General features: G+C 61.5%; 48 protein-coding genes and 1 pseudogene (2 of these 49 cut by a window edge). 18 read left to right on the top strand and 31 right to left on the bottom strand.

The genetic code is table 11. From position 1 onward, the window contains the following. From TU82_RS14695 to gap, 7 genes are all read right to left on the bottom strand, one after another. Positions 1-1,057: the beginning of a methyl-accepting chemotaxis protein gene (locus TU82_RS14695; RefSeq protein ID WP_057723887.1), read on the bottom strand. Its footprint begins 1,082 nt before the window's first position; the window shows 1,057 of its 2,139 coding nt (coding positions 1-1,057); the start codon lies at positions 1,055-1,057; the stop codon falls past the left edge of the window. 136 nt (positions 1,058-1,193) lie between these two features. Next, positions 1,194-1,595 (bottom strand): YbaN family protein, encoded by a 402-nt coding sequence (locus TU82_RS14690; RefSeq protein ID WP_057723886.1) that lies wholly within the window; start codon positions 1,593-1,595, stop codon positions 1,194-1,196. Between the two features lie 95 nt (positions 1,596-1,690). Then, positions 1,691-2,299 carry a biliverdin-producing heme oxygenase gene (locus tag TU82_RS14685; RefSeq protein WP_057723885.1) on the bottom strand — a complete coding sequence of 203 codons (609 nt, stop codon included), beginning with the start codon at positions 2,297-2,299 and terminating at the stop codon, positions 1,691-1,693. A 136-nt stretch (positions 2,300-2,435) separates the two neighbouring features. Beyond that, positions 2,436-5,000: a TonB-dependent receptor gene (locus tag TU82_RS14680; protein ID WP_057723884.1), complete on the bottom strand. Its 2,565-nt coding sequence runs from the start codon at positions 4,998-5,000 to the stop codon at positions 2,436-2,438. A gap of 117 nt (positions 5,001-5,117) precedes the next feature. Next, positions 5,118-6,086, bottom strand: a complete 969-nt coding sequence (locus tag TU82_RS14675; protein ID WP_057723883.1) for a FecR family protein — start codon at positions 6,084-6,086, stop codon at positions 5,118-5,120. Between the two features lie 75 nt (positions 6,087-6,161). Beyond that, positions 6,162-6,680, bottom strand: coding sequence for an RNA polymerase sigma factor (locus TU82_RS14670; protein ID WP_057723882.1), 519 nt, complete (start codon positions 6,678-6,680; stop codon positions 6,162-6,164). A 199-nt stretch (positions 6,681-6,879) separates the two neighbouring features. Continuing rightward, positions 6,880-7,881, bottom strand: a complete 1,002-nt coding sequence (gene gap, locus TU82_RS14665; protein ID WP_057723881.1) for a type I glyceraldehyde-3-phosphate dehydrogenase — start codon at positions 7,879-7,881, stop codon at positions 6,880-6,882. Positions 7,882-8,102: 221 nt separating this feature from the next. Between gap and edd the strand changes: the two genes are divergently transcribed. The 4 genes from edd (at position 8,103) to TU82_RS14645 (ending at position 13,196) form a co-directional block, all read left to right on the top strand. Beyond that, on the top strand, positions 8,103-9,929 hold the full coding sequence (gene edd, locus TU82_RS14660; RefSeq protein WP_057723880.1) for a phosphogluconate dehydratase: 1,827 nt from the start codon (positions 8,103-8,105) through the stop codon (positions 9,927-9,929). After that, positions 9,926-10,882, top strand: coding sequence for a glucokinase (locus TU82_RS14655; protein WP_057723879.1), 957 nt, complete (start codon positions 9,926-9,928; stop codon positions 10,880-10,882). Before edd ends, TU82_RS14655 begins: the two co-directional genes overlap by 4 nt. Before the next feature lie 120 nt (positions 10,883-11,002). Beyond that, positions 11,003-11,737 carry a response regulator gene (locus TU82_RS14650; protein ID WP_057723878.1) on the top strand — a complete coding sequence of 245 codons (735 nt, stop codon included), beginning with the start codon at positions 11,003-11,005 and terminating at the stop codon, positions 11,735-11,737. Further along, positions 11,727-13,196, top strand: a complete 1,470-nt coding sequence (locus TU82_RS14645) for an ATP-binding protein (protein ID WP_057723877.1) — start codon at positions 11,727-11,729, stop codon at positions 13,194-13,196. The genes TU82_RS14650 and TU82_RS14645 overlap by 11 nt, the downstream gene beginning before the upstream one ends. Positions 13,197-13,319: 123 nt before the next feature. Here TU82_RS14645 and TU82_RS14640 read toward each other — a convergent pair whose 3' ends face one another. Then, positions 13,320-14,249 (bottom strand): AraC family transcriptional regulator, encoded by a 930-nt coding sequence (locus tag TU82_RS14640; protein WP_057723876.1) that lies wholly within the window; start codon positions 14,247-14,249, stop codon positions 13,320-13,322. 327 nt (positions 14,250-14,576) lie between these two features. Between TU82_RS14640 and TU82_RS14635 the strand changes: the two genes are divergently transcribed. Both TU82_RS14635 and TU82_RS14630 read left to right on the top strand, forming a co-directional pair. Then, positions 14,577-14,918, top strand: coding sequence for an antibiotic biosynthesis monooxygenase family protein (locus tag TU82_RS14635; protein WP_057723875.1), 342 nt, complete (start codon positions 14,577-14,579; stop codon positions 14,916-14,918). 41 nt (positions 14,919-14,959) lie between these two features. Beyond that, on the top strand, positions 14,960-15,193 hold the full coding sequence (locus tag TU82_RS14630; RefSeq protein WP_057723874.1) for a hypothetical protein: 234 nt from the start codon (positions 14,960-14,962) through the stop codon (positions 15,191-15,193). Positions 15,194-15,299: 106 nt separating this feature from the next. Here the strand turns inward: TU82_RS14630 and TU82_RS14625 are convergent, their stop codons facing one another. From TU82_RS14625 to TU82_RS14605, 5 genes are all read right to left on the bottom strand, one after another. Then, positions 15,300-15,932: a flavin reductase family protein gene (locus TU82_RS14625; RefSeq protein ID WP_057723873.1), complete on the bottom strand. Its 633-nt coding sequence runs from the start codon at positions 15,930-15,932 to the stop codon at positions 15,300-15,302. A 152-nt stretch (positions 15,933-16,084) separates the two neighbouring features. Next, the gene (locus tag TU82_RS14620) at positions 16,085-17,404 is read right to left on the bottom strand and encodes an MFS transporter (RefSeq protein WP_057723872.1); all 1,320 of its coding nucleotides are present in this window, start codon (positions 17,402-17,404) and stop codon (positions 16,085-16,087) included. A gap of 273 nt (positions 17,405-17,677) precedes the next feature. Beyond that, positions 17,678-19,003 carry a sigma-54-dependent transcriptional regulator gene (locus TU82_RS14615; RefSeq protein ID WP_057723871.1) on the bottom strand — a complete coding sequence of 442 codons (1,326 nt, stop codon included), beginning with the start codon at positions 19,001-19,003 and terminating at the stop codon, positions 17,678-17,680. After that, positions 18,997-20,763: an ATP-binding protein gene (locus tag TU82_RS14610; RefSeq protein WP_057723870.1), complete on the bottom strand. Its 1,767-nt coding sequence runs from the start codon at positions 20,761-20,763 to the stop codon at positions 18,997-18,999. The genes TU82_RS14615 and TU82_RS14610 overlap by 7 nt, the downstream gene beginning before the upstream one ends. Before the next feature lie 236 nt (positions 20,764-20,999). Continuing rightward, complete coding sequence (locus TU82_RS14605; protein WP_057723869.1) at positions 21,000-22,523, bottom strand: fumarate hydratase; 1,524 nt, start codon at positions 22,521-22,523, stop codon at positions 21,000-21,002. 214 nt (positions 22,524-22,737) lie between these two features. On the opposite strand from TU82_RS14605, the gene TU82_RS14600 reads away from it, so the two are divergent. Beyond that, positions 22,738-23,670 carry an iron-sulfur-binding ferredoxin reductase gene (locus TU82_RS14600; protein WP_057723868.1) on the top strand — a complete coding sequence of 311 codons (933 nt, stop codon included), beginning with the start codon at positions 22,738-22,740 and terminating at the stop codon, positions 23,668-23,670. Between the two features lie 538 nt (positions 23,671-24,208). Here the strand turns inward: TU82_RS14600 and pyk are convergent. Continuing rightward, complete coding sequence (gene pyk, locus TU82_RS14595; RefSeq protein ID WP_057723867.1) at positions 24,209-25,660, bottom strand: pyruvate kinase; 1,452 nt, start codon at positions 25,658-25,660, stop codon at positions 24,209-24,211. Between the two features lie 174 nt (positions 25,661-25,834). Here pyk and TU82_RS14590 point away from each other — a divergent pair, with 174 nt between their 5' ends. Then, a complete protein-coding gene (locus TU82_RS14590; RefSeq protein WP_057723866.1) occupies positions 25,835-26,209 on the top strand; it encodes a tetratricopeptide repeat protein in 375 nt (124 codons plus the stop codon). Positions 26,210-26,406: 197 nt separating this feature from the next. After that, entirely contained in the window at positions 26,407-26,766 is a 360-nt protein-coding gene (locus TU82_RS14585) for a PilZ domain-containing protein (RefSeq protein WP_057724089.1), read from the top strand. A gap of 55 nt (positions 26,767-26,821) precedes the next feature. On the opposite strand, the gene TU82_RS14580 is transcribed toward TU82_RS14585, so the two are convergent. The 6 genes from TU82_RS14580 to TU82_RS14555 are packed head-to-tail and all read right to left on the bottom strand — an operon-like array spanning position 26,822 to position 33,489. Then, the gene (locus TU82_RS14580; RefSeq protein ID WP_057723865.1) at positions 26,822-28,153 is read right to left on the bottom strand and encodes a DUF58 domain-containing protein; all 1,332 of its coding nucleotides are present in this window, start codon (positions 28,151-28,153) and stop codon (positions 26,822-26,824) included. 7 nt (positions 28,154-28,160) lie between these two features. Then, positions 28,161-29,159, bottom strand: coding sequence for an AAA family ATPase (locus TU82_RS14575; protein ID WP_057723864.1), 999 nt, complete (start codon positions 29,157-29,159; stop codon positions 28,161-28,163). After that, complete coding sequence (locus TU82_RS14570) at positions 29,156-30,313, bottom strand: DUF4350 domain-containing protein (RefSeq protein ID WP_057723863.1); 1,158 nt, start codon at positions 30,311-30,313, stop codon at positions 29,156-29,158. The genes TU82_RS14575 and TU82_RS14570 overlap by 4 nt, the downstream gene beginning before the upstream one ends. Continuing rightward, positions 30,310-31,839 (bottom strand): DUF4129 domain-containing protein, encoded by a 1,530-nt coding sequence (locus TU82_RS14565; protein ID WP_057724087.1) that lies wholly within the window; start codon positions 31,837-31,839, stop codon positions 30,310-30,312. Before TU82_RS14565 ends, TU82_RS14570 begins: the two co-directional genes overlap by 4 nt. Beyond that, positions 31,826-32,800: a stage II sporulation protein M gene (locus TU82_RS14560; RefSeq protein ID WP_057723862.1), complete on the bottom strand. Its 975-nt coding sequence runs from the start codon at positions 32,798-32,800 to the stop codon at positions 31,826-31,828. Before TU82_RS14560 ends, TU82_RS14565 begins: the two co-directional genes overlap by 14 nt. Further along, entirely contained in the window at positions 32,797-33,489 is a 693-nt protein-coding gene (locus TU82_RS14555; protein ID WP_057723861.1) for an RDD family protein, read from the bottom strand. Before TU82_RS14555 ends, TU82_RS14560 begins: the two co-directional genes overlap by 4 nt. Positions 33,490-33,656: 167 nt before the next feature. On the opposite strand from TU82_RS14555, the gene sbcB reads away from it, so the two are divergent. After that, positions 33,657-35,084 carry an exodeoxyribonuclease I gene (sbcB, locus tag TU82_RS14550; protein ID WP_057723860.1) on the top strand — a complete coding sequence of 476 codons (1,428 nt, stop codon included), beginning with the start codon at positions 33,657-33,659 and terminating at the stop codon, positions 35,082-35,084. 90 nt (positions 35,085-35,174) lie between these two features. On the opposite strand, the gene mvaT is transcribed toward sbcB, so the two are convergent. Beyond that, a complete protein-coding gene (mvaT, locus tag TU82_RS14545) occupies positions 35,175-35,549 on the bottom strand; it encodes a histone-like nucleoid-structuring protein MvaT (protein ID WP_003175830.1) in 375 nt (124 codons plus the stop codon). A gap of 346 nt (positions 35,550-35,895) precedes the next feature. On the opposite strand from mvaT, the gene purU reads away from it, so the two are divergent. After that, positions 35,896-36,744, top strand: coding sequence for a formyltetrahydrofolate deformylase (purU, locus tag TU82_RS14540; RefSeq protein ID WP_057723859.1), 849 nt, complete (start codon positions 35,896-35,898; stop codon positions 36,742-36,744). Between the two features lie 116 nt (positions 36,745-36,860). On the opposite strand, the gene gpgF is transcribed toward purU, so the two are convergent. From gpgF to TU82_RS29575, 5 genes and pseudogenes are all read right to left on the bottom strand, one after another. After that, the gene (gene gpgF, locus TU82_RS14535) at positions 36,861-37,970 is read right to left on the bottom strand and encodes a glucosaminyl phosphatidylglycerol flippase (protein WP_057723858.1); all 1,110 of its coding nucleotides are present in this window, start codon (positions 37,968-37,970) and stop codon (positions 36,861-36,863) included. Then, positions 37,958-38,710, bottom strand: coding sequence for an N-acetylglucosaminyl phosphatidylglycerol deacetylase (gene gpgD, locus TU82_RS14530; RefSeq protein WP_057723857.1), 753 nt, complete (start codon positions 38,708-38,710; stop codon positions 37,958-37,960). The genes gpgF and gpgD overlap by 13 nt, the downstream gene beginning before the upstream one ends. Further along, a complete protein-coding gene (gpgS, locus tag TU82_RS14525) occupies positions 38,703-39,815 on the bottom strand; it encodes an N-acetylglucosaminyl phosphatidylglycerol synthase (RefSeq protein WP_162276149.1) in 1,113 nt (370 codons plus the stop codon). The genes gpgD and gpgS overlap by 8 nt, the downstream gene beginning before the upstream one ends. A 696-nt stretch (positions 39,816-40,511) precedes the next feature. Further along, on the bottom strand, positions 40,512-41,276 hold the full coding sequence (locus TU82_RS29580; protein WP_420893025.1) for a methyl-accepting chemotaxis protein: 765 nt from the start codon (positions 41,274-41,276) through the stop codon (positions 40,512-40,514). Between the two features lie 93 nt (positions 41,277-41,369). After that, positions 41,370-42,401, bottom strand: a pseudogene (locus TU82_RS29575) (HAMP domain-containing protein); the annotation flags it as partial. 205 nt (positions 42,402-42,606) lie between these two features. Here TU82_RS29575 and TU82_RS14515 point away from each other — a divergent pair. Then, positions 42,607-44,085: a helicase HerA-like domain-containing protein gene (locus tag TU82_RS14515; protein ID WP_057723855.1), complete on the top strand. Its 1,479-nt coding sequence runs from the start codon at positions 42,607-42,609 to the stop codon at positions 44,083-44,085. Positions 44,086-44,088: 3 nt separating this feature from the next. Here the strand turns inward: TU82_RS14515 and TU82_RS14510 are convergent, their stop codons facing one another. Beyond that, on the bottom strand, positions 44,089-44,544 hold the full coding sequence (locus TU82_RS14510; RefSeq protein WP_057723854.1) for a DUF721 domain-containing protein: 456 nt from the start codon (positions 44,542-44,544) through the stop codon (positions 44,089-44,091). A 305-nt stretch (positions 44,545-44,849) separates the two neighbouring features. On the opposite strand from TU82_RS14510, the gene secA reads away from it, so the two are divergent. The 3 genes from secA to TU82_RS14495 all read left to right on the top strand — a co-directional run bounded on the left by secA (position 44,850) and on the right by TU82_RS14495 (position 49,995). Next, on the top strand, positions 44,850-47,585 hold the full coding sequence (gene secA / locus TU82_RS14505; protein WP_057723853.1) for a preprotein translocase subunit SecA: 2,736 nt from the start codon (positions 44,850-44,852) through the stop codon (positions 47,583-47,585). A 119-nt stretch (positions 47,586-47,704) separates the two neighbouring features. After that, entirely contained in the window at positions 47,705-48,922 is a 1,218-nt protein-coding gene (argJ, locus tag TU82_RS14500; RefSeq protein ID WP_057723852.1) for a bifunctional glutamate N-acetyltransferase/amino-acid acetyltransferase ArgJ, read from the top strand. Between the two features lie 128 nt (positions 48,923-49,050). Then, entirely contained in the window at positions 49,051-49,995 is a 945-nt protein-coding gene (locus TU82_RS14495; RefSeq protein ID WP_057724083.1) for a Nudix family hydrolase, read from the top strand. 161 nt (positions 49,996-50,156) lie between these two features. On the opposite strand, the gene TU82_RS14490 is transcribed toward TU82_RS14495, so the two are convergent. From TU82_RS14490 to TU82_RS14480, 3 genes are read right to left on the bottom strand one after another with little or no spacing between them, the layout of a single operon-like run. Beyond that, entirely contained in the window at positions 50,157-50,735 is a 579-nt protein-coding gene (locus TU82_RS14490) for a cob(I)yrinic acid a,c-diamide adenosyltransferase (protein WP_057723851.1), read from the bottom strand. A gap of 2 nt (positions 50,736-50,737) precedes the next feature. Next, positions 50,738-52,774: a sensor histidine kinase gene (locus tag TU82_RS14485; RefSeq protein ID WP_057723850.1), complete on the bottom strand. Its 2,037-nt coding sequence runs from the start codon at positions 52,772-52,774 to the stop codon at positions 50,738-50,740. A 45-nt stretch (positions 52,775-52,819) separates the two neighbouring features. Beyond that, positions 52,820-53,737, bottom strand: a complete 918-nt coding sequence (locus tag TU82_RS14480; protein WP_057724082.1) for a putative 2-dehydropantoate 2-reductase — start codon at positions 53,735-53,737, stop codon at positions 52,820-52,822. A gap of 123 nt (positions 53,738-53,860) precedes the next feature. Here TU82_RS14480 and TU82_RS14475 point away from each other — a divergent pair, with 123 nt between their 5' ends. Beyond that, entirely contained in the window at positions 53,861-54,346 is a 486-nt protein-coding gene (locus tag TU82_RS14475) for a YajQ family cyclic di-GMP-binding protein (RefSeq protein WP_003193880.1), read from the top strand. A gap of 136 nt (positions 54,347-54,482) precedes the next feature. Next, entirely contained in the window at positions 54,483-55,325 is an 843-nt protein-coding gene (locus TU82_RS14470; protein ID WP_057723849.1) for a mechanosensitive ion channel family protein, read from the top strand. Positions 55,326-55,528: 203 nt separating this feature from the next. Here the strand turns inward: TU82_RS14470 and TU82_RS14465 are convergent, their stop codons facing one another. Further along, positions 55,529-56,809, bottom strand: a complete 1,281-nt coding sequence (locus tag TU82_RS14465; RefSeq protein ID WP_057723848.1) for an OprD family porin — start codon at positions 56,807-56,809, stop codon at positions 55,529-55,531. 743 nt (positions 56,810-57,552) lie between these two features. Between TU82_RS14465 and TU82_RS14460 the strand changes: the two genes are divergently transcribed. Continuing rightward, a protein-coding gene (locus TU82_RS14460; RefSeq protein ID WP_057723847.1) for an HIT domain-containing protein crosses the window boundary here: on the top strand, positions 57,553-57,671 show its beginning. 307 nt of this gene lie beyond the right edge of the window; only the first 119 of its 426 coding nucleotides appear in the window; it begins with the start codon at positions 57,553-57,555; the stop codon falls past the right edge of the window.

The following is a 57,671-nucleotide window of genomic DNA, read 5'->3' as shown; positions in this document are numbered from 1 at the left end:
CGTCGTCAAGCACAGCTTGCAGTTTCACGTTATCGGCCAGCATCACCGCTTTGGGCAGCTTGATCAGCACGCCCCAGGATTTGGCGTCGGCAATCGGCTTGACCGGGTATACGACGCGAATGGTCTCGTCCTGCTCGCGGATCATCGGACGATCATCGGCAAGCAACTGCACGATCTCTTTGCCTTCGGCGCCCAGGGTGTCGATCAGGTTCTTGCCCACTTTGCCCGGCTCACCGCTGTAGGCGGCGATCAGCCCGGTGCTGGACAGCACCTCCACGTGTGCGGCGCCGTCGAATACGGTTTTCTGCGCCGCATCGGTGACGGCTTGCAGGGCGTTGAGGGCGATATCCACACCGACGACGCCAATTACCTTGCCATCGACGATCAACGGCAGGGAGATGGTGGTCATCAGCACGGGTTTGCCGGCCACGGTGTCTTCGTACGGGTCCAGCAGGCAGGTGGTGCGCGTGTCCCGTGGGCAGGTGTACCAAATGTTGTAGGGCGTACCGCTGAGGTTGAGGGTGGTCTTGGTCAGGTCATCCTCGACCATGATCGTGTTCAGGCCTTCGCCACCGGCCCGGCTCCAGTAGCTGGAGAAACGGCCTTTTTCGTTGGAAGCGCGGGCCTTGTCGTCAATGAATTGGCTGTCCTTGCTATCCAGTGCGTTGGGTTCGAACGACAGCCAGATGCCCAGCACCTTGGTGTTGCGCTCGAAAGCGGTTTTGACGCTCTGGTTGAGTTCCTCGCGCAGGGCACCGGCTTCCAGGGAACGCTTGGCCCCGAGGGTGCGCAGGTCTTTGATCTGGTCGGCGAGGGCGATGACCGCCTGCAGGTTCTCGTTGAAGGTTTTCTGCAGCTGCACCGCCTGTTCGGCCGCCTTGGCTTGCAGCAACTGTTCCACGCCGGCAGTCAGCATGCGTGAGCTTGAGTCACTGACCAGTTGGTCGTTCTGATTGGTGTTGTAGATATTGATGCCCACCACCAGTGCAATGACCCCGAGCAGGCAGAGGCCGGACAGCAGCACGATTTTCAGGCGGATGGAGAGGGTGTCGAACATAGGTTCACTCACGAATGGACTTGTTGAGATGCACGCAAAAGCCAAGTCCATTCGGCGTCATGCCTGAAACATCGGCGTAACAAATCAATTCATGAGCGACAGACGATGAGCGGTAGGAAAAAGCCTACACGCGGCGTTATACGGGCGGTGCGAGCTGTTCGGGGCGAGACCAGATCCACAGATTGCCCAGGCTCATGCCGGCGATGGCCAGGTAGATCGGCCAGCCGTGATCGAGCATCACCAGCATCAGCACGGCGCACAGCAGCATGCTGACGGTGGCGCTGACTTTGGCCCGGCGCGCGATGATCTTGCCATTGCGCCAGTTGAACAGGATCGGCCCGAACAGGCGGTGGTTTTCCAGCCAGGCGCTCAGGCGCGGTGAGCTTTTGGTCGCGGCCCAGGCGGCCAGCAGGATGAATTCGGTGGTGGGCAAACCCGGTATGACAATCGCCACCAGGCCGATCCCCAGGCTGACATAGGCCAGCAGGCCGTAGAGGATCTGTGCGATTCTGGAGGTGGATTGGGTTTTGCCGGTCATAGATAGGGTTATCACAGAAAAACAATGTGAAATGCGTTCCAACTGTGGGAGGGGGCAAGCCCCCTCCCACAGTTGATTGCATTTCAATCAGTAGGTCAGGCCAGTTCAGGGGCCGTAGCGTACGCCTGTTCCAGCAATACGGTGAAGCGCACAAACGCATCGATTGCACCTTTCTCTACGGCGGCTTCTTCGTCTGCGCTGAACTGCAGGCCGTCGAGGATGCGGGTGAAGCGTTTCCAGCCTTCGGCGCGACCGCCCGTCGGTTCGCCCAGGTGACGGGCACCGAAGGTTTCGCTCAGCCCCAGGCCCACCGCCCGTTTGATCAGGAACGCGGCGCCCAGCTTGGAACCTTCGGAGACGAACAGCCAACCCAGGGCTTCGGCCTTGCCCGGGTTATTCACGGCACCGGCAACCGGCGCGGGTACGTCGGTGTCGAGGTCGCCCAGATCAAGCCTGGCCGCTTCTGCGCGGCAGCGTTCGGCCAGGTCCGGGATGATCCGGTTCAGTTCTGCATCGTTGTACAGCGCGACCAACTCCGATTGGAACAGGTACTGCGCCACCACGAAGCGGGCAAAGTTGGCCTGGGTCTCAAACGGGGCGTGCGCCTTGACCAGTGCGTCGAGCCTGGTGTGCGGCTCATGGGTGATCTGGTTCAGGCGCTGGGAGCGCAGGCTTGCACGTTCAGAGGTGGGAGAAGCGGTCATGAAAAAGTCCTTGAGAAGGGTAGCGTCTTGTGGCTCTAAAGAGAGCGGTTATCAACTAGACGAACAGGAAGACGCGGCACAGTAAAAAATCCTCACCTCGCCGCACCATCATTGCGGCAAGGTGCGGCGGCTCTCGTCAGATGTCCCAGATCAGGTTGATCGCAAAGTTGCGACCCGGCTGGGTCAGCCGATCAAGGTTGGCCGGGCCGGTCACTGCGGCTTCGCCGACGCTGTCGTAGCTGCGTACGTCATCCCAGTTCCAGTACTTTTTGTCGGTGAGGTTGTAGAGACCGCCGTTGATGGTTACGTCGTTGGTCACCTTGTAGTAGGCGGTCAGGTCGAGAATGCCGAAGCCCGGCGTCTTGAACGGGCCGCTGGTGTCGCCGTCCGGGGCGTGGAAGGTGCTGCTGTCGACGCGGTTCTGTTTCTTGACCAGGGTCCAGCTCACCAGGCCACCGTAGTTGTCCTGGTCGTAGCCCAGGCCGAATACGCCCTTGAGCGGGTTGACGCTATTGAGCGGCTCGCCATTGTCGTTGTTGCGGCCATGGGCATAGGAGATCGCGCCTTGGGTGTAGAGGCCCTGCGGGGCGCCGAATGCATCCAGGTTCAGACGGCCCTTGGCTTCGGCGCCCTTGATGGTGGCGCGTTTGATATTCACCGCCTGGAATTGCTCGACGGTACCGCCGACCACCGCGTTGTCTTCGTCGATGAAATCGCGGTATTTGTTATAGAACACGGCGATTTCGAACGAGCCTGCGTCGAACTTGCCGCGCAGCCCGGTTTCGATGCCCTTGCTGGTTTCCGGCTTGAGATCGGGGTTGGGCTCCACGGTGTAGCCCAGGTTGAGGTTTTCGAAGCGGCCGTACAGCGCTTTGGCGGACGGCGTGCGGAAGCCTTCGGCGTATTGGCCGAACCAGGTGTACTGGTCGGTCAGGGCGTACGTCAGGCCGAACTTGGGCGTCACGCGGTGCCATGTTTTGTCCTTGCCGTCGACCGCGTACTCGCCGGTGGGGTTCACGGTGCTGAGGAATTCCTCGGTCAGCTTGGGCTTGAGCCGGGTGTAGTCGTAGCGCACGGCGGGCAGGAAGGTCCAGTTGTCCCAGGTGATCTGGTCCTGGGCGAACAGCGAATAGGTGTTGATGGTCGGGTCGGGGAAGTCGCTGGATTTCTTCACACTGTCGCTGGCCGACGGGCTGGGCGCGCCGATGGCGGTGCAGCCGCTGCCGACCGCCAGGCAAGTGGCGGCGCCTTCACGCGAACCGGTGACTTTCTGCTGCTTGAGGGTAGTGCCGTAGGTCAGTTGGTGCTCGGTATCACCGAGGCTGAAAGCCTTGTCCAGCTGTGCATCGAAGACCCACTGCTTTTCTTCGTACAGCGTGTCGCGGGTGCGCAATACACGGCGGCCGGACTGATAGATTTCGGCGGTGGTCTGGTCGGTCTTGGCAATCTGGTAATTGAGGCTGGTCTTGATACGGTCGGCGAGCGGCGACTCGAGGGCAAAGCTGTTTTCCAGGCCGAAACGCTCGCGGGTAATGGTGTCGTTGCCGCGACGGTCACGGTACAGGTTGAAACCACGGCCACCGATGAACGGGCCGCCCACCGCATTCTTGAGGTTGACGTCGCGATCATCCTTGTACTTCTCGTAGGTCAGGCCCAGGCGGTTGTCGTCGCCATAATTCCAGCCCAACTTGGCCAGCACGTTGGTGGTGCGTGCGTCTTCCGGGTTGGCGCCGGTGCGGGCGAGGCCGGTGGCGTTGTTGCCATCATAGGATTCGGTTTCGTGTCCGTTGCGCTGGCTCAGGTGCAGCAGTCCGTCGAAGTCCTGCACGCGGCCGGCGACGGTGGCGGAGGTCAGCCAGCTTTCGTCGGCGGAGCTGTAGCCGGTTTTCAGGCGTGCGCCGACGTCCTGGCCGGGTTTGATGATGTCATCCGGGTCGAGGGTGAAATAGCTCACCGCGCCGCCGATGGCACTGCTGCCGTACAGGGCCGAGGCCGGGCCGCGCAGGATTTCCACGCGCTTGACGATTTCCGGGTCGACGTAGTTGCGCCGGGTCTTGGCGTAGGGGCCGTTGAAGAAGTTGTCCGGCACTTCCACGCCATCGACCTGGGTCAGAATGCGGTCGCCGTCGATCCCGCGAATGTTATAGCCCGCGTTGCCCGAACGGGTGCCGGCACCGCCAACGGACACGCCCGGCTCATAACGCACCAGCTCACGGCTGTTGTTGACGTTCTGGCGGTCCAGTTCCTGGCGGTCGTGCACGCTGACCATACTCGGTACGCTGTCGACAGCCTGCTCGGTACGGGTGGCGCTGATGGTCACTTGCTGCAGGTTGAGGGCACTGCCGGCGGCACGTTTTTCCAGCACGATGTTGTTATTGCCCAGCTTGCGGTAGCTCAGGTTGGTCCCCACCAACAGCCGCTCCAGCGCCTTCTCCGGCAATAACGCACCGCGCACACCTGGGGACGACACACCCTGGCCCAACTCGGCCGGCAGACCGACTTGCCAACCGGTCACGCCGCTGAACGCGTTCAGCGCCGACACCAATGGCTGCTGTTCGATGCTGAAGTTGTAATTGCCGTGGCTGCGCGGCGCAGGTTCGACGGCAGTGGCGGCCATTGCCGGCACGCCGGCCATCAGCATGGCGGCGGTGAGCAAGGACAGGACGGGCGAACAGGACCGGCGGTTGAAACGAGAGGACATCGAGAGCGCTCCGGAGATACGAATCTTATAGTTGCGAACCGAAACCAAATGGGAATCAGTTGCATTGGCTATAACGAGACGTATCGCCGGTCAGTATCGAGTAAAAATAGTGCTCATTCAGTTCAAAATCACCAGCGCAGGGTATTCCGACAGCTTGGCCGAGGTGATGTGGGCCAGGGAACGCACTACGTCCAACGGCTGGTCGAGGCGATAGTTGCCGGTGACGGCGACGCTGGCGAGCTTGTCGTTGGTATTGACGATCCAGCCCGGATAATAGCGGCGCAGCTCCGCCAGCACTTCGCTCATCGGGCAGTTTTCGAACACCAGTCGGCCCTGGACCCAGGCCAGGTCCTTGCTGACGTCCAGCCTGGCGGGCTGACTGAAGCCCTTGGGGCCGACGCGAATGCTTTCGCCGGCGCTCAGGCGCACCCGGGCGTCGTCGAAGGTATTGCTCAGGTCGACATCACCGCGTTGCACTTGCACTTGGGCTTCGCCGTCGAGATAGCGCACGGCAAACGCTGTGTCGCGCACGCTGGCGCGCACCGGGCCGGCGTCGATTTCCAGCGGCAGGCCACGGGCGGGGGCGATGTCGAAAAACGCTTCGCCCTGGTAGAGGCGGGCGATGCGCTGGTGGTCCTTGATGCGGCTGGAAAACGCCGAATTGGTGTTCAGCAGTACGTTGGAGCCCTCGTCCAGTTGCAGACGCTGGCGCTCACCGACTACGGTGAGGTGGTCGGCCTGCAGGCGCACCGGCAGGTTGCTGAAGCTGAACAGACCGAGCAGCAGCACGGCGGCGGTGGCCAGGGGTTTCCAATGCGGTTTGATCCGGCGCCAGGCGCTCGGTCGGCGTGGCGCGGCCAACGCCACGGCGGCGCTGTGTACCGGCGTGCCACCCCAGGCGGACTGGGCCTTGCTGAACGCGTGTGCATGCGCCGGGTCCTGCGCCAGCCAGGCCTGGAAAGCGGCTTGCTGGCCGGGTTGCGGGCACTGCAAGGCGATCAGCCAATCGAGCGCTTGGTCCATGGCCGTGTCTTGCAGCACCTCATGAGCCAACTCATGGGGGCGCAGTTTATTCGGGTCCGTCACGGTGTTCCTCGGGTCTTCGCCACGTTCTATTCATTATTTCCTACAGCCTGGATCGATACTTCTGTCGGATGGAGCTTAAGGCTGATCCAACCGTTCGGCCACACCTACACAGATGGCCATGATCAATTTCAGTTCCTTTTGCACGGTGCTCAAGGACACGTGCAACTGATCGGCAATCTCCTGGTAGCTGCAACCGTGCAGGCGGCTGAGGATGAAGATCCGTTGCTGGCGGGCACTCAACTGGCCGAGGCTGACGCTCAGGTGCTCAAGCAATTGCTCGGCCTGGGTGGCGTCTTCGGGCGTGCTGATGGGGGCGGCGACGCTTTGCAGGATATCCAGCGGGACATCTTCCTGCAGGGTGCGGGCCTGGATCCTGCGCGAACGCAAATGGTCCAGCGCCAGGTTGCGCGCGGTCTGGTAGACGAAGGGTTCAAGGTGGTCGATCGGCCGCTCACTCAGGGCCCGAGTCACGCGCAGGTAGGTTTCCTGCAACAGGTCCTCGGCGGTGCTGTGGTTATGCACCATGCGTTGCAGCGTGCGCAGCAGGGTCACCCGTTGGGCGAGAAAGACGTGGTTGAAGCGAGATTGGCTCACAGTGATACCAGACTGACATGCAGTTAATGATAATGCTTATCATCAACTGAAATGGCAAGTGGCGATTTCTGCGGCCCTGCGCAAAGCAAATGTGGGAGGGGGCTTGCCCCCGATGGCGGTGTATCAGCCAGCTTACCTGTAGCTGACCCACCGCTATCGGGGGCAAGCCCCCTCCCACATAAGCCATATCCCAGAGGGGTTATTCGGCGTTACACAGCGCCAGGCAGTTATCCAGCATCCGGTTGGAGAAGCCCCACTCGTTGTCATACCACGCCAGTACCTTGAGCAGCTTGCCGCTGACCTTGGTGTGGTTGGCATCGAAGATCGACGACAGCGGGTTATGGTTGAAGTCACTGGAAACCAGCGGCAGGGTGTTGTAACCGAGGATCTTGGAGTGCTGGCTGGCCTGCTTCAACAGCGCGTTGACTTCATCGGCCGTGGCTTCTTTTTTCAGCTGTACGGTGAGGTCCACCAGCGACACGTTGATCACCGGCACGCGCACGGCCATGCCGGTCAGCTTGCCCGCCAGTTCCGGCAATACCAGGCCCACGGCTTCGGCGGCGCCGGTCTTGCTCGGGATCATGTTCTGGGTGGCCGAACGCGCGCGGTACGGGTCGGTGTGGTAGACGTCGGTGAGGTTCTGGTCGTTGGTGTAGGCGTGAATCGTGGTCATCAGGCCGCTTTCGATGCCCAGCTCGCGGTGCAGCACCTGAGCGACCGGCGCCAGGCAGTTGGTGGTGCACGACGCGTTGGAGATGATCTGGTGCGATTGACGCAGAATGTCATGGTTCACGCCGTAGACCACGGTCGCGTCCGCGCCCTTGGCCGGGGCGGAGATGATTACCTTGCGCGCGCCGGCGCTGATATGGGCGGCAGCCTTGTCACGGTCGGTGAACAGGCCGGTGCATTCGAACACCACGTCGATCTTGTGCGCGGCCCATGGCAGGTCGGCCGGGTTGCGAATGGCACTCACGGCAATCCGGTCACCGTTGACGGTCAGGCCTTCCTGATCGTGGGTGACCTCTGCGTCGAAAGTGCCATGCACGGTGTCGTATTTGAGCAGGTGGGCATTGATCGAACTGTCGCCCAGGTCGTTGATGGCGACGATCTGCAAATCCTGGCGGTAGCCTTGGGTATACAGTGCGCGCAGGACATTACGGCCGATACGGCCAAAACCATTGATTGCGATACGTAGAGTCATTGGAAGGTGCCTGTCGTCGATTTGTTGTAAGAATTACAAGATTATTCGCATAAAAATAGAAAACAAGCCTTTTTAGTGGCAATATTTTGTTCAATCTACAACGAGTGACCTGAATCAACTGGTCCGATGATCCAAACGACCCCCTGCCATCCCATGAGCCGTGGGCGTTTGATCAGCATAGACTCTCAGGTCGCCACATCCGTTAGCCTGGAGTTCTATACATGCATCCCCGCGTTCTTGAGGTCACCGAACGGCTTATCGCCCGCAGCCGCGCCACCCGCGAGGCCTACCTTGCGCTCATTCGCGGCGCCGCCAGCGACGGTCCGATGCGCGGCAAGCTGCAATGCGCCAACTTCGCCCATGGCGTGGCCGGTTGCGGCACCGAAGACAAAAACAGCCTGCGCATGATGAATGCCGCCAACGTGGCCATTGTTTCTTCCTATAACGACATGCTCTCGGCGCATCAGCCGTACGAACATTTCCCTGAACAAATCAAGAAAGCCCTGCGCGAAGTCGGCTCGGTCGGCCAGTTCGCCGGCGGCACGCCCGCCATGTGCGACGGCGTCACCCAGGGCGAGCCGGGCATGGAGTTGAGCCTGCTCAGCCGTGAAGTCATCGCCATGTCCACGGCGGTGGCGCTGTCCCATAACATGTTCGACGCCGCGCTGATGCTGGGCATCTGCGACAAGATCGTTCCCGGCCTGATGATGGGCGCGCTGCGCTACGGTCACCTGCCGATGATCTTCGTGCCCGGCGGGCCGATGCCGTCGGGCATCTCCAACAAGCAGAAGGCCGATGTGCGCCAGCGCTACGCCGAAGGCAAGGCCAGCCGCGAAGAGCTGCTGGAATCGGAGATGAAGTCCTACCACAGCCCAGGTACCTGCACCTTCTACGGCACCGCCAACACCAACCAGCTGTTGATGGAAGTCATGGGCCTGCACTTGCCGGGCGCTTCGTTCGTCAACCCCTACACGCCGCTGCGTGATGCATTGACCCGCGAGGCCGCGCATCAGGTCACGCGCTTGACCAAGGCCAATGGCAACTTCACGCCCATCGGCGAAATCGTCGACGAAAAGTCCATCGTCAACTCCATCGTCGCGCTCAACGCCACGGGTGGGTCCACCAACCACACCCTGCACATGCCGGCCATCGCCATGTCGGCGGGCATCATCCTGACCTGGCAGGACATGGCCGACCTCTCCGAGGTGGTACCGACCCTGTCCCACGTGTACCCAAACGGCAAGGCCGACATCAACCACTTCCAGGCGGCGGGCGGCATGTCGTTCCTGATCCGCGAACTGCTCGAAGCCGGCCTGCTCCACGAAGACGTCAACACCGTGGCGGGCAAGGGCCTGAGCCGTTACACCCAGGAGCCGTTCCTGGTAGACGGCGAACTGATCTGGCGCGACGGCCCCATCGAAAGCCTCGACGAAACCATCCTGCGTCCCGTGGCCCGTGCGTTTTCGCCGGAAGGCGGCCTGCGTGTGATGGAGGGCAACCTTGGCCGTGGTGTGATGAAAGTGTCTGCAGTGGCACCGGAGCATCAAGTGGTCGAAGCACCGGCAGTGGTGTTCCAGGATCAGCAGGACCTGGCCGATGCCTTCAAGGCGGGCCAGTTGGAAAAAGACTTCGTTGCGGTCATGCGCTTCCAGGGCCCGCGCTCCAACGGCATGCCCGAATTGCACAAGATGACCCCGTTCCTCGGCGTGTTGCAGGACCGTGGCTTCAAAGTTGCCCTGGTAACAGACGGGCGTATGTCCGGCGCCTCGGGTAAGATTCCCGCCGCGATCCACGTCAACCCCGAAGCCCAGAGCGGCGGGCCGCTGGCGCGGGTCCAGGATGGCGATATCATTCGCGTCGATGGCGTCACCGGCACCCTGGAGCTCAAGGTGGACGCCGACGTATTTGCGGCGCGCACGCCTGCCACGGGCTTGCTTGGCAATAACGTGGGCGCCGGTCGCGAGTTGTTTGCATTCATGCGCTTGGCCGCAAGCTCCGCAGAGCAGGGCGCCAGCGCCTTTACCTCTGCCTTGGAGACGCTTAAGTGAAGTTAGCGCTGGTCGGTGATATCGGGGGTACCAACGCCCGTTTTGCGTTGTGGCGGGATTCGGCACTGCATTCGATTCGTGTGCACGCCACGGCGGGCTATGCCAGCCCTGAAGACGCGATCAGGTTCTATCTGGCGGAAGAAGGCCTGAACATCGGCGATATCGGCGCGGTTTGCCTCTCGGTGGCAGGGCCGGTGAGCGGCGACGAATTCAAGTTCACCAATAATCACTGGCGCCTGAGCAAGACGGCGTTTTGCCAGGCGCTGCAGGTGGACGAACTGCTGCTGGTCAATGATTTCTCGGCCATGGCCTTGGGCATGACCCGCCTGCAGCCCGACGATTTTCGCGTGGTGTGCGAAGGCACTCCGGAGCCGTTGCGCCCCGCGGTGGTGATCGGCCCGGGCACCGGCCTGGGCGTCGGTACCCTGCTGGACCTCGGCGCAGGGCGTTTTGCGGCATTGCCGGGGGAGGGCGGCCATGTTGACCTGCCCCTGAGCAGCCCGCGCGAAACCCAGTTGTGGCAGCACATCCATAATGAAATCGGTCATGTCAGCGCCGAAACCGCCCTGAGCGGTGGCGGTTTGCCGCGCCTGTACCGTGCGATCTGTGCGGTGGACGGGCACACGCCGGTGCTGGATACGCCCGAGGCCATCACGGCGGCGGGCCTGGCGGGCGATCCGGTGGCAATGGAAGTACTGGACCAGTTCAGCATCTGGCTGGGCCGGGTGGCGGGCAACAACGTGCTGACCACCGGCGGGCGTGGTGGCGTGTATATCGTGGGCGGGGTGATACCGAGGTTTGCCGACTTCTTTATCAACAGCGGTTTTGCCAAAAGCTTTGCGGATAAAGGCTGCATGAGCGACTACTTCAAGGGCATCCCGGTGTGGCTGGTGACCGCGCCGTATTCCGGGTTGACTGGGGCGGGTGTGGCGCTTGAGCAGGCATTTGCTTAGGCTGTGAGGGCCCATCGAGGGCAAGCCCTCTCCCACATTGGAATGCATTTCAAATTGTGGGAGGGGGCTTGCCCCCGATGAGGCCCTCAAGAACACCCCACAACAACAGGGAGGCCCCCCGTGAGCGCAATCAGTAAATCGATTCTCCTCGTCGACGACGACCAGGAAATCCGTGAATTGCTGCAGACCTACCTCAGTCGCGCCGGCTTCCAGGTCCGTGGCGTGGCCGATGGCGCGGGGTTCCGCCAGGCGATGAACGAGGCGCCGTGCGACCTGGTCATCCTGGATGTGATGTTGCCGGATGAAGACGGGTTCAGCCTCTGCCGCTGGGTTCGCCAGCACCCGCGCCAGGCGCAGGTGCCGATCATCATGCTCACCGCCAGTTCCGACGAAGCCGACCGCGTGATCGGCCTGGAGCTGGGCGCCGATGACTATATCGGCAAGCCGTTCAGCCCCCGCGAGTTGCAGGCGCGGATCAAGGCGCTGCTGCGTCGCTGCCAGTTCGGCCAGGAGCGCAGCAGTGGCGGCGAGGTGCTGGTGTTCGATGAATGGCGCCTGGATATGGTCAGCCATCGCCTGTTTCACGTGGATGGCGAAGAGGTGATCCTCTCCGGTGCCGACTTTGCCTTGCTCAAGCTGTTTCTCGACCACCCGCAACAGATCCTCGACCGCGACACCATCGGCAACGCCACCCGTGGCCGCGACCTGATGCCGTTGGACCGTATCGTCGACATGGCCGTCAGCCGCCTGCGCCAACGCCTGCGCGATACCGAGAAACCTGCACGACTGATCCGCACCGTACGCGGCAGCGGCTATCAACTGGCAGCCAGCGTGGTTGCCGGCAATGCCCACTGACCACCTGAGCGAACGCCGCCGCCGTTTTCCCGTGCCCCGCTCGCTGCTGGGGCGCATGTTGCTGCTGACCTTGCTCGCCGTGTTGTTCGCCCAGGCGCTGTCCAGCGTGATCTGGGTCTCGCAGCTGCGCGCCACGCAATTGGAAGGCCTGGTCACCAGCGCCCGGAGCCTGGCGCATTCGATGACCGCCAGCGTGAGTTACTTCCGATCATTGCCGGTGGCCTATCGCCCGCTGGTGCTGGACCAGTTGCGCAGCATGGGCGGCACGCGTTTTGTGGTGACCCTCAATGATCGCCCGCTGGACATGCAGGTATTGCCCGAAACCCCGCGCAAGCAGGCGGTGCTGGTGGCCGTGGACGACGTATTGCGCCAGACCCTCGGCGCCGATGTGCTTATCTCGGTGGAGTTCGTCGGCGCCGAGGACCTGCGCATCTTCAATGCCGGGCTCAAGCTCGACGAACTGCCGCGCTCCTGGGCCCACTACGCGTTGACCCTGGAGCCGGTCAACCCGCCGGTACTGGTCACCCAGATACAACTGGCGCCGGGTGAATGGCTGTACATTGCCTCGCTGTTGCCCGAACCCTACACCAGCCTTGAAGAGCAGGGCCTGCCGGCCCAGCAGGTGTGGTTTATCGTGTTGACCAGCGGTTTCCTGCTGCTGTTTATCGGCCTGCTGGTGCATTGGCAAAGCCGACCGCTCAAGCGCCTGGCACGTGCGGCGCGGGACATGTCCCTGGGGGCGGACGTGGAGCCGGTGGCCGAAGGCGGCGGCAGTGAAGTGGTGGAAGTGGGGCGTGCGTTCAACGCCATGCGTGAGCGCATCAGCCGTTACCTGACCGAGCGCAGCCAGTTATTCAGCGCGATCTCCCACGACTTGCGCACCCCCATCACGCGCCTGCGCCTGCGCGTGGAATTGCTCGAGGATGAAAACCTGCAAACCAAATTCGGGCGTGACCTGGATGAGCTGGAATTGCTGGTCAAGGGCGCGCTGCAATGCGTGAAAGACACCGATATCCACGAGAACATCCAGCCGGTGGACCTCAACCACGTACTTGAATGCCTGGTGGAGCCCTACCTCGCGCCCAACGGCAACGGGCGCGTGACCCAGCACGGGCAGGCCCTGACCACTTACCCGGGCAAGCCGCTGGCGCTCAAGCGCTGCATCGGCAACCTGATCGACAATGCGTTGAAATACGGACAGAACGCGCATTTGCACATCGAGGACGATGGCGCCGAGTTCATCCTGCACGTGGACGACGAAGGCCCCGGCGTGCCGGAACAGCGTCTGGAGCAGGTGTTCGAACCGCACTTTCGCCTGGCCGGGCAGCAGCAAGGGTACGGCCTTGGCTTGGGCATCGCCCGTAACATTGCCCACAGCCATGGCGGTGAAGTGAGTTTGCAGAATTTGCGCGAGGGTGGATTGCGGGTGACCTTGCAACTGCCCCGCGGCCTTGACTGAACATACGCAGGACCAAATGTGGGAGGGGGCTTGCCCCCGATTGCGGTGGGTCAGCTACACATTGGCTGACTGACACTCTGCTATCGGGGGCAAGCCCCCTCCCACATTTTGATCTTCATCAGGTCAGATGCTTTGGCGCAGCCTGGCCAGGTCTCTAAGTGGCGGCGCGCCAAACAACCGGCTGTACTCCCGGCTGAACTGCGACGGGCTTTCATATCCCACCCGATACCCCGCCGCCGAGGCCTCCAGCCCTTCGGCAATCATCAAGCGCCGAGCTTCCTGCAAGCGCAGTTGTTTCTGGTATTGCAGCGGACTCATGGCGGTAATCGCCTTGAAGCGGTGGTGGAGGGTCGAGACGCTCAGGTTCACTTCCCGCGCCAGATCGTCGATGCGCAGCGGCTGTTCGTAGTTGCGGTTCAGCCATGTGATCGCCTGGCTCACCCGATGGCTCTGGCTGTTGGCGACGGCAATTTCATACAGGCGATAGCCTTGGGGGCCACGCAACAAGCGGTAGAGAATTTCGCGGTTGATCAGCGGTGCGAGCATCGCGATATCTTTGGGCGTGTCCAGCAGGCGGGTCAGGCGCAGCACGGCGTCGAGCAGTTGATTGTCGATGCGATCGACGTACATGCCACGGGACGTAGGCCGCGATGGCACGCCCATCGGGCCGGCTTCGGCAATCAGTGCGGTGAGCTGGGCCGGGTCGATATTGATGCGCACCGACAGGTTGGGGTCTTGCGGGGTGGCGTCGATAATCCGCCCGGCCACTGGCATGGCGACTGAGAACACTAAATAGTTGAGCGGGTCATAGGCGAAGATTTCGTCGGCCAGGCGCACTTCCTTGCTGCCGCTGGCGAGGATGCACAGTGCCGGCTCCACCAGCACCGGCATGAAGTCGCGCGGCGTGTTGTGGCGGTTCAGGTAGAGCGAGGTGATCGCCGTGCCGTAGGAACCGTCTTCCCAGGTATGGCGGTGCACAATGCTGGCCAGTTCGGCACGCTGCTTTTCCATCTCGGCATCGAGGGGAATGGGCTTGAGGTCGGGCGACGGCATGAGGCGTCCTCTACACGCGGGTTTGATGGGGCTCAGCTTAGCGGTGGGTTTTTAAAAGTGTTACGTCGATTCTGCACAATCCTTGCCTGATCCTGCGGCCTGTCGTGAATCAGGCAAGCAAAGCGGCTGTCATCTCCCTGAAACAAGCCGTTACGGCGTGGAATAAAACGCCAGCCCAAACGTCCTGCCTACGCTTTTCGCAGGATTGTGCAATAAGCCGGCAGGAATCGACTAACCGCGCCGACACCGGCGCCGCTATCTTTGATCCTGTGGCAACACGCCCTCACAGTGCTTGCCGAGCATCACTTCTCAACGGGAGAGTCGAACATGTCCACCCCCATTCCCGCGAGCCATATGGCCTTTATCCGTGCCCGTACCGGGTGCAGCACCGAACTCGGTGCACGCTTGAGCAGTTTGATCGAACCGGGCCGACAGGCTCAGGGCTGCCTGCAATTCTCGTTGCAGCATTCCCAGAGCGATCCCGATGTATGGCTGATTACAGGTTTCTGGAGCAGCGAGCAGGCGATGAGCGCCTACTTCAATTCCCCGGCCCTGATGATCTTCACCGAGTTGTTGAACGACATGGTGGTGCGCAGCATGGACTTCCAGACGTTCACCGATGCATCCGCCGTCCAGGCCTACGGCGAGTACCTGCAACTGGCCGGTTAGGGTTTAGAATGGCCGCCTTTCCATTGGCCAGGACCTGCAACATGGCACGTAAACAATTTGCCCACCACGAAGCCGTTTCCGCCGTCGTACCGGGGGAGAGTGGCTACAGCGCCGCCGTTGCCGTGAAGGCACTCGATGGCATGGGCGCTCCGAGGTTCCATAAGATCCTGGAAGGTCAGACCTTCAAGACCGCATCCGATGCCGATGATGCGGCGGCGGCGCGGTTTGAACATCTGATTGATGTGGACGCGGAAGGCCAGCTGATTTGGGACTGAATGTGGGAGGGGGCTTGCCCCCGATAGCGGTTTGTCAGCCAGCAAATTTGCAACTGATACAGAGTCATCGGGGGCAAGCCCCCTCCCACATTTGATTGCATTTCAGTCAGGGTTTTGTGGCGCCTGGTCGGTACATCTTGAATAGCGCTTCAGGGCCTAACTGGAAGTAGTCCGCCGGGCCGCCACCGCGCAGAATCGGCTCGGCGGCGGCCGTGTCGTAGATGCCATCCTTGAGCAACCACTTGGCAATATGCACCGCGACCACTTCGCCCAGCACCAGCCAGCTCGGCACCAGCTCCTTGTCGGCGCGTTGCAGCTGAATGATCTGCGTCACCTTGCATTCGAACGACACCGGGCTCTCGCCCACTCGCGGGACGCCGACGATTTTCGACGCCACCGGCGTCAGCCCGGCCAACTCGAATTCATTCACATCAGGCGAAACGGCCGCGCAACTCTGGTTCATCTGCTCGGCCAGCGGGCGAGTTGCCAGGTTCCACACGAATTCGCCGGTCTGCTCGATATTGTTCAAGCTGTCTTTGCGCCCGACGCTGGAAAACCCAATGATCGGCGGAATGTAGTTGAACGCGTTGAAGAAGCTGTAGGGCGCCAGGTTCAGGCGACCTTCGCGGTCGTGTGACGAGATCCAGCCAATCGGGCGCGGGCCGACGATGGCATTGAACGGGTCGTGTGGCAGGCCGTGGCCGTTGGCGGGTTCGTAGAAGTGGATATCGTCGGACATGGGCCGGTCCTGCTCTCGGTTTCGGGGCAAACATCATACCCAATGTGGGAGGGGGCTTGCCCCCGATAGCAGGGTGTCAGTCAGTAATATATTGACTGACCCACCGCTATCGGGAGCAAGCCCCCTCCCACAGGTTTTATTTCATCATCCAATTAGTCGGTGGTGATTCGAGAATGCTTGCGGGTGTCCTTCATGGTCACATACACCAGCAACGACACCGCGATACACGCCGTCACATACCAGTAGTAACCGGTCTCCATGCCGATGCTCTTGAACCACAGGGCGATGTATTCAGCGGTACCGCCGAAGATCGACACGGTCAGGGCATACGGCAGGCCAACGCCCAGGGCGCGGATTTCGGTCGGGAACAGCTCGGCCTTGACCACCGCATTGATCGAGGTATAGCCGCTGACGATGATCAGCGCCGCCATGATCAGGAAGAACGCGCCCCACCAGGTCTGGATGGTGTGCAGGGTGGTGAGGATGGGTACGGTAAACAGGGTGCCGAGGACGCCGAAGGCGATCAGGATCGGGCGCCGGCCAATCTTGTCCGACAGCCCGCCCACCAGGGGTTGCAGGCACATGAACAGAAACAGCGTCGCCGCCGAGATGGTGGTCGAGTCGGAGATGCTCATGCCGACGGTGTTCACCAGGTATTTCTGCATGTAGGTGGTGTAGGTGTAGAACGCCAGGGTGCCGCCCATGGTCAGGCCGACCACGGTGAGCAGCTCCTTGGGGTGGCGCATCAAGGTGCGCATCGCGCTTTCCTTGGCTTTTTCCTTTTTGGTAAACGACTCGGTCTCTTCCATGCCGCGGCGCAGGTACAGCGCAACCACTGCACACAGGGCGCCGATAGCGAACGGGATACGCCAGCCCCAGGCATACAGCTGTTCGGTGGTCAGGGTTTGCTGCAGCACGATCAGCACGCCCAGCGCGATGAGCTGGCCGGAGATCAGGGTGACGTACTGGAAGCTGGAATAGAAACCACGACGTTCCTTGGTTGCCATCTCGCTGAGGTACGTGGCGGAGGTGCCGTATTCCCCACCCACCGACAGCCCCTGCAGCAAGCGCGCAAATACCAGCAGGATGGGCGCACCGATACCGATGAGCTCATAACTTGGGCTCAGGGCAATCAGTAGTGAGCCGAAGCACATCAGGTAGACCGAGGCCATCAAGGCTTTTTTACGCCCGACTTTGTCGGCGTACAGGCCCATCAGCCAACCGCCGATAGGACGCATCAGAAAGCCCACGGCGAAGATCGCGGCGGTGTTGAGCAATTGGGCGGTGGTGTCGCCTTTGGGGAAGAAGGTCTTGGCGAAGTACAGCGAGAAGGCGGCATAGACGTACCAGTCATACCACTCGACCATGTTGCCGACGGAGCCGCTGAAGATCGATTTGATCCGGCTGGAGGTCGTGCGTTCTTTCGCCGGCGCAGCCGCCGACCCCAGAGGCAAGGTATTGGAGTTATCCATTGAAGGATCCTTCATCTAGTTGTTTTTATGGAGCGTGCTTGAGCACTGCCTGGCGTGGGCTGTAGCAGAAGCTGTGCCAGGTGGATGAAGGCCCGGGATAGAAGGGTTTCAGGTTTTTTTTGAGCGGAAAGTTGCTGATGATTTTCAAGTGATGAGCGGAAATCCGCTTATGGCTGCTGACCTCATCGGGGGCAAGCCCCCTCCCACACTTGAATATGTTCACAAATCAAAATGTGGGAGGGGGGCTTGCCCCCGATGGCGACCGGAAGACCGCTAGAGAAACATCTCCCTTACCAACCCATGCCGCTGCATCTTCTCATTGAGTGTCCGACGCGGCAGTTGCAGCTCAGCCAGCACCGCCTTGATGTCGCCTTTATGCCGCGTCAGCGCGGCTTTCAGGCAATGTGCCTCGAAGGCTTCCTGTTGCGCCGCCAACGATTGCCCGGCTTCGACACCCTCGGGTTCCGGCTCGCCAAGTCCCAGTACCTGGCGCTCGGCGACGTTGGCCAGCTCGCGCACGTTGCCCGGCCAGTCATGACTGAGCAGGCGCCCCAATTGCGGCCCGCTCAAGGGCTCGACACGGCGGCCCAAACGCTCGCCGGCGCTTTGCGCAAAATGCTCATACAGCAGCGGAATATCTTCGCGCCGCTCGCGCAACGGTGGCAGGCGCAGTTGGGCGACGTTCAGGCGATACGCCAGGTCTTCGCGAAAACGCCCGGCGCGGGCTTCTTCCAGCAGGTCCGGCTTGGTGGCGGCAATGATGCGCAAATCCACCTGGATACTTTGATTGGAGCCCAGCCGCTCCAGCTTCTGCTCCTGCAGCACCCGCAACAATTTCACCTGCTGGGCCAGGGGCATGCTTTCGATTTCATCGAGGAACAGCGTGCCGCCGTGGGCATATTCCAGCTTGCCGATACGCTTGCCCTGAGCGCCGGTGAACGCGCCGCTTTCATGGCCGAACAACTCGGCCTCGAACAACTGCTCGGGAATGGCCGCGCAATTGAGCGCCACAAACGGCTTCTTCGCCCGTGGGCCGAAATCATGCAGGCAGCGGGCGACCAGTTCCTTGCCGCTGCCGGTCTCGCCACGGATCAGCACATTGACCGGCAGCGTGGCCAGGTCCAGCACTTGGCGTCGCAGGTTCTGCAAACTGCGGGACACCCCCAGCAGACTGGATTCCAGTTGTGCGCGATGATCGGCCTGCTGGTGCAGGCGGCGGTTTTCCAGGACCAGACCACGTTTATCCAGCGCTCGGCGCAGGCTGTTGAGCAGGGCATCCGGGCTGAAGGGTTTTTCCAGGAAGTCGTAGGCGCCGTCGCGCATGGCGTCCACCGCCATCGGCACATCGCCATGGCCGGTGAGCAGGATGACCGGCAAGTCGGCATCGCGACGTTGCACTTCGGCCAGCAACTCCAGGCCGCTGAGGCCGGGCATGCGCACGTCACTCAGGATCACGCCGGGGAAGTCCCTGGGCAACTGCGCCAGGCATTCCTCGGCACGGCTGAACAACTGCACCGCAAACCCCGACAGGCTCAACCATTGTTCGACGGCCGTGCGAATGCTGGCTTCGTCATCAACCACAATCACCGCATTCAACATAGGTCGGGCGTCTCCAGCGCGACGGGTAAGGTCAAGGTAAACACTGCGCCGTCGCCCCGGTTGCCGGCGATCAGGCGTCCGCCCAGTTCGTGCACGATAGCGTAGGACACCGCCAGCCCCAAGCCGAGCCCGTCGCCCACAGGCTTGGTGGTGAAGAAGGGGTCGAATACGTTGTTCAAATGTTCTTCGGCAATCCCGCCACCGCTGTCGCTGACGCTTAACTGCCAGAGCTGCTGGTCGGCGTGCAAACGGATTTCCAGGCGTTTGCGCGGTTTGTCGGCCATGGCATCCAGGGCGTTGCGCAGCAGGTTGATCAGCACTTGTTCGAGGCGAATCGCGTCGCCGCGTACCCAGGCGGGGCGAGTCAGGTCCAGCGCTACACCGATGTGTTCATCGCGCAGGCGCGCGTCGAGCAAGTGCAGGGACTGGTCGACCACGGTGGCCAGGTCCAGGCGTTCGCGCAGGCCGCTGGGGCTTTTTCGGGCGAAGGTCTTGAGATGGCCGGTCAGCGCGGCCATGCGCGTGAGCATGTCATCCAGCGGGGTGAGCGCCTTGTAGGCATCGTCGACGCGGCCGTGGTCGAGCAACAGCCGCAGCGTTGCCAGTTGCATGCGTTGCGCGGTCAGCGGCTGGTTGATTTCGTGGGCGAGGGCGGCGGACATCTGCCCCAGTGCCGCCAGCTTGGCCGATTGCACCAGGCCGTCCTGGGCGGTGCGCAGGGCCTGGGTGCGTTCTTCCACCAATTGTTCGAGCTCTTCGCGGCTGCGTTGACGCAGACGCGCCAGACGCCAACGTTGGCTCAGGAACAGCACGAGGAACACCAGGGCCAGCCAGGAACCCGCGGCGGCGAGGCCGGCGTTGCGCTGGTCTTCAAAAGGGAACTGGGGTTTGCGCAGCAGGTGCAGGGTCCAGCCTTCGGCTTTGAGCGGCAAGGATTCCCAGATGTAGTTGGCACTGCCGTCGGGGCCGTTGACGCGCATCAAGTGGCTGTTGTCGTCGAAGCGCTGCAAGGTGCGGGTTTCCAGCGGCTGCAGTTGCTTCTTGTCGTATTGACGGGTGGCCTTGAGTTCAGCCAGGTCGCTCTCGGACAACGGCCGCAGGTTGCGATAACGCCAGCCCGGCTGGTTGGCGATAAACACAATGCCGCGCGCATCACTGACCAGCAGCAAGTCATTGCCCTGGGCCCATTCGCGTTCCAGTTCGGGAAACTCCAGCTTGACCACCATGGCGCCAAGGAACTGCTCGTGTTCATCGACCACCGCGCTGGAGAGGAAGTAGCCCGGGATGCCGGTGGTCACCCCCACGGCATAAAAGCGCCCGGTGCCCTGGCTCAAGGTCTGGCTGAAATACGGGCGGAAGGCGTAGTTGTGCCCCACGTAACTGCTGGGCAGCTTCCAGTTGCTGGCGGCCACGGCCAGTCCGGTGCGGTCCATCAATTCCAGAGTGGAAGACTGCGCGGCGCTGTTGATGCGTTCCAGCTTGCGGTTGAGCAGGTCCTGGGTGGCGGCATCCAGCGGGGCTTTCAAGGCGTTGATCATCTCCGAGTCCAGCGCCAGCACGGCGGGCAGGGCGCGGTAGCGTTCGATCAGGGTGTGCAGTGAGTTGCCATAGAGCGTGAGCTGCTGGTTGGCGCGGGCGGCATCGTCCACCAGGGCCTGGCGTTCGGCATGGCGCGTGGCCAGGGCGGCGGCCAGTACCGCACCGGCGATGATCAGCAGGGAGTAGAACGTCAGGCGCAGGGGGCGAGGGATCGCGATCATACGATGATGAACAGGCCGGTAAGGGGCGAGCACCATACCATGAGCCATTGGGTAGTGCAGCGAGGGGGCTTGTGTGGGAGGGGGCTTGCTTCCCATAGCGGTATGCCAGTCAGCCTATCTGGAACTGACTAACCGCTATCGGGGGCAAGCCCCCTCCCACATTTGACTGCACTCATCATGAAAAAAGGCGACTGGGCCGTGGGGCCGTAGTCGCCTTTATCCTTGGAGGGAGGTGCTTACTGCACTTCCACCGCCAGGCTCTCACTGATCTTTTTCTGCCAGATGGCAGGACCGGTGATGTGTACCGACTCGCCGTTGCTGTCCACCGCAACGGTGACCGGCATGTCCTTCACGTCGAACTCGTAGATCGCTTCCATGCCCAGTTCGGCGAAAGCGACGACGCGCGATTGCTTGATGGCTTGGGCCACCAGGTAAGCGGCGCCGCCTACGGCCATCAGGTACACGGCCTTGAGGTCCTTGATCGCTTCGATGGCGGTCGGGCCGCGCTCGGATTTGCCGATCATGCCCAACAGGCCGGTTTGTTCGAGGATCTGACGGGTGAACTTGTCCATCCGCGTCGCGGTGGTCGGGCCTGCCGGGCCAACCACTTCTTCGCGCACCGGATCAACCGGGCCGACGTAGTAGATGAAACGCCCCTTGAGGTCTACCGGCAGGGTTTCGCCCTTGTTCAGCATCTCGACCATGCGCTTGTGCGCGGCATCGCGACCGGTGAGCATCTTGCCGTTGAGCAACACGGTTTCGCCCGGCTTCCAGCTCTGCACGTCTTCCGGGGTCAAGGTGTCGAGGTTGACGCGACGGGCCGATGGGCCGGCTTCCCAGACGATTTCCGGGTAGGCGTCCAGCGGTGGCGCTTCCAGCGATGCCGGGCCCGAACCGTCGAGCACGAAATGCGCATGACGGGTGGCGGCGCAGTTGGGGATCATGCACACCGGCAGGGAAGCGGCGTGGGTCGGGTAGTCCATGATCTTCACGTCGAGCACGGTGGTCAGGCCACCCAGGCCCTGGGCGCCGATGCCCAACTGGTTGACCTTCTCGAACAGCTCCAGGCGCATCTCTTCGATACGGTTGGAGGGGCCGCGCTTGATCAGCTCGTGGATGTCGATGGATTCCATCAGCACTTCCTTGGCCATCACCGCGGCTTTCTCAGCGGTGCCGCCGATGCCGATGCCCAGCATGCCGGGCGGGCACCAGCCGGCGCCCATGGTCGGGACGGTCTTGAGCACCCAGTCGACGATCGAGTCGGACGGGTTGAGCATGGCCATTTTCGACTTGTTTTCGGAGCCGCCACCCTTGGCCGCCACGTCCACTTCCACGGTGTTACCCGGGACGATGGAGTAGTGGATCACCGCCGGAGTGTTGTCCTTGGTGTTTTTACGCGCCCCTGCCGGGTCGGCAAGGATGGAGGCGCGCAGCACGTTTTCCGGCAGGTTGTAGGCGCGACGCACGCCTTCGTTGATCATGTCGTCCAGGCCCATGGTGGCGCCATCCCAACGTACGTCCATGCCCACGCGCACGAACACGGTGACGATACCGGTGTCCTGGCAGATCGGGCGGTGGCCGGTGGCGCACATGCGCGAGTTGATCAGGATCTGGGCGATGGAGTCACGGGCGGCCGGCGATTCTTCGCGCAGATAGGCCTCGTGCATTGCCTGGATGAAATCAACCGGGTGGTAGTAGGAAATGAATTGCAGGGCGTCGGCAACGCTCTGAATCAGGTCGTCTTGCTTGATCACGGTCATGAGTCGCGCTCCTCTATAAGGGAACATTCAATAAAGGTGACTTCAGTGTTGCATCGGTCGGCTGAAGCCACCTTCCACAGGCACGCCATTGGTGCAGGCGCGACGCTAAAAAGGCGCGGCAGTATAACCCGTGGCGGTGGCCGATACACCCGACTATGGTCAAACTGTCGCAGGCATGATTCCCTGTGCGCGTCCCTTCTGATAGAGCCTTTATATGCCTGAACTGCACGTCGGCGAACGCCACTGGTCGGTCGCCACCGGCAGCAACCTGCTGGATGCCTTGAACCAGGCGGGTGTGGCCGTGCCTTACAGTTGCCGCGCCGGCAGTTGCCATGCGTGCCTGGTACGCTGCCAGGGCGAGGTTCAGGACCTTCAACCTGAAGCGTTAAGCCCAGCGCAACGCCAGGACGGCTGGCGCCTGGCGTGCCAGTGCCAGGTTGAAGGCGATCTGCGGGTCGAAGCCTTTGATCCCGTGCGCGACGGTCTGGCTGCCCAGGTAGTGGGCGCCGATTGGCTGACGGCATCGGTGCTGCGTCTGCGCCTGCAACCCGAGCGCGGCCTGCGGTACCGGGCCGGGCAGCACCTGGTGTTGTGGGCGGGGCAGGTGGCGCGGCCGTATTCCCTGGCGAGTTTGCCGCAGGAGGATCCGTACCTGGAGTTTCATCTGGATTGTCGCCTGCCTGGTGAATTCAGCAATGCGGCGCGACAGCTGAACATCGGTGATCGTCTGCGCCTGGGCGAATTGCGCGGCGGGGCGCTGCATTACGATCCGGACTGGCATACGCGGCCGCTGTGGCTGCTGGCCTCCGGTACCGGGCTGGGTCCGTTGTGGGGGGTGTTGCGTGAGGCACTGCGCCAGGATCATCAAGGCGCCATCCGCGTGATTCACCTGGCGCATGATGCCGAGGGGCATTACCTGGCCGGGCCCTTGGCGGCCCTGGCCGCCAGCCATTCGAGCCTGACCGTGGAGTTGTGGACGGGGGCGCGGTTGGACCAGGCATTGGCGCAACTGCGGCTTGTTTCGCGGCAAACGCTGGCCTTGGTCTGCGGGCATCCTGACAGCGTCGAGGCCTTTTCCAAACGCTTGTTCCTGGCGGGGCTGCCACGTAATCAACTGCTGGCCGATGTGTTCCTGCCCCGTGGTTGAACGCTGGCTGGCGAGCACATGCTTTGCGGGTGTACGCGATTAACTGTGGGAGGGGGCTTGCCCCCGATGGCGGCCTCTGGGCCGACCAGAATGTTGGATCGGACCGAGTACATATCCGTTTCTGCGGTAACGGCTGCTATGGGTTCCGCCCTTACGGCGGCTCACTTTTGAAAAGCGCAAAAGTAAGCAAAACGCTCTTGCCCCACCACTCGGCACCTCGCTTAGGCTCGGTGTGCCCGTAATCCGCCATGGATTTGGGGGGCCGCCGCCACGCGCCATCCATGGCGCGGGGCGGCTAAACCGGCATCCCTGCCGGTTTACCCCCCAAATCCATGGCGAATTCCGGCCAGCGTGGTTTGACGGGGCGCTTAAGATCAAAAGCAGATCAAGATCAAGATCATGAGCGGCTCGCTTCGCATCGTGGTTAGCGTCGGGGGCTGCGAATGGCAGTTGTGTAGATACCACACCGGGATGACGCCTTAAATGCAAAAAGCCCCGCCATTCTCATGGCAGGGCTTTTGTTTTTTCAGCCTGTCACTCAGAACTGCGGGTCGCCCACATGCAGGATCTTCATGCCATTGGTGCCACCGGTGGTGTGGTAGCTGTCGCCCTTGGTCAGGATGACCCAGTCGCCTTTCTCAACGACGCCGCGTTTGACCAGCTCGTCGATGGCTTTCTGGCTGACTTCGTTGGGTGCCAGCGAGGCCGGATCGAAGGGAATGGTGTACACGCCGCGGAACATCGCCGCGCGGGCCTGGGCTTCGCGGTGCGGGGTAAACGCGTAGATCGGCACCGAGGAGCGGATGCGCGACATGATCAACGGCGTATAGCCACTTTCGGTCAAGGCGATGATCGCTTTGACGCCCGGGAAGTGGTTGGCGGTGTACATGGCCGCCAGGGCGATGCTCTGGTCGCAGCTTTCGAAAACCTTGCCGATGCGGTGGCTGGAGGTCTTGCTGGTGGGGTGCTTTTCAGCGCCGACGCAGATGCGCGCCATGGCCTGGACGGCCTCCAGCGGGTACGGGCCGGCGGCGCTTTCAGCCGAGAGCATCACGGCGTCGGTGTAGTCGAGCACGGCGTTGGCCACGTCGGACACTTCGGCGCGGGTCGGCATCGGGTTCTGGATCATCGACTCCATCATCTGGGTCGCAACGATCACCGCTTTATTGTGGCGGCGTGCATGCAGGATGATCTTTTTCTGGATACCGATCAGCTCGGCGTCGCCGATTTCCACGCCCAGGTCGCCACGGGCAACCATCACGGCGTCGGAAGCCTTGATCAGGCCATCGAGGGTTTCGTCATCGGCCACGGCTTCGGCGCGTTCGATCTTGGCTACCAGCCAGGCGGTACCACCGGCTTCGTCGCGCAGTTTACGCGCGTATTCCATGTCGGCGGCGTCGCGCGGGAAGGACACGGCGAGGTAGTCCACTTCCATTTCGGCGGCGAGCTTGATGTCGGCCTTGTCTTTTTCAGTCAGGGCCGGTGCGGTCAGGCCACCGCCGCGACGGTTGATGCCTTTGTGGTCGGACAGCGGGCCGCCGATGATCACGGTGCAATGCAGTTCGGTCGGGGTCGCGGTGTCGACGCGCATGACCACGCGGCCGTCATCGAGCAGCAGTTCGTCGCCGACGCCGCAGTCCTTGACCAGGTCCGGGTAGTCGATGCCGACCACTTCCTGGGTGCCGTCAGTCAGCGGGTGGCTGGTGGAGAAGGTGAATTTGTCACCGATCTTCAGCTCGATCCGCTTGTTGGTAAATTTGGCGATACGGATTTTCGGGCCTTGCAGGTCACCCAGCAGCGCCACGAAGCGGCCATGCTTGGCGGCCAGGTCACGCACCAGCTTGGCGCGAGCCTTGTGCTCGTCCGGGGTGCCGTGGGAGAAGTTCAGACGGGCAACGTCCAAACCAGCCAGAATCAGCTGTTCGAGGACTTCCGGCGAGTTGCTGGCCGGGCCTAGGGTGGCGACGATTTTGGTACGACGAACGGACATGCACAGACTCCTGAGTTCAAGCGCTGGGGAAGGCTACTATGCTCTTTCGCTGTAGTCATTGTTCGTTTGCACTACTTATTGACGATCGGCTTGTTTTTGCTGCGGTTGAAAGGCGAACACCCTTGAAGATTTTCGACAAGGGGTCGATACACTGCACAAGACAGGAGAACCCCCATGCGAATTTTGCTCGTTGCCGCCCTGGCCGTCAGTGTTGTCGGCTGCACCCGCTGGTCGATGGACCACCATTTGAACAACGCTTACCGTGCCTATGGGGTGGGTGATTGCGCGCGGGTTACCCTGGAGTTGTCCCAGGTCGACCGCGAAAGCCGTACCCGTCGTTATGTGCAACCCGAGGTTTCGATGCTGCGCGGGCAGTGCCTGGAACGGCAGAAACTGTTCGTCGATGCCGCGCAAACCTATCAATTCATCATCAGCCAATACCCGTCCAGCGAGTACGCTTACCGTGCGCGTGCCCGGCTCGATACCCTGCGCCAGTTGGGGCATTACTCTGGCGCAAGTGCGGCACAGCCGCGGCCTGCGTCGCTGTAGTGAAATTTGTCGCCTGATAAGACTGGCCTGTTGCCAGACTTGGACTATTCTTTGAATGTCTGTTTGTACAACTTTCTATTCAAAAGAATGCAACGCCCGGATTCGGCAGCTGTCTCGTGACGGCGACCGCTTGTCACACCGATATCCAGGGAGAGCGAGCGATGGAATCACTGGCTTTATGGGATGGCAACCTCATCATGTTTATCGAACGACGGATCGAACGGCATCAGCTGCCTTATTTCTTGCAGGTGTTCAATCGGCTTACGGATAAGCCAATCGGTTTTCTGGGCGACGTTTCCGAAGACGGGCTGATGCTGATCAGCCAGTTACCGATGATGATCGGCGCAGACTTCGAGCTGCGCTTGAAGATTCCCGGGCCGAACGGCGAATTTCAGGCTGTTGACCTTACCGCGACCTGTCTGTGGAGCCGTGAAGACGTCAACCCGCAGCATTACGACTCAGGTTTTCGCGTGCTTCAGGCATGCGAAGAATACGCACAACTGATCGGCGCTTTGTTGCATTACTTCAGTTTCGATCCTTTACAGGCTTCCGTCTGAGTAGCAGGTGCAATCGACCATGGCAGCTATGTGCACCGTGGCCGTGCGCTTGCAATCAGAACACGCCGGCTTTTTTCCAGCGCAGATAACGCGTCACCAATGCGGCGCCCAACGTTGACGGCAGGCTATCCAACACTGACATCCCATGGGCACCCAAGCGGTCATGCAACTGATTGCGCCTGTTGAGGTAGTCAATCGCGCCGCTGTAGGCCAGTGCTTCAGGCAGGGTTTGTACCGGGGCCTGGCGCAGTTGATCGAGGACTTCTTCTCGCAGACTTGCGATCAGCACCCGATGATGCCGACCGATGCGCTTGATCGCACTCACCAGTGCTTCATCGTCTTCGTCGCGCAGGTTGGTGACCACGATCACCAGTGCGCGGCGTTTCTGCCGAGCCAGCAATTGGCTGGCGGCGTCCTCGTAGTCAGCTGTTTTGCGGGTGCTTTGCAGGTCATAGACTGCATTGAGCAAAACGTTCAATTGACCGTGGCCCTTGACCGGCGCCAGATAGCGCGGCTGGTCGCAGGCAAAGGTACACAGCCCTACTGCATCGCCCTGGCGCAAGGCGACGTAACTCAGTAACAGGCAGGCATCCAGAGCGTGGTCAAAGTGGGACAACTCGTCGTCCTGACTGCGCATGCGCCGGCCGCAATCGAGCATGAACACAATCTGCTGGTCGCGCTCATCTTCGTATTCCCGGGCAATCGGCGTGCGTTGCCGTGCCGTGGCTTTCCAGTCGATCTGACGCAGGCTGTCGCCTTCGCGAAACTCGCGTAATTGATGAAACTCCAGGCCTGGCCCGCGCCGCTGATGCTGACGCACGCCCAGTTGGCTCAGCCAGTTATCCACACCCTGCAACTGCGCACCGGATAAACGCGCGAAATCCGGGTACACGCGAGTGGCGTCCGCGACGTCGAGCCAGCGCCGGGCCGACCACAACCCCAAGGGGCTGGGTAGGTGGATTTCGCAGCGGCTGAAGCTGAAATGCCCACGTCGCACGGGGCGCACGCGATAGCCCAACTCGCCGCGCTCGCCTGGGCGCAGCGCAATGGATTGCGGCAGGTTATCCACAACCAGCCCGTCGGGCACGTGATCGAATACCTGCACGGTCAGCGGCTGTGGATAGTCGTGTTCCAGCGCCAGGCGCACTTCTCCCCAACGCCCCAATGCCAGGCTGCCGGGCAGCGTCCGGTGCACACGTGCCGAAGGGCGGCGGCGCAATCGCATGGCATCCAGCAGCGCCAGCAACAGCAGGGCCAACAGCAGGCCCCAGGCGATTGAGTGCAAGGTATCGGGTACCTTGAACTGCAAGGCCATCGACGCGCCCAGCAGGATGTTGAGGGCCAAGAGAACGTCCAGCCAGATCAGGAGCAGACGGGTCGGTTTCATGCCGGCGCTACTGCCTGGGAGCCGCAATCTGATCGAGCAACTGCTTGATCACCTGGTCCACCTCCAGGCCATCGATGTCCAGTTCCGGCGCGAGCCGTACGCGGTGACGCAGTACCGCCAGGGCGCATCCCTTGACGTCATCCGGGGTCACGAATTCGCCGCCGCGCAACAGCGAACGGGCACGGGCGCCGCGAATCAGGGCAATAGAGGCCCGTGGACCGGCGCCGATGGACAAGCCTGGCCAACTGCGCGTGGCCCGCGCCAGGCGCACGGCATAGTCGAGAACCTGCTCATCCAAGGGCATGCCGCTGGCGATCTGCTGCATCTGCACCACATCTGCAGCTTGCAGCACGGTACGCAACGGTTGCACATCGAGCATGTCGGCCCTGGACGAACGGGTCACTTCGCGCACCATGTCCACTTCCTGTTGGGCGTCGGGATAGTCCATGCGCACCTTGAGCATGAAGCGGTCCAGCTCGGCTTCGGGTAACGGGTAGGTGCCTTCCTGTTCGATGGGATTCTGGGTGGCAAGCACCATGAACGGCGCGCCGATGGGCAGTGCTTCGCCCTCCAGGGTCACTTGGCGCTCCTGCATGGCTTCAAGCAGTGCGGCCTGGGTCTTGGCCGGGGCGCGGTTGATTTCGTCGGCCAGCAGCAGGTGGGTGAACAACGGCCCTTTGCGCAACTTGAACTGTTCGGTCTGCAGGTCGTACACCGCGTGGCCGGTGACATCGCTGGGCATCAGGTCCGGCGTGAACTGGATGCGCGCGAAATCGCCGCCGAAACAACGGGCCAGGGCGCGCACCAGCAAGGTTTTGCCAAGGCCGGGCACACCCTCGAGCAGCACATGGCCACCTGCAATCAAGGCGGTGAGCACGTCATCGATCACCGCGTCCTGGCCAATGACGGCCTTGCGTAATTCAACGCGCAGGGCCTGGGCCTGCTGGCTGGCGGTCTGGATAGTATTTTCTGCGTTCAGGGTTGTGGCCATTGGAGAGTCGCTCATAGGGCATTCCTGAGGGTTTGCAGGCACGCCACCTGTCGGCTGAAGTCGGCGCTGGAAAGCCGTTTCAGCGCCGGTGCGCCGAGTGCCTGGCGGATGATAGGGGAGGGTTGTCGCGTCAGGTGTTCCAGCACCTGCCATTGTTCTGCCGTGTCGAGGTGTTCAAAGCCGGGGTGGCGGCGGCGGGCGGTGCGCAGCAAGTCCTGCTGCAAGGCTTGCAGCAGGGCGCGCTGGCCGCTGCGGCGCAGGAGGAAGTCGGCGCTGGCGCGCAAATGCTCCTGTAGTTGTCGACGCGCCTTGGGCGCCGGCGCCTGGATCGGGCCGTGGCGCATGCCGGCGTGCCAGAATGCCAGGGCAACCAGGGCGGCCAGCGCGACGAGAGCCTGGGGAAAGTAACGGACCAGCAGGGTAAGCAGGTCGTCCGTGTCGCTGTTGAACAGCAGGGTGACGTCGGTGCCCTGGTTCAGGTACCACAGCAACCAGGCGTTGTCGTGTTTGCCGATGCCTGGGGTTTTCCACAGGTCGCTGTCGGTGATCACCGTGACGCGGCCTGACCCGAGATCGCGTTGCATCAGGTGGCTGGACTTGGCGCTGTTGGCTGAAAACTGTGCCAGGTGCCCGGGGTCGGTCAGGTTGAAGTCGGTGTCAAAGCTGAAATACGCCGGCGCGGTTTCATTGTCGACGTACAGTTTGGTGAGGTCTGGTGCGAGCTTTTGGCGCGGTGGCGCCGGCTCGTCGAAGTCATCACTCAAGGTCTGGCGAAGGTTGAGACGATCGAGCAACAGGTCGCCGCTTTTGCCGGTCTCTTCATCCCATAGCGCCTCGGCCACCAGCAACAGGTGACCTCCGGCTTTTGCCCACGCCAGCAGTTGTTCGACCTGACGTGGGGTCATGTTGCCTCGCTCCCCCAGCAACAGCAGGCTATGGCCTGGGGCGGGCAGGTCGGCGAGTCGCTCAAGCCCGTTGGCATGCGCCACCGCCAGGCCTTGCTGGCGCAGGAAATGCTCGGCCGCGAGGTAAGGATTGGCCAATGCCTCCGGCGACGGGCCGCGATCCACCACTTCCTCATAGGGAATTGCCTTGTGCCAGGCATACAGGCCGCCCCCGCCCAACACGCAGGCCAGCAGCGCGGCAATCCACAGTAATGGCCGGGTCATTGGCTGGCCCCGCTACTGAAGAGTGTGCGCCAATCGCTGCACAGCTTTTGCTGGGCGGCACCGGGAGGCAGTCGATGGCCATAGGCGAGGTTTTGCCAGTGACCGGTCAATTCGCGACTGAATGCCAGCAACTGCGGTTGCTGCAAATGATGAATGCGCTCCAGTACCTGGACCTCGGTGTCGGCACTCTTGAGTGGCAGGTTGAATTCATGCAGCAGCCGGCTGAGCAGGCCGCGGTACAGCAGGCCAAGGGCTTCCCGCGGCTGCGTGGGCCACAGCTGTTCAGCTGCGCTGGCGATGTCGTCGGGCAACGTCTCAAGCCCCAGCTCCAGGCCGAACAACTGGGCAGGCGCAGGTCTCGCGGTTCTGCCGGTCGGTCGCCGCCTGCGGCTGACAAACGTGTGTAGCCATTCACGGTAGCGCCACACCACCAGCGCCAGCCCGCCAATCATCACGCTCCATAGCACTATCTCCAAGCCTTGGGCCACATGCTTGAAGGTGGTGCTGTTGAGGTTGTCGAGCAATTGCTGAAGCCAGCCAGGTAATTTGCCGTCGCCGTGGGCTTTGCGGGCCGTGGCGGGTTTTTCCTCACCAAAACGATAACGGGTGACGGTTTGCGGATTTTTGAACGGCGGCTTTTCCAGTAATGCCTTGATCGACTGGCTGGCCGCCTGGGTACTGAGGGGCTTTGGATCAGCCGTTTGATCCGCCAGCGCCGATGGGCTCAGTTGCACCAAGGTGAGGCCTGCTGCCAGCAGCAACAGCGGTACGACGCTGCTCAGGCGTTGGCGCAACCTTCGAAACACCAATTCCAGGTCCCAGGCTTCCAGGACGGTGCGACGGTTGAGATACAGGCTGAAACCGCAGGCGACGTAGATAGGTTCCCAGAACACCAGCACCAGCGCATAGAACGCGTTGCTCAGGTGTTCCAGCCACAGCCCCTGCGGGCCTGTCGCCAATACCAGCCGCCGCCAGTCCCAATTCAGTTCGACCTGCTCCGGGATGAATAGATAGAACAGCGCCATGCACCCGAACCATAGGCCGATCTCCAGGTGCACCCCGATGATCGTCAGCCAGCGCGCGGCACCTGCATTGCGCTGTTGCAGTACGCCCAGGCGCTGTTGACGCACTGGCCCATCCAGGCCTTCGAGCTGGCTCACCGGCAGCATGAAGCTGCGGCTCAGGCTCAGCCGGCGCCAGGTGAGGCTGGCTAACAGTTGGCCCTTGAGCAGGCGTGGCCACTGGCGAACGGCCTGTTTAAGGCTCGGGGTTTCACCAAACAGGGCTTTGGAAAGAATGTACAAGGGCAAGCGCTCGAAGGCGGGCTTGAGCCACCAGAACAGGAACAGGGCGTATGACGGGTACTGCCACAGCAGCGCAGTAAGCAGAATGAACACAGGCAGGCTGACCAGAGCCCAGCTGCTCATCAGCAGTACACTATGTTTCCGGGCCATCAGTACGCCGAGGTCCATGGCTTCCCAGGAGGTGCGGGGGCGGATGACCACGCTGGCGTCAATCAGGCGCATGGCGAGTCCGGCCGGCGAAGATCAGGTAGGCGGCCACCAGCAGCCATAGCGCGCCGCCCACCAGGTATTTGATCCAGGGCGCGATGGTCGTGGTGGATGACCAATAAGCTTCGATGAACGCTGCAATCAGCAGGAACACCATGACCCCGCAGAGCATCTGCACGCTTTTGCGGGCCGCCAGGCGCAGGGATTCGCTACGTGCCAGGGGCCCCGGGGCGATCAGCGACCAGCCCAGTTGCAGGCCTGCCGCGCCGGCCAGTGCGATGGCGCTGAGTTCGAAGGCACCATGGCCGATCACGAATGACCAGAAGGTCTGGCCGTAGCCGATTTCACTCAGGTGCCCGGAGACCGCGCCGATGATCAATCCGTTGAACACCAGGAAGAACACGCTGCCCAGGCCGAACAACAAGCCTGCGGCAAAGGTCTGGAAGGCAATGCCGATGTTGTGCATCACGTAGTAGCCAAACATCATCCAGTCTTCGCTGGAGGCACGTTCGGCCGCGCGGCCCAGCCGGCTGGCGGCGGGGTCGTACATGCTGTGCATCTCGGCCACCTGCTGAGGGCTGACGATGCTGTAGATCAGGTCGGGAAACAGGTAGACCAACACCGCTATGCCCAGCAGGCTGCCGAAGAACAGCAGGCTGGCGATCAGTACGAAGCGCCATTGTTCACGTACCAGACGCGGGAAATCGGCGAGGATAAAGGCGAGTACGTTCGCCGTCGTTTGGCTGCGATGGCGATACAGTTGCTGGTGGCCGCGCAGCGCCAGTTGTTGCAGGCGGTCCACCAGGTAACTGCTGTAGCCGCGCTCCTGAGCCAGGGCCAGATGCTGGCACAGGCGGCGATAGTGATAAGGGAAGTCGGCCACTTCGGTGGCTTTGCCTCGCTCCAACTGATTCAGCTGTTCGGCGAAGGACTGCCATTGCGGCTGGTGCCGGCTTTCAAAAAGGCTCTGCTTCATGTCGGCCCCAATAAACCATGGGCCACACCGTTGAGTTGCTCCACGGCGCGAGCCGGAGATACCTGCAAGGGCGCGGCGAGGATTGCAGCCAGTTCGTGCACCCGCTCGGCGGACAGGTCGGCCTGGCGTTCGGCGAAACCGAGGATCGCCCGCTGTTCGCTCAGCTCCAGCGCGAAGGGCAGGCGCAGGGCGGTGGCTTGAGGTAGGGGCGGGCGGGCCAGCGACTGTTCGCGGTAGACCACCAGCGTTCCCGCTGCCAGGTCGCCAAGCCGCTTGAAGTGCGGATGTTGCAGGCAACTGATGGCGCCGAAGAAATAGCCGAACGGCAGCATGTCGACAAACCGCAGCAGGTTGCGGATCAGTGACGCCGACCAACCGATGGCGGTGCCGTCGTCCTGTACCACCCGCAGGCCCATGACCTGCTTGCCGGGCGAGCAGCCCTGGTTGAGCACTTCGAACAGCACCATGTACCACCAGCTGACCAGGAACAGCAGCAGCGAGCCCAGGCCGAGCCCGAGGTTGCCAAGCAGCGCCAGGGGCACCAGCAGGATGCCCATGATTACGCCACGTGCGAGCAGATCGAAGGCGTAGGCCAATGCCCTTGGCGCAAGGCCCGCAGGGCGCAAGGGCAGGTCGATACCCTCGGGGGTCTCGATCTGGTAGCAGGTATCCAGAGGAGCTGTTGGCATTGCGATCCTTGGCAGTGCGAAGCGACTGAGAGAGACGGATGCTAGCAGTGTCGAGGCGGGAAGCAACCCTTGAAGATTTTGCTGGATGTTTGTCCAGTAAAGGTATCGCTGGCCGCTGACACCTTGCAGCGCCTAGACTTTGCCGGTCTTCAGCACAGGAACAACCCGTGACCTCCATTTTCTGGTACGACTATGAAACCACCGGGATCAACCCGCGCAGCGATCGTCCGCTGCAGGTAGCCGGCATTCGTACCGACCTCGAGCTCAACGAGGTCGGCCCGCCGATCAATCTGTATTGCCAGCCCAGCGACGATATCCTGCCCCATCCGGCGGCGTGTGCGATCACCGGTATTACGCCGCAGGTGCTGGCACAGAAAGGTCTTGCCGAAGCGGATTTCATGACGCGGGTGCACGCCGAGCTCGCGGCCCCCGGTACCTGCGGCGCGGGTTACAACACCCTGCGCTTTGACGATGAAATGACGCGCTACAGCCTCTATCGCAACTTTTTCGATCCTTATGCGCGCGAGTGGCAGGGCGGTAACAGCCGCTGGGACTTGATCGATGTGATGCGTACTGCCTATGCCCTGCGCCCGGAGGGGATCGAGTGGCCCGAGCAGGACGGGCGCGTGACGCTCAAGCTTGAGCGCCTGACGCAAGCCAACGGCATCGACCACGGCCAGGCCCACGATGCGTTGTCTGACGTGCGTGCGACCATCGCCCTGGCTCGATTGGTGCGGGAAAAACAACCCAGGCTGTATGAGTGGTTGTTCCAGTTGCGTAGCAAGCAACGGGTGATGGACCAGGTGCGGTTGTTGCAGCCGCTGGTGCATATTTCCGGACGTTTCAGCGCCGAGCGTCATTACCTGGGAGTCGTCTTGCCGCTGGCCTGGCACCCGCGCAATCGCAATGCATTGATTGTGTGTGACTTGGGGCTCGACCCCCAGGCCCTGCTCGAACTGGACGCCGAGACGTTGCGCGAGCGCCTCTATACGCGGCGCGATGCGCTGGCGGAGGGCCAGCTGCCGGTGCCGCTCAAGTTGCTGCACATCAACCGCTGTCCGGTGGTCGCGCCCTTGAAGGTGCTGCGCGCGCAAGATCGCGAGCGGCTGCAATTGGATATGGAGGTCTGCCAGGCACGGGCGCTGCGACTAACTGACGCACAGGAAGTTTGGCGTGACAAGTTGGCGAGCATTTACGCCGAGGAGGAATATGCGCCGAATGCGGATCCGGAGCAGCAGCTCTATGAGGGTTTTATCGGCGACCGTGACCGGCGCTTATGTGAACAAGTTCGCCTGGCGGAGCCTGCACAACTGGGACGCCAGCAATGGCCGTTCGATGATCATCGGTTGCCGGAATTATTATTTCGCTACCGCGCGCGTAACTTTCCTGAAACCTTGAACAATGAGGAACAAGAACGCTGGAGACTTTTCTGTCAGCAACGGTTGTCAGACCCGGTATGGGGTGCACCCAATACCTTGGCGGCATTTAAGCAGGCCCATAAGGAGTTGGAAAACAGTGCGACATCGTTTCAGCGTCAGGTACTGGGCGAATGGCAAGACTATGCCGACTCTTTAGCGGCCCGCCTGAATCTGTAGCCGAGCAACTGCAAAACATCCAGACAATAAAAAACGCCAGCAAGCTGGCGTTTTTAATGTGTCGCGGATCGGGTGTAGAACCGACCAGGCTTAGCCCAGCAGGGTAGCCCAACCTTCTACCACGTCACCGCCCCACTTGGCTTTCCACTCTTTCAGCGTCTTGTGATTGCCACCTTTGGTTTCAATCACTTCACCGTTGTGCGGGTTTTTGTACTGCTTGACCTTGCGAGCACGTTTGGTGCCGGTAGTTTTCACAGCGCCGCGTGGTGCTTTAACTTTCGATTCCGGATCCAGCAGCGCGATGATGTCACGCAGGGATTTGGAGTATTCGCCCATCAGGGTGCGCAGTTTGCCTTCGAATTCCAGCTCGGTTTTCAGCTTGTCGTCTTGCGACAGGTTCTTCAAACGGGCTTGCAGCTCTTTGATAGCTTCTTCGGTGGCGCGGTATTCGTTGATCAGGGACATGTGGACTACCTTATGTAGAACGCTGATTGACAGGGTGCGTGGCCTAATAATAGTCAGGCAATTTCACCAAGTAAACAATTAAGCAGCTATTCAGGTGAATTAGATTGAATGTTTGTGGCAGTGCTGCGCAGTCGTGTTAATTATCGGGCGCGCCGCTAAAAACAATCGGCTTAATTCTGCAAAGTGCCGAGCGTGCCTGTGTCAGCTCATATAAAGGTGGTAAAACCTTACGCTATTAAGGGGTGTTGCCAGCGCCAGGGATCAGAATAAGGCACAACGAGTACTGCAGTTTTTCTGCGCAATCGCTAGAATGGCGGCCTTTGCGAAGTTCTGGAGTTTCCCCCTAATGCGCACTTTTCGGCTGGTGATTGCTTGCCCGGACCGGGTTGGCATCGTTGCCAAGGTCAGTAACTTTCTGGCTTCTCATAATGGTTGGATCACCGAGGCGAGCCATCACTCGGATGACCTCAGCGGTTGGTTTTTCATGCGTCACGAAATTCGTGCCGATACGTTGCCTTTTGGTCTGGAAGCCTTTCGTGAGGCGTTTGCGCCGATCGCCGAAGAGTTTTCGATGACCTGGCATATCACCGACACCGAGCAGAAGAAACGCGTCGTGCTGATGGCCAGCCGTGAATCCCACTGCCTGGCGGACCTGCTGCACCGCTGGCACAGCGATGAACTCGATTGCGAGATCGCGTGTGTGATCTCCAACCATGACGACCTTCGCAGCATGGTCGAATGGCATGGCATCCCGTATTACCACGTGCCGGTCAACCCGCAGGACAAGGAGCCCGCCTTCGCCGAAGTGTCGCGCCTGGTCAAGCAGCACGCTGCCGACGTGGTGGTGCTGGCGCGCTACATGCAGATCCTGCCGCCGGAACTGTGCCGCGAATACGCCGGCAAAGTGATCAACATTCACCACAGCTTCCTGCCGTCGTTCGTGGGCGCCAAGCCTTATCACCAGGCGTCCCTGCGCGGCGTGAAGCTGATCGGCGCGACCTGCCACTACGTCACCGAAGAACTGGACGCCGGTCCGATCATCGAGCAGGACGTGGTGCGCGTCAGTCACAGCGACAGCATCGAAGACATGGTGCGTTTCGGCCGCGATGTCGAGAAAATGGTGCTGGCCCGTGGCTTGCGTTATCACCTGGAGGATCGCGTCCTGGTGCACGGCAACAAGACCGTGGTGTTCTGACCGACGCGTTTTGATTGAACAAGCGGGGGCCCGGGAGTAAAACTCTGCGGGCCCTTTTCATTTTCAGGAGGCGGCCATGACCGACCCACTCGACAAGGCGACTTCCAGGCCACCCGCTACCTTGGGCGAAGGCTGTCTGAGTCGCTACGACCCGGATGCGCTGGGTGCTGAGGATGGCACTGACTTTCCTGGCGCCGCCCGGTTGTGGGAACAGTTGCAGGAGGATGAGCAGCCGCCGGCTGCCCCCGAAAAAGACGCTTGAGCAGCGGCTTGCCTACCATCAATAGGAACACTGGCGCACCGGCCAGCAGATAGAAGTAATAGGTGACTGCCCGCCAGATAAGAATCGCCGCCGCAGCGGTGGCGTTGCCCACCATCGGCGCGAGCAATGCCGCCGACGTCAATTCCGCCGCTCCGGCCCCGCCTGGCAGCAGGCTGAACTGCCCGGCGGTCAATGACAGCATCTGGATCAGGAAGCTCCAGGCCCACTGCACCTCACCGCCCAGGCCGCGCAGCGCCAGGTACAACACGCTGTAGCGTAACAACCAATGCAGGCTGGTCAGCGCGAATACCCCAAGCAGGGTGCTCCAGGGCAATTTCAGTGTTTGGGTGAAGGCTGCGAGAAAGCGCAGCAACCGGCGCGCCCAGCGCCGTCGGGTGCCGACGCGCACCTTCATGGCCTTGAGTGCTCGTCCGGCCAGGCGAATCAGGCGCCGATGAAAGCGCACCACCAGAAAGGCGCCAACGCCTCCACCGACCATCGACGCGGCACTGAGCCCCAGCAGCCATTCCAGGCGCGGGCTGAGACTATGGAACAGCGCATACAGCACGATGCCCACCAGTGCGCAGAAAAAGAACAGCATGTCACTCAGTTGGTCCATGGCGAACACCGCGCTGCCGTGGGCGGGGCGTATGCCGTTGCGGGCCAGCAGGCCCATCAGCGTCAGTGGCCCGCCGCTGCCGCCTGGCGTCGCGCACATGGCGAACTCGGTCGATATCACCACGCCCAGGCTTTTGCGCCACCCCAACCGACTGCGCTGCTCGCCCAGCAACAAGCGGATGCGCAGGCTGTTGATCAACCAGCAGCCGATGATCATGGCAAACATCCCCAGTAACTGGGGCAGGGGGAACTGGCGCAGGCGCGCAACGGTTTCGCCGCCACCCAGCCACACCGGGATCACCAGCGCGACCAGCAGCGCCAGTACCAGCCAGATCAGCCGGCGCATGGCAGCGTCGACAGCCAGGCAGACTTGGTCTGTGGCGTGCGCCCGTCGTCAAGTAGCCGCTCCAGGGTATGCAGCCAATAATGACGGGAATACTCATGGCGCATATCGACGGGATGCAACCCTAATCGGATTACCGGTGCGGCCTGCCAGCGCTGCTCGCGCCGATCGCTCAAGACTTTGGACAGGCCCCGGCGCCACGCACTGCGCGCGCTCCACACCAGGCCCGGGGCGTGAGTGGGCGTGAAATCAGGCAGGCGATACAGGTGCTGCGGGTCGCTGGTGTAGCGCAGCGGTAACTGGCGCAGCGCCAGCCGGGTGCCCTGGCTCATCAACCAGGCGGGTGCGACAAACCCTTGAAGGGGCCAGTCATTGCGCTGGAAGACCTCGACGCCGTCGGTCAGGCGCCGCAGCGCCTCGGCCTCGGACAACTGGTAGAACTCGCCCTCATGGGTATAGAGGCGCCGCATGAACCACTCCCGTGGCGTTCGTGGCCGGGGTTGGTCGTCGCAGTGGTAGTAACCGTGCAGGGTGAGTTCATCGCCCCTGGCGACGCGATGGTCGAGCAGGCGCCGGAAGCCGGGATGGGCGGCGAGGGCATCGTGGTGATGAAAGTCGGGAACGACCAGCCAGGTGATAGGAACATGGCCGAGGGCATCGACGGCCTCGACAAAGGGCTGGTAATCGGCCCAGGTACTCGGCGCCACATCGTGCAGCACCAGCATGACTGAGCGTTCAGCCATGGGCGAGCATCGGCTTTTGTGTGCCCAGCACGGCGTGGTAATGCCCCAGCAGGCTGTCTACCACCGCATCCCACGCGTAATGCCGTTCGACATGGCGCCGCGCCTGTTCTCCGAGACGCCGGCTGTCGGCGCCGAACAGTTCGCGTACCGCATCGGCCATCGCCTTGGGGTTGTTGGGCGCGCACAGCAGGCCGCAGCGTTCGTCGACAATCTCGGTGAAGGCCCCCGCCGCCACGGCGACCACCGGAATGCCACAGGCCATGGCCTCCAGAATGACCAGGCCGAAGGTTTCCTGGTCGCCGCCATGCAGCAACGCGTCGGCGCTGGCCATCAAGCGCGCAACATGATCGGCCGGGCGGAAGCCGTCGACTACAGTGACATTGTCCGGCACGTTGGCCGGCATGCCGGAACCTACCAGCAACAAGTGATAACCCTCGCCCAGGCGCTTCATGCAGTTGAGCAGCACCGGCAGGTTTTTCTCCTTGGAGCCACGCCCGGCGAAAATCAGCAGCCGGGTGTCTTCAGCGATCCCCAGTTCGGCGCGCAGGCCGGGGTCGCGCACGGCGGGGGTGAAGGTTTGCAGGTCGACGCCCAGAGGCTGTACGAAGACGTTTTTCACCCCAAGCCCAATGAGTTTGTCGGCCATCACCTGGCTGGGGGCCAGTACCCGGTCAAAGTTTCCGTAGAGCTTGCTGACATAAGCTTCGACGTTGGGGGTAAACCAGGCGCCCATGCGGTTACGCACCAGCAGGGGGAGATCGGAGTGATAAAAACCGATGACGGGCACATCCAGCTGGCGCCGGGCGTCCAGGGCGGCCCAGGCGGTCAGGTACGGGTCGCCGACCTCGATCAGGTCAGGCTGCAAATCGTGCAGGACATTTCGCCAAGGCGCCAGGCGCAGGGGGAAGCGGTAGCCTTTGCCGAAGGGCAGCGGCGGCGCCGGCACCTCGAAAATGCCATCGCGCTCGCTCAAGTGGGCGCCCGGCACCAGCAGGCTGTGGCGAATCCCGGGCTTGAGCGCCAGGCGCCGGTGCTTGGCGTCCAGATAAGTGCGTACGCCACCGCTGGCCGGGGCGTAGAACATGGTTATGTCAGCGATATGCACGATGAACAGCCCTCCGATCCATTGCTCTCCTTTACGTGGACCTGAGGTAAGGATAGATGTTCGATCGGGATTGGTGTCGTGCTGCGTGTTCAAGGTTGAAATGATGGGGGAGGGGGCTTGCCCTGATGCCAGTCAGTTAAGCGAACACGGCCGTCTGTAGGAGCGAGGGGGGCGCCTAGCTCTTGCTCGCGAAAAACGTCAACGATAACGCGTGCTTCCTGAATGAACGCGGTGCCTGTAAGTTTTTCGCGAGCAAGCTCGCTCCTACAGACTTCGATGCCCCCACCCTAACCACGATGCGAAGCGAGCCGCTTTTGATCTTGATCTGCTTTTGATCTTAGGCGCCCCGTTAAACCACGCTGGCCGAGCGCAGGCTTGAATCCGTGGGTAACCCGGCAGGACGCCGGGTTAGCCGCACTGGGCCATGGATGGCCCATTGCGGCGGCCCACGGATTCAAGCCTGCGTTCGGGCACACCGAGCCTAGGCGAGGTGCCGAGTGGTGGGGCAAGAGCGTTTTGCTTACTTTTGCGCTTTTCAAAAGTGAGCCGCTGTAAAAGCGGAACCGTTAGCAGCCGTTACCGCAGAAACGGATATGTACTCGGTCTGATCCAACATCCTGGTCGGCCCTGAGGCCGCCATCGGGGTCAAGCTCCCTCCCACATGTTTACCGAGTACCGCCAAGCCCCTTTGTGTAATCAGATGCGGAAGCTGCCCACCAATTGCTTCAGGCGCGACGCCTGTTGCTCCAGGTCCGTGCAGGCGCGCAGGGTCGATTGCAGGTTTTCCACGCCTTCCTGGTTGAGGGTGTTGATCTCGGTGATGTCCATATTGATCGACTCCACCACCGAAGTCTGCTCCTCGGTGGCGGTGGCCACGGACTGGTTCATGCCGTCGATCTCGCCAATGCGCTGAGTCACGCTGTTCAAGCGCTCGCCGGCCAGGTTGGCGATTTCCACGCTGTCCTGGCTGTGGCGCTGGCTTTCACTCATGGTGCTCACCGAGTCGCGGGCGCCGACTTGCAGTTCCTCGATCATCTTCTGCACCTGTTGCGCCGATTCCTGGGTGCGATGCGCCAGGTTGCGCACTTCATCGGCCACTACCGCGAAGCCGCGACCGGCTTCACCGGCACGCGCGGCCTCGATGGCAGCGTTGAGCGCAAGCAAGTTGGTTTGCTGGGAAATACTGGTGATCACTTCAAGGATCTGACCGATATTCACGGTCTTGCTGTTCAGCGCCTCGATATTGCTGCTGGAGGCGCTGATCATGCTCGACAGCTGGGTCATGGCCTTGATATTGCGCTCTACCACCTGCTGGCCGTCTTCGGCCAGATGCCGTGCATCACTGGCCTGGCTGGAGGCCTGCGCCGCGTTACGCGCGATTTCCTGAGTGGCAGCGCCCAGTTGATTGATCGCAGCGGCGACGCTGTTGGTGCGGTTGGCCTGTTCGTCGGAATTGACCATCGACGAGTTGGACGCGCTGACCACCCGCAGTGCCACTTCATTGACCTGCTCGGTAGCCGACGACACTTCGCGAATCGAAGTGTGAATGCGCTCGACGAAACGGTTGAATGCAGTACCCAGGGTGCCGAACTCGTCGTTGTTCTGGATGGTCAGGCGTCGGGTCAGGTCGCCTTCGCCGTCGGCAATGTCCTGCATGGCCCGGGTCATCACGTGCAGCGGTTGCAGCAACACGCGGATCAACATGCCCAGCAACGCGATGATGATCACCACGGCGATGAGGGTGGCGATCACCGCCGATGTGCGAAATTCAGTGAGCATGGCGAAGGATTTGGCTTTATCCACCGAAATGCCCAGGTACCAATTCACTGACGGCAGGCCCTTGATCGGGGTAAACGTAACGATATTGGTCTTGCCATTGGCCTCTACTTCGCTGAAGTCAGCGCTGATCTTTGGCGTGTCCTTGGGGTAAACGTCCGACAGGGTTTTCATCACCAAGGCTTTGTCCGGGTGGACCAGTACTTTGCCGTCGGCACTGACCAGGAACGCGTAACCCATGCCGCCCAGGTCCAGCGCGCCAATGTTGTCCACCAGGGTTTGCAGGCTCAGGTCGCCGCCCACCACGCCGATGCTTTGGCCGGCCTTGGCGCTCGGTGTGGCGATGGAAATAATCAGCTGCCCCGTGGCCGCGTCGATATAAGGCTCGGTCAGGGTCGAGCCGTTGCTGGCCTGGGCGCCCTTGTACCAGGGGCGAACGCGCGGGTCGAAACCCTCGGGCATCTTGGTGTCCGGGCGGATGGTGAACGTGCCCTGGCTGTCGCCGACGTAGGTCGCCATGAACGACGATGTCAGCGCTTTCTGTTCCAGCAGGCTGGCAACCACGGAAGGCTCGGGGTTGAGGGCGATATTCTGTGCGGCGTTTTCGACCAGGGCGATGCGCCCGGTGAGCCAGGTCTGAATACTGCCGGCGGTGACGTCGCCCATTTCATGCAGGTAGCTATTGAGGTCGTCACGAATCGCATTGCGCTGCAGGTAGTCGTTATAGAGGGTAAACAACGCAAAGGCGGCGATGACGATAAGGGAGGCTGCAAGCAAAATTTTATGGCTGAAGCGCAGGTTTTTATTCATGGCTTGTAGGGTCCGCTAAGGTCTTGATATCCGGTGCGCGCCCTCTGGAGGAGGCGCAAAATGGCAGCGTTAAAAAAGGTGTGATATTTCTGGTGATAGCTCCGTTGGTCCATGTCGGAATTATCTGACCGTTTTCTAGTCTTTGTCGGGCTTACATACGTCTATATCGACCTCGCGGCATTAAAGATTAACCATAGGTGACGAAATGCCTGACTCCACACAACTGCTTATCGGTGCCGGTCCAGACGGCCAGCCCATCACCCAGCCCATGCGCCTGGCCAACCGTCATGGGCTGATCGCCGGCGCCACGGGCACCGGCAAGACCGTCACCTTGCAGCGTCTGGCGGAAGCCTTCAGCGATGCGGGCGTGGCGGTATTCGCTGCCGACATCAAGGGCGACCTTTGCGGTCTGGGCGCCGCAGCCAACCCCCAGGGCAAAGTCGCCGAGCGTATCGCCGGGATGCCCTTCCTCAATTACGCGCCGAAGGCTTATCCGGTCACGCTGTGGGATATCCATGGCCAGTCCGGTCATCCGTTGCGCACCACCATCAGTGAAATGGGCCCGTTGTTGCTCGGCAGCCTGCTGGAGCTCACCGACAGCCAGCAGTCGGCGCTGTACGCGACATTCAAGGTGGCCGACCGTGAAGGCCTGTTGCTGCTGGACCTCAAAGACCTCAAGGCATTGCTCAACCACCTGCGTTATCACCCTGAATTGTTGGGCGACGACGCGGCGCTGATGACCACCGGGTCCAGCCAGGCGTTGTTGCGGCGTCTCGCGGTGCTGGAACAGCAGGGCGCCGAAGCCCTGTTCGGCGAGCCGGCCCTGCAGCTTGAGGATATTCTGCAGCCCGCCGGCGACGGGCGCGGCCGTATCCATCTGCTCGACGCCAGCCGCCTGGTGCATGACGCGCCGAAGGTCTATGCGACCTTCCTGTTGTGGCTGCTGGCGGAACTGTTCGAGCAGTTGCCCGAGCGCGGCGATGCGGAAAAACCGCTGCTGGCGCTGTTTTTCGATGAGGCGCATCTGTTGTTCGCCGACACACCCAAAGCGTTGCAGGACCGTTTGGAGCAGGTGGTGCGGTTGATTCGCTCCAAAGGCGTGGGCGTGTACTTCGTCACGCAATCGCCGGGCGACTTGCCTGACACCGTGCTCGCGCAACTGGGCCTGCGTGTTCAGCATGGCCTGCGCGCATTCACCACCAAAGAGCAAAAATCCCTGCGGGCGGTGGCGGACGGTTTCCGGCCCAATCCGGCCTTCGATGCCTTGGCGGTGTTGACCGAGTTGGGCACCGGTGAAGCGCTGGTGGGCACCTTGCAGGACAAGGGCACGCCGGAGATGGTCCAGCGCGTGCTGGTCGCACCGCCACAGTCGCGGATCGGGCCGCTGACCGAGGCCGAACGTGCGGCGTTGATCGCCAGCTCGGCGCTGCAGGGCCGTTACGACAAGCCGATTGACCGCGAATCAGCGTACGAAGTGCTGATGGCACGCAAGGCGTTGGGGCCGACCGATGAGGCCAAGCCCGCGACTGAAGAACCCAGCTTTACCGACAAGGCCGGTGCGTTCCTGGGGACCACGGCAGGCAAGGCGCTGAAATCCGCCATGCAGCAGGCCGCCAATCAGATGGGGCGGCAGTTGGTGCGCGGCTTGCTGGGCTCGTTACTGGGCGGCAGCAAGCGCAAGTGAGGCTCAGGATTTGGGTCTGGCATGGGCGGCCAGCCGTTGCAGTGCCGCGCGCAGACCCGGATCGCTGATCCCTTCGGCCGTGGCCTGGAGGGTCTCGGCTGCATTTTCCGACAGGTCCAGGGTATGTCCCGCCGTGCTGCGCAGTACGGTGGGCGGCTGTACCTTGAACTGGATGCGCACCAGCCCGGCGAACTCATCGAACACCATCAATTGGCGCAGCAGGCGTTTTTGCTGGTAACGCAGACGGGTCGCCCAGTGGCCGTCAGTGACAATTAATAGCAGGTTGCCTTCACGCCAGGACGCCACATGACAGTGTTCGCGCGCGGCCGGTTGCAACTGGCTTTCGAGCAGGCGTTGCAAATGCCCCAGGCGCTTGGCGTGGCCAAAGATGGCTCTCAGCGGCTTAGCTTCGCGAAGCAACACGCCGGGAGCGCGGGCTGGAAGAGGGCGAAATGCCATGTTTAGACACCTTAAGTAACAGAGCCAGCATCTTAACAGAAAGCGCCTGCGGGCCCCGAAGCCATGCATCGGCAGGGCTTTTCCCGTGAAATCAATAAGTAACTTCTGCGCTTGATGGGTTGAAGTTCCAGCAAAAGCCCTTATTTTAAACAAGCCCTCTCACAGCGCCGTGCCCGCATCGGGGAACAACGCCACTTTCCTCACCCACGATTCCGGGTAGAATGCGCGTTCGCATGCGGCCGTGAGGGCTGCTCGGGCCACTCACGGTGCGCCCTCCATCCCTATGTGTGGAAGAACCTGCCGATATGTTTGCGCCTTTGTTAAAGAAACTTTTTGGAAGCAAGAATGAGCGCGAAGTCAAACGCATGCTCAAGACGGTGCAGCTGGTCAATGCCTTCGAAGAGCAGATGGTTGCCCTGTCGGACGAGCAATTGCGCGCCAAGACCGAAGAGTTCAAGGCCCGCATAGCCAAAGGTGAAACCCTCGACAAGCTGCTTCCCGAAGCCTTTGCGGTCGCCCGTGAAGCCGGTAAGCGCGTCATGGGCATGCGCCACTTCGACGTCCAGTTGATCGGCGGCATGACCTTGCATGAAGGCATGATTGCCGAAATGCGCACCGGTGAAGGCAAGACCCTGGTGGCCACCCTGGGCGTTTACCTCAACGCATTGTCCGGCAAGGGCGTGCACGTGGTGACGGTGAACGATTACCTGGCTCGCCGCGACGCCAACTGGATGCGCCCGCTGTATGAATTCCTGGGCCTGACCGTCGGCGTGGTAACACCGTTCCAGCCGCCGGAAGAGAAGCGCGCCGCCTACGCCGCCGACATCACCTACGGCACCAACAACGAATTCGGGTTCGACTACCTGCGCGACAACATGGCGTTCAGCATGGAAGAAAAATTCCAGCGCGAACTCAACTTTGCTGTGATCGACGAAGTCGACTCCATCCTGATCGACGAAGCCCGTACGCCGCTGATCATCTCCGGCCAGGCCGAAGACAGCTCGCGCCTGTACACCGAGATCAACAAATTGATCCCGCGTCTGGAGCAGCACATCGAGGAAGTCGAAGGCGTGGTGACCAAAGAAGGTCACTTCACCATCGACGAGAAGACTCGCCAGGTCGAGCTCAACGAAGCCGGTCACCAGTTCGTCGAAGAGATGCTGACCCAGATCGGCGAGCTCGCCGAGGGTGAAAGCCTGTACTCGGCGCACAACCTGGGCTTGTTGACCCACGTGTATGCCGGCCTGCGCGCCCACAAGCTGTTCCATCGCAACGTCGAATACATCGTCCAGGACGGCCAGGTGGTACTGGTCGACGAACACACCGGCCGTACCATGCCCGGTCGTCGCTTGTCCGAAGGCCTGCACCAGGCCATCGAAGCCAAGGAAATGCTCAACATCCAGGCCGAAAGCCAGACGTTGGCGTCCACCACCTTCCAGAACTACTTCCGTCTGTATAACAAACTGTCCGGCATGACCGGTACGGCCGACACCGAAGCGTTCGAATTCCACCAGATCTATGGCCTGTCGGTGGTGGTCATCCCGCCGAACAAGCCCCTGGCGCGTAAAGACTATAACGACCTGGTGTTCCTGACCGCCGAAGAGAAATACGCGGCGATCGTCAATGACATCAAGGACGGTATGTCCAAGGGCCGTCCGATCCTGGTGGGTACCGCGACCATCGAGACGTCCGAGCACGTGTCCAACCTGCTCAACAAGGAAGGCATCGAGCACAAGGTGCTTAACGCCAAGTTCCACGAAAAGGAAGCCGAGATCATCGCCCAGGCCGGTCGTCCCGGCGCGCTGACCATCGCCACCAACATGGCCGGTCGTGGTACCGACATCCTGTTGGGCGGCAACTGGGAAGTGGAAGTGGCCTCGCTCGACAACCCGACCCCCGAGCAGATCGCCCAGATCAAGGCCGACTGGCAGAAACGCCACCAGGCCGTACTGGAGTCCGGCGGCTTGCAGGTGATCGCGTCCGAGCGTCACGAATCGCGCCGTATCGACAACCAGTTGCGTGGTCGTGCCGGCCGTCAGGGTGACGCCGGTTCGAGCCGCTTCTACCTGTCCCTGGAAGACAGCCTGATGCGTATCTTCGCCTCGGATCGGGTGAAGAACTTCATGAAGGCCCTGGGCATGCAGTCCGGGGAGGCGATCGAGCACCGCATGGTGACCAACGCCATCGAGAAGGCCCAGCGCAAGGTCGAAGGCCGCAACTTCGACATTCGCAAGCAACTGCTCGAGTTCGATGACGTCAACAACGAACAGCGTAAAGTGATTTATCACATGCGTAACACGTTGCTGGCCGCCGACAACATTGGCGAGACCATCGCTGACTTCCGTCAGGACGTGCTCAACGCCACCGTCAGCGCGCATATTCCGCCGCAGTCGCTGCCTGAGCAGTGGGATGTGGCCGGTCTGGAAGCCGCGTTGAAGAGCGACTTCGGTGTGGACCTGCCGGTTCAGCAGTGGCTGGACGAAGACGATCACCTGTACGAAGAGACGCTGCGCGAGAAGCTGATGACCGAGCTGCTGGCCGCGTACAACGAGAAGGAAGAGCAGGCGAGTGCCGAAGCCCTGCGCACCTTCGAGAAGCAAATCGTTCTGCGCGTGCTGGACGACCTGTGGAAAGACCACCTGTCGACCATGGACCACCTGCGCCACGGCATCCACTTGCGTGGCTACGCCCAGAAGAACCCGAAGCAGGAGTACAAGCGCGAGTCGTTCACGCTGTTCTCCGAGTTGCTGGATTCGATCAAGCGCGATTCGATCCGCGTGCTGTCCCACGTCCAGGTGCGTCGCGAAGACCCGATCGAGGAAGAAGCACGTTTGCGCCAGGAAGCCGAGGCACTGGCGGCGCGCATGCAGTTCCAGCATGACGAAGCGCCAGGCCTGGAAGCCCCTGAGGTGCTGGGCGAAGAGGTCGATGTGGCCCTGGCTCAAACCCCGGTACGCAATGACCAGAAGCTGGGCCGCAATGAGCTGTGCTACTGCGGTTCGGGCAAGAAATTCAAACACTGCCACGGCCAGATCGAATAAGATTTTCGCCTGACGCTGCAACATCCTGCGCCGCGACCGGCATCAGCCGTCGCGGCGTTTTGCCATTAATTCCCCGTCGACAGTGACGGCACACACATCCTCTTTCAAGGAGCGCATACATGGCTGTTGGTCTTGGTCCTTTGCCCACATTGCACCCGGTCGCCGGTTTTGAACTCGGTATCGCTTCGGCCGGCATCAAGCGTCCGGGGCGCAAGGATGTGGTGGTGATGCGCTGCGCCGAAGGCTCGACCGTCGCCGGTGTGTTCACCCTCAACGCCTTTTGCGCCGCGCCGGTGATCCTGGCCAAGCAACGAGTAGCCGGGTCGATCCGTTACCTGCTGACCAACACCGGCAATGCCAACGCCGGTACCGGCGAGCCTGGCCTGGTCGCGGCTGCACGCACCTGCGCCAAGCTGGCGCAGTTGACCGGTGTAGACGCCAGCCAGGTGCTGCCGTATTCCACCGGCGTGATCGGTGAGCCGCTGCCGGTGGAGAAAATCGAAGGCGCCCTGCAAGCCGCGCTGGATGACCTGTCTGTGGATAACTGGGCGGCCGCGGCCACCGGCATCATGACCACCGACACCTTGCCCAAAGGCGCAAGCCGCCAGTTCGTGCACGATGGCGTCACCGTCACCGTGACCGGTATCAGCAAGGGCGCCGGCATGATCCGCCCGAACATGGCCACCATGCTCGGTTATATCGCCACTGACGCCAAAGTCTCCCGCGATGTGCTGCAGCGCCTGATGCTGGACGGCGCCAACAAGTCGTTCAACCGCATTACCATCGACGGTGACACCTCCACCAACGACTGCTGCATGCTGATCGCCACTGGCCAGGCCAACCTGCCCGAAATCACCTCCTGCGAAGGCCCGCTGTTCGCGGCGTTGAAGCAGGCGGTATTCGAGGTGTGCATGGACGTGGCCCAGGCCATCGTGCGCGACGGCGAAGGCGCGACCAAGTTTGTCACGGTAGAAGTGAACGGCGGCGCCAATCATCAGGAATGCCTGGATGTGGGTTACACCGTGGCCCACTCGCCGTTGATCAAGACCGCGCTGTTTGCCTCCGACCCGAACTGGGGCCGTATCCTCGCCGCCGTTGGTCGTGCCGGTGTGTCTGATCTGGACGTGAGCAAGATCGACGTGTTCCTCGGCGACGTGTGCATTGCCAGCCGTGGCGCCCGTGCCGAAACCTATACCGAGGCCCAGGGCTCGGCAGTGATGCAGCAGGAAGAAATCACCATCCGCATCGAACTGGGTCGCGGCGAGTGCAGCGAAACCATCTGGACCACGGACCTGTCCCACGAATACGTGAAGATCAACGCGGAATATCGCACCTGAAGGTAGGAGCGAGCTTGCTCGCGAAGAACGTCAACCATAACGCGTACATCCTGGATAACGCGGTGGCGTTGAGTTTTTCGCGAGCAAGCTCGCTCCTACAAGGGCTATAACGAGAGGATGCAGTGGCGGTGAAACGAGTGCATGTAGCAGCAGCGGTGATTCGCGGTGTCGATGGCAGGATCCTGCTGGCACGCCGCGCCGATACTCAGCATCAAGGCGGCCTCTGGGAGTTTCCAGGCGGCAAGGTGGAGGCTGATGAGTCAGTCGCCACGGCCTTGTCTCGCGAGTTGCAGGAAGAGCTGGGCATCCAGGTCACCACGGCCCGGCCGTTGATCCAGGTGCGGCATGACTACCCGGACAAGCAGGTGTTGCTGGATGTCTGGGAGGTCTCGGCCTTTACCGGCGAGCCCCATGGCGTCGAAGGGCAGCCGTTGGAATGGGTGACGCCACGGGACTTGGTCAACTATGAGTTCCCGGCGGCGAATGCGCCGATTGTCGCCGCCGCGCGCTTGCCTGCCGAGTACCTGATCACCCCGGGCGAGCTGGAGACCCCGATGCTGTTGCGTGGCATCCAGAAGGCTATCGCCGGTGGCATCAAGCTGGTTCAACTGCGCGCACCCAACGGCTACGACCCCAAATACCGTGATCTGGCGGTGGATGCGGTGGGCCTGTGTGCCGGCAAGGCGCAACTGATGATCAAGGGGCCGTTCGAATGGCTGGGGGATTTTCCTGCAGCCGGCTGGCATATGACCTCGGCGCAATTGCGCAAATATGCGAGCAAGGGGCGGCCATTGCCGAAAGATCGGTGGTTGGCGGCCTCTTGCCACAATGCCGAGGAGCTGGCGCTGGCGCACATGATGGACGTGGATTTCGTCACGCTGTCGCCGGTTCAACCGACCCAGACTCACCCCGATGCCCAGCCGTTGGGTTGGGAGCAGGCGGCCGAGCTGATCCGTGGGTTCAGCAAGCCGGTGTTTCTATTGGGCGGGGTTGGACCTGCGCAGCGGGAGCAGGCTTGGGCGGCTGGGGCGCAGGGTGTGGCGGGGATTCGGGCGTTTTGGCCCGGTGATTGATGTTGCTTTGACGGGCGCTATCGGGATGTAGGAGCGAGCTTGCTCGCGAAAAGCGTCAACGATAACGCGAGCTTTCTGAATGGGCGCGGTGCCTGTGAGTTTTTCGCGAGCAAGCTCGCTCCTACACCCCCGATGAGGCCCTGTCAGTCACCCGGGAAACATCAGTGTGGCTTGGCCGCCGCCTGCCACAACACCTCAGCAACCCCCTGGCGCCTGGCAATCACCCTGGCCGCCACAAACAGCAAATCCGACAACCGATTGATATACGCCAGCCCCACCCCCTCCAACGGTTCCAGCGCATTCAAATGCTGACAGCGACGTTCGGCGCTGCGCGCCAGGCTGCGGCACACATGGGCCTGGGCGATCAGCGCTGAACCTCCGGGCAGGATGAAGTTCTCCAGCGGCCCCACCTCTTCGTTCCAGCGATCAATGGCCGCTTCCAGCCGATCCACTTCCGCTGCACTCAACGCTTTGTACACCGGCATGGCCAGCTCGCCGCCGAGGTCGAACAATCGATGCTGACAGGGCGTGAGCACGTCGATCACATCGTTCAATTCGGGGTGCTTGCCGCTCTGCTCCTCCAGGTTAGCCAACAGCAACCCCAACTGACTGTTCAGCGTGTCCACCTCGCCGATGGCCTCCACCCTGGGGTGATCCTTGGGCACGCGGCGGCCATCGCCGAGGCCGGTTTCGCCCTGGTCGCCGGTGCGGGTGTAGATCTTTGACAGGCGAAAGCCCATGGTCATTGCTCCAGTCGGGTGAGTTCTGCGGGGGACAGTTGGCTGCCGGCCAGCGGCAGGCGCAGGGTAAAACACGTGCCCTGGCCGAGGGTCGAATGCACTTCCATCTGGCCCTTGTGGTTATTGGTAATGATGAAATACGACACCGACAGCCCAAGCCCGGTGCCCTGGCCGATTTCCTTGGTGGTGAAGAACGGCTCGAAGGTGCGTTTGCGCACGTTTTCGCTCATGCCGATGCCATTGTCTTCTACCTGGATCTCGGCCCAGGGTGGGTTGAGGCGGGTACGCAGGATGATGCGTCCCGGTTCGCTGCCGTCTTCACGCAAGTGAATCGCCTGGGCGGCGTTTTTCAGCAGGTTGAGCAGCACTTGCTCCAGCTCGTTGGCCGTGCCGGGCACCGGGCCCAGTTGCGGATCGAACTGGCGGGTGATTGCCTGGCCCTTGAAGTCAAAACCGATGGCCAGGTCGAAATCGTTACCGGCGATTTCCACGGCCTGGTCGATCAGGGCCGGCAAGTCGCAGGGGGCCATTTGCCGATTGCTGCGTCGGCTGAAGCTGAGCATATGCGTGACGATCTTCGCTGCGCGCGCACCGGCCTGTTGAATCCCGTCGAGTAACTGCGGCACTTCGCGGCTATGCAGGTAGCGATTGACCAGGTCCAGCTCGATGCCCGCCTGTTCGGCGTGTTCCAGGTTCTTGGGCAGGTCGGGTGACAGGCGGCGCCGAATGTTCTGCACGTTGTGCAGGATCGCGCCCAGCGGGTTGTTGATTTCATGAGCCATGCCGGCAGCGAGGCCGCCGACCGAGAGCATTTTTTCCGATTGCACCATCATTTCTTCCAGGGACAGGCGCTGGGTGATGTCGTCGATGCGGATCACCACGCCACGCCCGGCACCGCCCATTAATGGGTAGAACGTCAGGGCGTAATGCTTTGGTTCGTCGTCCTTGATCCAGGTGACCCGCTCGATCCGCTCCACCGAATGCTGTTCCACCGTGGCCTTGATTTGCGGCAGGTACGGCTTGAGCGGTTGGAACGCGAGATAGATCGGCTGGTTCAGGGCTTCATCCAGACGCGTGCCGGAAAGCGCGGTGGCTTCCTGGTTCCATTGGGTGACATAGAGCTGTTCGTCCAGGGCAATCAGCGCCGAAGGCATCGAGTCGATAATGCTGTTCAGGTAATTCTGAAAACCGGTGAGCTTTTTCTCGATCTTGCTGCGCACCTGGACTTCCAGTTCCAGTTTGCGGTTGGTATGACGGGTTTCTTCGGCCAGGCCCTGGGCCTGGTCGTAGGCGGCCTGGGAATCATCCCGTGCACGTTTGAGCTGCTGCTCGCGGGCCTCGATGCGCGACAGCATGGTGTTGAACGCTTCCGCCAGGCTGCCGATCTCATCATGGTTGCCGGGGCCTGCGCGCAGGGCGTAGTTCTCTTCGCGAGTGACCTGGCGCGACAGCTCTTCGAGCTCATGGATGGGCCGGGTGATCAGGCGTTTGATCTGCCGGGCAATCACCAGCCACAGCAGGACGCTGAAAATCAGGATGCCCAGGCTCGCGGTCAGGGTGCCGGTGTAGAACGCCACCGGTAGCTCGCTGCTGGCCACCAGCAACAGATGCCCTGAAGGCTGGCCGGGGCGGGGCAGGGTGATGATTTGGTTGCTGCGAAACTCGGTGAGTCGCCAGGCTTCGACATGCCGATAGTTGTCGGGCAGGTGCAGGCGGTCGCCGTGCTGCATCTGCGCCAGGCGATTGCCTTCGCCGTCGTAAAGAGCGGCGGCGCGCAACGGTGAATAGCTGGTCAGCTCATTGAGCAGCGCGTTGGCCTTGTCCGGGGACTGAAGGGCTTCGGCGGCGAGCGCCGGGTTGGACACCAGCCTACCGATGGCCTGCAACGCCTGGGGCGCCATGCTTTCCTGGGAAATCCAGTAGGCGGCGCTGATAAAGGTCAGGTTGGCCACCAGCAACACGGTGGTCAGCAGTACCAGCAGGGCGGCCAGCAATTTCTGCCCTACCGGTAGGTTTTCAAGACGCTGGCGCAGTGGCATCAGTTTTTTCGCAAGCAATAGACATAAGGCAGGGTAGCGCGTGCCTCAGTCGCGGGGCAATCGGCGTGCAACCAACAGCTCGACCAGACGCGCCTGCACCTGCTGCAGATGGGGCAGCACGCGTCGATGGCGGGCGGCCGCCTGGCAGGCGTAGCCCAATAAGTAGCTGATTTCGGTACGCCGCGCGTTGGCCACGTCCTGGTACATGGACGAGTAGTTGGCCGCGGTGGCCTGGATCACTCGCTGCACTTCACCGTGCAAATCCAGCGCAGCCGCAGGCTGGCCGCACCACTCCAGCAGTTCGGTCAATTCGGCGCACAAGGTTGCGACTTCACATTGATGGGCCTGCAGGCCTCCGTTGCGGCACTGGTAGAGCACGGTCAGCGGGTTGATCGCGCAATTGAGCGCCAGCTTGCGCCACAGGCGCGTGAGGATATCGGTGCTCCATTCATGGGGAATGGCGGCGGCCTGCAAGTCCTCCAGCCACAGCGGCGCAGTAGGGCGCGCCGCGTCCCCCAGCCAGGTGTAGCCGTGGCCGGCAAATACCACGCGCCAGTCGCCATCGCGAAACGCGCCTTCGGTGCTGGAGGCAAAGATGCAACGCGCCTGCGGCAACTGGGCGGCGACGGCATCCTGGCTGCCGAGGCCGTTTTGCAGCAGGATCAGTTCCGCGTCCGGCCCCAGGCGATGTTGCAACTGTGCGACGGCGCCTGGGGCATCGTAGGCTTTGCACGCCACCAGCAGGCGATGGATCGGCTCCGGGCTGTCGGGCGTTTCGCCGGTGACCCGGTAGGTGCGCGCAATGCCTTGTTCAACCAGGGTCAGGCCCTCGCCCGACGCATAGCTGGCCAGGCGCGCCTGATCGCGCAGGATCAGCCGCACCGGCACGCCCGCGCGCGCCAGCCGCGTGGCCCAGAGGGTGCCCAGGCTACCGGCGCCGAGAATATGCCAGGTGGTCGACATCAGTGTGTGCTCCGTAGGGTCGCCGGCGGTGAACGCGGCGAAAGAACCGCTATAATGCCCCGGCATTTTAGCTTGGGCGCGCTCCATCTCTACTGAACCCGCCCCTTATATTGGAGAAATGACATGCCTTCGTTCGACGTGGTATCCGAACTGGACAAACACGAAGTCACCAACGCCGTCGAAAACGCCGTCAAGGAACTGGACCGTCGCTATGACTTGAAAGGCAAGGGCAGCTTCGAGTTCAAGGAAAAGGAACTGACCGTCAACCTGACCGCTGAAGCCGATTTCCAGCTGGAAGCGATGATCGAAATCCTCAAGCTGGCCCTGGTCAAGCGCAAGATCGACGTGCAGTGCCTTGAAGTCAAGGACGCCTACGCCTCCGGCAAGCTGATGAAGCAGGAAGCCGTGCTCAAGGAAGGCATCGACAAGGAGCTGGCGAAGAAGATCGTCGCACACATCAAGGATGCCAAGCTGAAAGTCCAGGCGGCCATTCAGGGCGAGCAGGTGCGTGTCACCGGCAAGAAGCGTGATGACCTGCAAGAGGCCATCGCGGCCCTGCGCGCCAAGACCTTCGACATGCCGCTGCAGTTCAATAACTTCCGCGACTGATAGCACATTGCGGAACCTGTGGCCGTTTTTGACGTCCCACGCCGCAGCAATCGTGCCTACACTTGAGCCCTACGGGGCTCATTTGCGTTTTCAGGCAGTCAATAAAGCCGCATATCCGCACCACAGGAGAAGATAGATGGATTTGAACGCTGAAGTGGATCACTTGATCAAGACCTCGCAGTCCTGGATCCCGATGATCATGGAATACGGCAGCCGGGTACTGCTGGCCGTTATCACCCTGGCCATCGGTTGGTGGCTGATCAATGTGTTTACCCACCGGGTTGGGCGCTTGCTGGCCGTGCGTAACGCCGACCTGGCGCTGCAGCATTTCATCACCAGCCTTGCGAACATTGCGCTGAAAGTCATGCTGATCGTCAGCGTGGCGTCGATGATCGGCGTGGCAACCACCTCGTTCGTCGCCGCCATCGGTGCGGCTACCCTGGCGATCGGCCTGGCATTGCAAGGCAGCCTGGCCAACTTCGCCGGCGGCGTGCTGATTCTGCTGTTCCGCCCGTTCCGCATCGGTGACTGGATCGAAGCCCAAGGCACCTCGGGTACCGTCGACAGTATCCAGATTTTCCACACGGTGCTGCGTACCGGCGACAACAAGACCGTGATCGTGCCGAACGGCATCCTGTCCAACGGTATCATCACCAACACCAACCGCCAGCCGACCCGCAAGGTCGTATTCGATGTGGGCGTGGACTACGAGGCGGACCTGCAGAAAGCCCGTGAAGTGTTGCTGGAACTGGCCAAAGACCCGCGCGTGCTGGCCGATCCGGCGCCTGTCGCGGTGGTATCGACCCTGGGTGACAGCTCCATCACCGTTTCTCTGCGTTGCTGGACCAGTACGCCGGATTATTGGGACGTTGTATTCATGCTCAATGAACTGGCGCGCGACCGTTTGAAAGCCGCTGGCATTGATATTCCGTTCCCGCAGCGCGTTATTCGCGTGATGCAGGAAGCCCCGGCGAAGTGATGAATCCGTGTTGCGTTTAAGTTGGCCGAAAGGTCAGGTTAAACGCGGCACTTATATAGCAGGCGTGGATATAGTTACTTAGCTTGCTAGTTACTTTTCCGTTGACATATAACTGCAATAAAAAAGCCGCTCCCTTGTAAACAGGGGAGCGGCTTTTTATTCAAGGTCGAAACCTTAAGTCATCGTTGTAACAGCTTGCGCAATTACAGGATGTTCAGCGGGTAGTTCGCGATCAGGCGCAGTTCGTCGATCGAAGGCGAACCGTAGTAAACGCCATCACCGGAACGATAGGTCGCTTGACGCAGGCGCAGGCTGAGGTTTTTAGCCGGGCCGCTCTGGATCACGTACTTGGCTTCGATGTCGCGTTCCCACTCTTTACCGTTGCTGGTGGTGGCCGTGTTGGCGCCGCTACCGGTGACGTAACGGGTCATGAAGCTCAGGCCGGGAATGCCGAAGGTCGCCATGTTGATGTCGTAACGTGCCTGGTAGGACTTCTCGCCTTCGGCGTTGAAGTCGGAACGGGCGATGGAGTTGGCCAGGAACACGGTGCCGCCGCCATCTACGCCGTAGCCGTAGTCGCCGTCGCCGGTAACCTTCTGGGCCGCCAGGGTGAAGGTATGAGCGCCGATGGTGTACGCACCCTGCAAGCTGAATGCGCGGTTGTCGAGCTTGGTCACGCCATCTTTCTCGGCGCGCTGCAGGCCTGCGCCGTCGCTTTTGGTGTCGTAGATGTTGAAGTCCAGCGCGAAGGACTGGTCATCGCTCAGGGCGTGGGTCCAGTTCAGGTTGCTGTAGTACTTGCGGAAGTAGTCTTCGGTTTTCGCGTAGTACAGGCTGCCGGTGACTTCCGGGGTGAAGGCATAGACGCCGCCGACAAAGTCGGTCTTGGTCAGGCCCAGGCTGTCGTGGTAGGTCTGGTTCTGCGCGACGCTGGAAGTGAAGTGACCGCCTTCGAGCTTCAGGCCCTTGATCTCGTTGCTGGTGATCGAGATGCCTTGTGGCAGCTCAGGCAGCAGACGGCTGTCATCGGAAGCGAATACAGGTGCTGTGGTGTACTGGTCACCGATTTTCAGCACGGTATTGGAGATGCGGAACTTGACCGCGCCGCCGCCTTTGGAGTACTCGTCCTGCGAGCGACCGTCGGAACCGGTAGGGAACAGGCCGGTACCGGCGCGGCCCTTGCCGCTGTCGAGCTTGAGGCCCATCAGGCCGATCACGTCGACACCGACACCCACGGTGCCCTGGGTGAAGCCCGATTCGTACAAGGCGTTGAAGCCCAGGCCGCTTTCTTCGGCACGGCTCTTGGAGCCCGGGCCCGACGGGTTGTTACGGAAGTCGCGGCTGAAGTACAGGGCGCGAGTATTGATGCTGAACGTGCTGTCTTCAACAAAGCCCTTGGAATCGTCCTGGGCGGACGCCATTGCGAACTGCGAGGTGCCTGCTGAAACAGCCAGGGCGATCATGCTCCACTTCATCACGCGCATCGTGATTTGCTCCTTTGGTTTTAGGAAGAGTACTGCCGTCCCACCTGTATTTTTATCTGGGCGGCTCTTTCTTTATTTGTGTCGGCGCAAAGTTAGCTCACACCGGCGCTATTGACGATACTTACCCAACTATCCTTTCAGCTTCTTTACGAGGCTGTCGTAAATTGCTAGCTCCGTGTCGCAAATCACAGCCCGGCGGTGACCGGGCTGACAACTTCAATGTTCTTTTCAGACTTGCTGAAAGTTTGAAATCCATCCCTGGTACACATTGAAACGCTACTGTTGCCTATCGCGAAACCCTGGCATCCACCCAGGTGTCGTTGCCGACGATAGTGAGGTGAATGCAACAAGCGTGCACAAAGCGCTAATCGAATGTCGTTTTTTCGTGAAAAACGTTACGGCCGTGTAAAAACCGCATAAGCACGGGCTTTTTAAACCCTTTGGTTCTCGCTTGACGCGCGGGTGTTACCCCCATTCGGTGGTCCACACAACCTGCACCTGAGCAAAACGTTACCGATTGACCCTCCAAGTGGGTAGCGGTTGGACCTGTTTGATGCACGGCTGGGTCATTTTGGTGCATCCCTTCGAGGCCCGACTTAGCTTGGTTCAAGCGTCCCGCTGCCTCGAAAGGGTGCGTATAGGCGATCCATCTGCCTCAAGGCTTCCTGCGCATTCACCGTGAAGCCGTGAGCATTCGGCGTTATGCTGGGCGCCTGAATTGACCTGCCGAACGGAGTGCCTACGTGTTCGCTTTAGATCAACGCCTGCAACAAGACACAGTGGCCATCGGGGACTTCCCTCTCTGTCGCCTGCTGTTGTCCAATGACTCGAATTACCCCTGGTTCATCCTGGTACCGCGTAT

The sequence above is a fragment of the Pseudomonas orientalis genome (assembly GCF_001439815.1).
Classification (GTDB): domain Bacteria; phylum Pseudomonadota; class Gammaproteobacteria; order Pseudomonadales; family Pseudomonadaceae; genus Aquipseudomonas; species Aquipseudomonas orientalis.
This window is presented reverse-complemented; position numbering and strand designations above follow the sequence as displayed.

Coding starts and splice junctions, on each gene's coding strand:
- TU82_RS14580 (WP_057723865.1), bottom strand. CDS start 28,153: ATGAAACCGACCCGTCTGCTCCTGATCTGGCTGGACGTTCTCTTGGCC.
- gpgD (WP_057723857.1), bottom strand. CDS start 38,710: ATGGCTGAACGCTCAGTCATGCTGGTGCTGCACGATGTGGCGCCGAGT.
- TU82_RS14620 (WP_057723872.1), bottom strand. CDS start 17,404: ATGGATAACTCCAATACCTTGCCTCTGGGGTCGGCGGCTGCGCCGGCG.
- TU82_RS14565 (WP_057724087.1), bottom strand. CDS start 31,839: ATGCGCCTGATTGACGCCAGCGTGGTCATCCGCCCCCGCACCTCCTGG.
- gpgF (WP_057723858.1), bottom strand. CDS start 37,970: ATGCGCCGGCTGATCTGGCTGGTACTGGCGCTGCTGGTCGCGCTGGTG.
- TU82_RS14475 (WP_003193880.1), top strand. CDS start 53,861: ATGCCTTCGTTCGACGTGGTATCCGAACTGGACAAACACGAAGTCACC.
- TU82_RS14510 (WP_057723854.1), bottom strand. CDS start 44,544: ATGGCATTTCGCCCTCTTCCAGCCCGCGCTCCCGGCGTGTTGCTTCGC.
- TU82_RS14630 (WP_057723874.1), top strand. CDS start 14,960: ATGGCACGTAAACAATTTGCCCACCACGAAGCCGTTTCCGCCGTCGTA.
- TU82_RS14615 (WP_057723871.1), bottom strand. CDS start 19,003: ATGTTGAATGCGGTGATTGTGGTTGATGACGAAGCCAGCATTCGCACG.
- argJ (WP_057723852.1), top strand. CDS start 47,705: ATGGCTGTTGGTCTTGGTCCTTTGCCCACATTGCACCCGGTCGCCGGT.
- TU82_RS14560 (WP_057723862.1), bottom strand. CDS start 32,800: ATGAAGCAGAGCCTTTTTGAAAGCCGGCACCAGCCGCAATGGCAGTCC.
- TU82_RS14585 (WP_057724089.1), top strand. CDS start 26,407: ATGTTTATCGAACGACGGATCGAACGGCATCAGCTGCCTTATTTCTTG.
- TU82_RS14600 (WP_057723868.1), top strand. CDS start 22,738: ATGCCTGAACTGCACGTCGGCGAACGCCACTGGTCGGTCGCCACCGGC.
- secA (WP_057723853.1), top strand. CDS start 44,850: ATGTTTGCGCCTTTGTTAAAGAAACTTTTTGGAAGCAAGAATGAGCGC.
- mvaT (WP_003175830.1), bottom strand. CDS start 35,549: ATGTCCCTGATCAACGAATACCGCGCCACCGAAGAAGCTATCAAAGAG.
- TU82_RS14590 (WP_057723866.1), top strand. CDS start 25,835: ATGCGAATTTTGCTCGTTGCCGCCCTGGCCGTCAGTGTTGTCGGCTGC.
- TU82_RS14635 (WP_057723875.1), top strand. CDS start 14,577: ATGTCCACCCCCATTCCCGCGAGCCATATGGCCTTTATCCGTGCCCGT.
- TU82_RS14515 (WP_057723855.1), top strand. CDS start 42,607: ATGCCTGACTCCACACAACTGCTTATCGGTGCCGGTCCAGACGGCCAG.
- TU82_RS29580 (WP_420893025.1), bottom strand. CDS start 41,276: ATGGTCAATTCCGACGAACAGGCCAACCGCACCAACAGCGTCGCCGCT.
- TU82_RS14485 (WP_057723850.1), bottom strand. CDS start 52,774: ATGCCACTGCGCCAGCGTCTTGAAAACCTACCGGTAGGGCAGAAATTG.
- TU82_RS14640 (WP_057723876.1), bottom strand. CDS start 14,249: ATGCCGTCGCCCGACCTCAAGCCCATTCCCCTCGATGCCGAGATGGAA.
- TU82_RS14690 (WP_057723886.1), bottom strand. CDS start 1,595: ATGACCGGCAAAACCCAATCCACCTCCAGAATCGCACAGATCCTCTAC.
- gap (WP_057723881.1), bottom strand. CDS start 7,881: ATGACTCTACGTATCGCAATCAATGGTTTTGGCCGTATCGGCCGTAAT.
- TU82_RS14490 (WP_057723851.1), bottom strand. CDS start 50,735: ATGGGCTTTCGCCTGTCAAAGATCTACACCCGCACCGGCGACCAGGGC.
- TU82_RS14465 (WP_057723848.1), bottom strand. CDS start 56,809: ATGCGCGTGATGAAGTGGAGCATGATCGCCCTGGCTGTTTCAGCAGGC.
- TU82_RS14625 (WP_057723873.1), bottom strand. CDS start 15,932: ATGTCCGACGATATCCACTTCTACGAACCCGCCAACGGCCACGGCCTG.
- TU82_RS14555 (WP_057723861.1), bottom strand. CDS start 33,489: ATGCCAACAGCTCCTCTGGATACCTGCTACCAGATCGAGACCCCCGAG.
- TU82_RS14470 (WP_057723849.1), top strand. CDS start 54,483: ATGGATTTGAACGCTGAAGTGGATCACTTGATCAAGACCTCGCAGTCC.
- TU82_RS14570 (WP_057723863.1), bottom strand. CDS start 30,313: ATGACCCGGCCATTACTGTGGATTGCCGCGCTGCTGGCCTGCGTGTTG.
- edd (WP_057723880.1), top strand. CDS start 8,103: ATGCATCCCCGCGTTCTTGAGGTCACCGAACGGCTTATCGCCCGCAGC.
- TU82_RS14605 (WP_057723869.1), bottom strand. CDS start 22,523: ATGACCGTGATCAAGCAAGACGACCTGATTCAGAGCGTTGCCGACGCC.
- TU82_RS14610 (WP_057723870.1), bottom strand. CDS start 20,763: ATGATCGCGATCCCTCGCCCCCTGCGCCTGACGTTCTACTCCCTGCTG.
- TU82_RS14680 (WP_057723884.1), bottom strand. CDS start 5,000: ATGTCCTCTCGTTTCAACCGCCGGTCCTGTTCGCCCGTCCTGTCCTTG.
- TU82_RS14645 (WP_057723877.1), top strand. CDS start 11,727: ATGCCCACTGACCACCTGAGCGAACGCCGCCGCCGTTTTCCCGTGCCC.
- TU82_RS14575 (WP_057723864.1), bottom strand. CDS start 29,159: ATGAGCGACTCTCCAATGGCCACAACCCTGAACGCAGAAAATACTATC.
- purU (WP_057723859.1), top strand. CDS start 35,896: ATGCGCACTTTTCGGCTGGTGATTGCTTGCCCGGACCGGGTTGGCATC.
- TU82_RS14480 (WP_057724082.1), bottom strand. CDS start 53,737: ATGTCGACCACCTGGCATATTCTCGGCGCCGGTAGCCTGGGCACCCTC.
- TU82_RS14685 (WP_057723885.1), bottom strand. CDS start 2,299: ATGACCGCTTCTCCCACCTCTGAACGTGCAAGCCTGCGCTCCCAGCGC.
- pyk (WP_057723867.1), bottom strand. CDS start 25,660: ATGTCCGTTCGTCGTACCAAAATCGTCGCCACCCTAGGCCCGGCCAGC.